Source organism: Vibrio sp. Y51_MX_L26, assembly GCF_024181935.1.
Classification (GTDB): Bacteria; Pseudomonadota; Gammaproteobacteria; order Enterobacterales; family Vibrionaceae; genus Vibrio; species Vibrio diabolicus.
The window spans coordinates 1-57,671 of sequence record NZ_JAMZAS010000012.1 but is presented as its reverse complement, the minus strand read 5'-3'; the positions used below and the strand labels follow the sequence as shown (position 1 = coordinate 57,671).

At 45.5% G+C, this 57,671-nt stretch carries 41 protein-coding genes, 1 tRNA gene, 1 rRNA gene and 1 riboswitch (1 of these 44 running past the window's edge); of the genes, 9 read left to right on the top strand and 34 right to left on the bottom strand.

Features of this window, described 5'->3' with window-relative positions:
* On the bottom strand, positions 1 to 1,141 hold the 5' portion of the coding sequence (pmbA, locus tag NL645_RS19420; RefSeq protein WP_253652250.1) for a metalloprotease PmbA. It extends 203 nt beyond the left edge of the window; 1,141 of the gene's 1,344 nt are visible here — the first part of the coding sequence; its start codon is at positions 1,139 to 1,141; its stop codon lies off the left edge, out of view.
* Positions 1,142 to 1,251: 110 nt separating this feature from the next.
* Here pmbA and yjgA point away from each other — a divergent pair, with 110 nt between their 5' ends.
* Positions 1,252 to 1,779 (top strand): ribosome biogenesis factor YjgA, encoded by a 528-nt coding sequence (yjgA, locus tag NL645_RS19415; RefSeq protein ID WP_005396253.1) that lies wholly within the window; start codon positions 1,252 to 1,254, stop codon positions 1,777 to 1,779.
* 88 nt (positions 1,780 to 1,867) lie between these two features.
* On the opposite strand, the gene NL645_RS19410 is transcribed toward yjgA, so the two are convergent.
* Positions 1,868 to 2,830: a D-2-hydroxyacid dehydrogenase gene (locus NL645_RS19410; RefSeq protein WP_253652249.1), complete on the bottom strand. Its 963-nt coding sequence runs from the start codon at positions 2,828 to 2,830 to the stop codon at positions 1,868 to 1,870.
* Positions 2,831 to 2,923: 93 nt separating this feature from the next.
* Positions 2,924 to 3,676, bottom strand: coding sequence for a pseudouridine synthase (locus NL645_RS19405; protein ID WP_253652248.1), 753 nt, complete (start codon positions 3,674 to 3,676; stop codon positions 2,924 to 2,926).
* A 342-nt stretch (positions 3,677 to 4,018) separates the two neighbouring features.
* Between NL645_RS19405 and NL645_RS19400 the strand changes: the two genes are divergently transcribed.
* Entirely contained in the window at positions 4,019 to 5,284 is a 1,266-nt protein-coding gene (locus tag NL645_RS19400) for an NRAMP family divalent metal transporter (protein WP_176311171.1), read from the top strand.
* Between the two features lie 108 nt (positions 5,285 to 5,392).
* Here NL645_RS19400 and rapA read toward each other — a convergent pair whose 3' ends face one another.
* Positions 5,393 to 8,302, bottom strand: a complete 2,910-nt coding sequence (rapA, locus tag NL645_RS19395; protein WP_253652247.1) for an RNA polymerase-associated protein RapA — start codon at positions 8,300 to 8,302, stop codon at positions 5,393 to 5,395.
* A 560-nt stretch (positions 8,303 to 8,862) separates the two neighbouring features.
* On the opposite strand from rapA, the gene NL645_RS19390 reads away from it, so the two are divergent.
* Positions 8,863 to 10,239 carry a PhoH family protein gene (locus NL645_RS19390; RefSeq protein WP_006742346.1) on the top strand — a complete coding sequence of 459 codons (1,377 nt, stop codon included), beginning with the start codon at positions 8,863 to 8,865 and terminating at the stop codon, positions 10,237 to 10,239.
* Between the two features lie 66 nt (positions 10,240 to 10,305).
* Here NL645_RS19390 and tldD read toward each other — a convergent pair whose 3' ends face one another.
* The 26 genes from tldD to NL645_RS19260 all read right to left on the bottom strand — a co-directional run bounded on the left by tldD (position 10,306) and on the right by NL645_RS19260 (position 41,585).
* Positions 10,306 to 11,751, bottom strand: a complete 1,446-nt coding sequence (gene tldD, locus NL645_RS19385) for a metalloprotease TldD (protein WP_047009150.1) — start codon at positions 11,749 to 11,751, stop codon at positions 10,306 to 10,308.
* 11 nt (positions 11,752 to 11,762) lie between these two features.
* Entirely contained in the window at positions 11,763 to 12,584 is an 822-nt protein-coding gene (locus NL645_RS19380; protein ID WP_167426223.1) for a carbon-nitrogen hydrolase family protein, read from the bottom strand.
* Between the two features lie 33 nt (positions 12,585 to 12,617).
* Complete coding sequence (locus tag NL645_RS19375) at positions 12,618 to 16,499, bottom strand: YhdP family protein (protein ID WP_253652246.1); 3,882 nt, start codon at positions 16,497 to 16,499, stop codon at positions 12,618 to 12,620.
* 12 nt (positions 16,500 to 16,511) lie between these two features.
* Positions 16,512 to 17,981, bottom strand: coding sequence for a ribonuclease G (gene rng / locus NL645_RS19370; protein ID WP_005381138.1), 1,470 nt, complete (start codon positions 17,979 to 17,981; stop codon positions 16,512 to 16,514).
* An 18-nt stretch (positions 17,982 to 17,999) separates the two neighbouring features.
* A complete protein-coding gene (locus NL645_RS19365) occupies positions 18,000 to 18,569 on the bottom strand; it encodes a nucleoside triphosphate pyrophosphatase (protein ID WP_104970986.1) in 570 nt (189 codons plus the stop codon).
* A gap of 4 nt (positions 18,570 to 18,573) precedes the next feature.
* Positions 18,574 to 19,062 (bottom strand): rod shape-determining protein MreD, encoded by a 489-nt coding sequence (mreD, locus tag NL645_RS19360; protein ID WP_012841380.1) that lies wholly within the window; start codon positions 19,060 to 19,062, stop codon positions 18,574 to 18,576.
* A complete protein-coding gene (gene mreC, locus NL645_RS19355) occupies positions 19,052 to 19,951 on the bottom strand; it encodes a rod shape-determining protein MreC (protein ID WP_053809360.1) in 900 nt (299 codons plus the stop codon). Before mreC ends, mreD begins: the two co-directional genes overlap by 11 nt.
* 150 nt (positions 19,952 to 20,101) lie before the next feature.
* Positions 20,102 to 21,145, bottom strand: a complete 1,044-nt coding sequence (locus tag NL645_RS19350; RefSeq protein WP_005381144.1) for a rod shape-determining protein — start codon at positions 21,143 to 21,145, stop codon at positions 20,102 to 20,104.
* Positions 21,146 to 21,296: 151 nt separating this feature from the next.
* Positions 21,297 to 25,841: a DUF6701 domain-containing protein gene (locus NL645_RS19345; protein WP_253652245.1), complete on the bottom strand. Its 4,545-nt coding sequence runs from the start codon at positions 25,839 to 25,841 to the stop codon at positions 21,297 to 21,299.
* A gap of 4 nt (positions 25,842 to 25,845) precedes the next feature.
* Complete coding sequence (locus NL645_RS19340; RefSeq protein ID WP_253652244.1) at positions 25,846 to 26,280, bottom strand: MSHA biogenesis protein MshP; 435 nt, start codon at positions 26,278 to 26,280, stop codon at positions 25,846 to 25,848.
* Positions 26,270 to 26,980 carry a PilW family protein gene (locus tag NL645_RS19335; protein ID WP_253652243.1) on the bottom strand — a complete coding sequence of 237 codons (711 nt, stop codon included), beginning with the start codon at positions 26,978 to 26,980 and terminating at the stop codon, positions 26,270 to 26,272. Before NL645_RS19335 ends, NL645_RS19340 begins: the two co-directional genes overlap by 11 nt.
* Positions 26,980 to 27,561 (bottom strand): prepilin-type N-terminal cleavage/methylation domain-containing protein, encoded by a 582-nt coding sequence (locus tag NL645_RS19330; RefSeq protein ID WP_253652242.1) that lies wholly within the window; start codon positions 27,559 to 27,561, stop codon positions 26,980 to 26,982. The genes NL645_RS19335 and NL645_RS19330 overlap by 1 nt, the downstream gene beginning before the upstream one ends.
* The gene (locus NL645_RS19325; protein WP_253652241.1) at positions 27,558 to 28,106 is read right to left on the bottom strand and encodes a type II secretion system protein; all 549 of its coding nucleotides are present in this window, start codon (positions 28,104 to 28,106) and stop codon (positions 27,558 to 27,560) included. The genes NL645_RS19330 and NL645_RS19325 overlap by 4 nt, the downstream gene beginning before the upstream one ends.
* A gap of 115 nt (positions 28,107 to 28,221) precedes the next feature.
* Complete coding sequence (locus NL645_RS19320; protein WP_005388453.1) at positions 28,222 to 28,455, bottom strand: type II secretion system protein; 234 nt, start codon at positions 28,453 to 28,455, stop codon at positions 28,222 to 28,224.
* A 63-nt stretch (positions 28,456 to 28,518) separates the two neighbouring features.
* Positions 28,519 to 29,022 (bottom strand): type II secretion system protein, encoded by a 504-nt coding sequence (locus tag NL645_RS19315; RefSeq protein WP_253652240.1) that lies wholly within the window; start codon positions 29,020 to 29,022, stop codon positions 28,519 to 28,521.
* Positions 29,023 to 29,313: 291 nt separating this feature from the next.
* Positions 29,314 to 29,775 (bottom strand): MSHA biogenesis protein MshF, encoded by a 462-nt coding sequence (locus tag NL645_RS19310; RefSeq protein ID WP_253652239.1) that lies wholly within the window; start codon positions 29,773 to 29,775, stop codon positions 29,314 to 29,316.
* A 3-nt stretch (positions 29,776 to 29,778) separates the two neighbouring features.
* The gene (locus NL645_RS19305; protein WP_253652238.1) at positions 29,779 to 31,002 is read right to left on the bottom strand and encodes a type II secretion system F family protein; all 1,224 of its coding nucleotides are present in this window, start codon (positions 31,000 to 31,002) and stop codon (positions 29,779 to 29,781) included.
* 8 nt (positions 31,003 to 31,010) lie between these two features.
* A complete protein-coding gene (locus tag NL645_RS19300; RefSeq protein WP_253652237.1) occupies positions 31,011 to 32,735 on the bottom strand; it encodes a GspE/PulE family protein in 1,725 nt (574 codons plus the stop codon).
* Positions 32,732 to 33,826: a lipopolysaccharide assembly protein LapB gene (locus tag NL645_RS19295; protein ID WP_012841371.1), complete on the bottom strand. Its 1,095-nt coding sequence runs from the start codon at positions 33,824 to 33,826 to the stop codon at positions 32,732 to 32,734. The genes NL645_RS19300 and NL645_RS19295 overlap by 4 nt, the downstream gene beginning before the upstream one ends.
* Entirely contained in the window at positions 33,823 to 34,668 is an 846-nt protein-coding gene (locus tag NL645_RS19290) for an ExeA family protein (protein WP_253652236.1), read from the bottom strand. The genes NL645_RS19295 and NL645_RS19290 overlap by 4 nt, the downstream gene beginning before the upstream one ends.
* Before the next feature lie 44 nt (positions 34,669 to 34,712).
* The gene (gene mshL / locus NL645_RS19285; protein ID WP_046873589.1) at positions 34,713 to 36,356 is read right to left on the bottom strand and encodes a pilus (MSHA type) biogenesis protein MshL; all 1,644 of its coding nucleotides are present in this window, start codon (positions 36,354 to 36,356) and stop codon (positions 34,713 to 34,715) included.
* 20 nt (positions 36,357 to 36,376) lie between these two features.
* The gene (locus NL645_RS19280) at positions 36,377 to 36,703 is read right to left on the bottom strand and encodes an MSHA biogenesis protein MshK (RefSeq protein ID WP_253652235.1); all 327 of its coding nucleotides are present in this window, start codon (positions 36,701 to 36,703) and stop codon (positions 36,377 to 36,379) included.
* On the bottom strand, positions 36,696 to 37,346 hold the full coding sequence (gene gspM, locus NL645_RS19275; protein ID WP_134648137.1) for a type II secretion system protein GspM: 651 nt from the start codon (positions 37,344 to 37,346) through the stop codon (positions 36,696 to 36,698). The genes NL645_RS19280 and gspM overlap by 8 nt, the downstream gene beginning before the upstream one ends.
* A complete protein-coding gene (locus NL645_RS19270; RefSeq protein ID WP_150919511.1) occupies positions 37,343 to 38,788 on the bottom strand; it encodes an MSHA biogenesis protein MshI in 1,446 nt (481 codons plus the stop codon). The genes gspM and NL645_RS19270 overlap by 4 nt, the downstream gene beginning before the upstream one ends.
* Before the next feature lie 11 nt (positions 38,789 to 38,799).
* A complete protein-coding gene (gene csrD / locus NL645_RS19265) occupies positions 38,800 to 40,809 on the bottom strand; it encodes an RNase E specificity factor CsrD (RefSeq protein ID WP_253652234.1) in 2,010 nt (669 codons plus the stop codon).
* A gap of 242 nt (positions 40,810 to 41,051) precedes the next feature.
* On the bottom strand, positions 41,052 to 41,585 hold the full coding sequence (locus NL645_RS19260) for a single-stranded DNA-binding protein (protein WP_005397416.1): 534 nt from the start codon (positions 41,583 to 41,585) through the stop codon (positions 41,052 to 41,054).
* Positions 41,586 to 41,862: 277 nt separating this feature from the next.
* On the opposite strand from NL645_RS19260, the gene NL645_RS19255 reads away from it, so the two are divergent.
* The 4 genes from NL645_RS19255 (at position 41,863) to NL645_RS19240 (ending at position 48,359) form a co-directional block, all read left to right on the top strand.
* The gene (locus NL645_RS19255; RefSeq protein WP_005397417.1) at positions 41,863 to 42,507 is read left to right on the top strand and encodes a LuxR C-terminal-related transcriptional regulator; all 645 of its coding nucleotides are present in this window, start codon (positions 41,863 to 41,865) and stop codon (positions 42,505 to 42,507) included.
* 158 nt (positions 42,508 to 42,665) lie between these two features.
* The gene (gene galU, locus NL645_RS19250; RefSeq protein ID WP_005397418.1) at positions 42,666 to 43,538 is read left to right on the top strand and encodes a UTP--glucose-1-phosphate uridylyltransferase GalU; all 873 of its coding nucleotides are present in this window, start codon (positions 42,666 to 42,668) and stop codon (positions 43,536 to 43,538) included.
* Positions 43,539 to 43,687: 149 nt separating this feature from the next.
* Entirely contained in the window at positions 43,688 to 46,510 is a 2,823-nt protein-coding gene (uvrA, locus tag NL645_RS19245) for an excinuclease ABC subunit UvrA (RefSeq protein WP_053809097.1), read from the top strand.
* Positions 46,511 to 46,577: 67 nt separating this feature from the next.
* Entirely contained in the window at positions 46,578 to 48,359 is a 1,782-nt protein-coding gene (locus NL645_RS19240; RefSeq protein ID WP_253652233.1) for a PglL family O-oligosaccharyltransferase, read from the top strand.
* Between the two features lie 59 nt (positions 48,360 to 48,418).
* Here the strand turns inward: NL645_RS19240 and NL645_RS19235 are convergent, their stop codons facing one another.
* The gene (locus tag NL645_RS19235) at positions 48,419 to 49,540 is read right to left on the bottom strand and encodes an alanine--glyoxylate aminotransferase family protein (protein ID WP_253652232.1); all 1,122 of its coding nucleotides are present in this window, start codon (positions 49,538 to 49,540) and stop codon (positions 48,419 to 48,421) included.
* A 220-nt stretch (positions 49,541 to 49,760) separates the two neighbouring features.
* A riboswitch (Lysine riboswitch) is annotated at positions 49,761 to 49,939 on the top strand.
* Positions 49,940 to 50,040: 101 nt separating this feature from the next.
* Between NL645_RS19235 and lysC the strand changes: the two genes are divergently transcribed.
* Complete coding sequence (lysC, locus tag NL645_RS19230; RefSeq protein ID WP_042523508.1) at positions 50,041 to 51,393, top strand: lysine-sensitive aspartokinase 3; 1,353 nt, start codon at positions 50,041 to 50,043, stop codon at positions 51,391 to 51,393.
* An 86-nt stretch (positions 51,394 to 51,479) separates the two neighbouring features.
* Here lysC and metH read toward each other — a convergent pair whose 3' ends face one another.
* Entirely contained in the window at positions 51,480 to 55,160 is a 3,681-nt protein-coding gene (gene metH, locus NL645_RS19225) for a methionine synthase (protein WP_253652231.1), read from the bottom strand.
* Between the two features lie 191 nt (positions 55,161 to 55,351).
* Between metH and NL645_RS19220 the strand changes: the two genes are divergently transcribed.
* Positions 55,352 to 56,683: a sodium:proton antiporter gene (locus NL645_RS19220; protein ID WP_041852885.1), complete on the top strand. Its 1,332-nt coding sequence runs from the start codon at positions 55,352 to 55,354 to the stop codon at positions 56,681 to 56,683.
* Between the two features lie 753 nt (positions 56,684 to 57,436).
* Here the strand turns inward: NL645_RS19220 and NL645_RS19215 are convergent.
* Together NL645_RS19215 and rrf are read right to left on the bottom strand one after the other, a co-directional pair.
* Positions 57,437 to 57,513, bottom strand: a tRNA-Asp gene (locus tag NL645_RS19215).
* A gap of 46 nt (positions 57,514 to 57,559) precedes the next feature.
* Positions 57,560 to 57,671, bottom strand: a 5S ribosomal RNA gene (gene rrf / locus NL645_RS19210); the annotation flags it as partial.

Below are 57,671 nucleotides of genomic sequence, written 5' to 3'. Positions count from 1 at the left end.
CCACGTTCACGCCTTGCCCCATCACTTCTGTCACTAGAAGACCAGTGCCGAGCTCTTTAAGCATTTGTTCGAAGTTTTGACCAGTCGATTTCACGTACCAGTTATGGATGCCACCAGCGTGACCTGTCGGCGCCATCTTCATTTTACGTGCGGCATAACTGGTTAACAGGTAAGTCGCTAGCACACCGTCAGTGATGATCTCACGATCTTGAGTGTACACGCCTTCGCTATCGAAGGGGCTTGACGCCAAACCACGTAATACATGTGGACGCTCCGAGATATTGAACCACTCAGGAAGCACTTGCTTACCAAGATGATCAAGTAGAAAAGAAGATTTACGGTACAGGTTACCACCGCTGATCGCCATAACAAGGTGACCAATCAAGCCAGTTGCAACATCAGCAGCAAACATGATTGGGTATTTACCTGTCTTTAGGCGCTGCGCATCTAAACGGTTAATCGTATTCTCTGCCGCCTTACGACCCACTGTTTCTGGTGTCCATAAGTCATCGCGATGACGTGCCACTGTGTAGCTGTAATCACGCTCCATTTCGCCATTTTGACCAACGCCAATCACACAACAGCTGGTACTGTGGCGGCTAGACGCATAGCTTGCTAATAAGCCATGGCTGTTACCATACACTTTTACACCGTAGTGGCTATCATAACTCGCGCCATCACTTTGTTTGATTGCACTGTCATAACTTAACGCTTCTTTCTCAGCGGCGATCGCCACATCGGCAGCATAATCGGGATCAGGGGCGTCTGGGTGGAAAAGATCAAGATCAGGGATCTCTTGCACCATGTATTCTTTGGCTGCGGGCCCTGCAAATGGATCTTCAGATGTGTAATGCGCAATATCCAGCGCCGCAATAACGGTTTGCTCGATAGCAGCTTCACTTAAATCAGACGTGGAAGCACTGCCTTTACGTTGACCTCGGTAAACGGTAATGCCCAGCGCACCATCGCTGTTGAACTCGACATTTTCTACCTCGCCCATGCGAGTAGATACACTTAAACCAGTGCTTTTGGTAATTGCGACTTCGGCGGCGTCAGATTTTGCCGATGCAAGCTTTAAGGCTCTTGCGACGGCTTGCTCTAGCTCGGTACGTTGCTCAGCAACCTGCTGTTTAATATCCATTGTCTTTCACATCTTGTCTTTGATGAACAATAGGATAACAAGAATTTCGCTTTCTCCCCACGATTCTTGTTAAAATAGTCATAATATTAATCAAAACACAGGCAACTGAAATGGCACGTAAGAATCAAAAAGCGCCATGGGAACCAGAAGAAGAGATCATCTGGGTAAGCAAATCCGAGATGAAGCGAGACATGGAAGAACTGCAAAAGCTAGGTGAGGAGCTTGTTGGCCTCAAACCTGCAGTTCTAGAAAAGTTTCCATTGAGCGAAGACCTGCGAGAAGCAATTGCAGACGCACAACGCTTTAAAAACGAAGCACGTCGTCGCCAATTACAACGTATTGGTAAGTTGATGCGTTATGAAGATCCAGAGCCAATCCAAGCGGCGTTGGATAAGATTCGTAACAAGCACTCTCAATTAACAGCGGTATTCCACAAGCTTGAAGCATTGCGTGATCGCGTGGTGGAAGAAGGCGACAAAGCCATTGATGACGTAATGGAAATGTACCCAGAAGCGGATCGTCAGCGTCTACGCCAATTGGCTCGCCAAGCAGCCAAAGAGAAAAAAGCAGGGAAACCAGCAAAAGCGTACCGCGAAATCTTCCAGATCCTAAAAGGTCTCAACGAAGAAGAGTTTTAATTCGACGGCTCGATTCCAACGAGCATTCAATTAACGAAAAAAGCAGACATGATGTCTGCTTTTTTTATCTTTTACTTAAATGTCAGCGTTACACCAAGCGATTAATACGCTCTCCGCGCTCGAAAGCGTCAATGTTCTCAATCAAGATTTCCACTAAACGTTGAATCGAAGAGTCACTGCCCCATGCAACATGCGGTGTCAGTAACAAATTAGGTAAACCCATATTGGCAATCAGCGGATTGCTCTCATCAGCTGGTTCTTGGGTAAAAACATCAAAACCAGCCGCAGCAATTTCTCCCTGTTTTAGGGCGTCCACCAGCGCTTGCTCATTCACCAAGCCTCCACGCCCCGTATTAATTAGAATGGCGTTGGGCTTCATTTGTTGCAACTCTGCTTGACCAATCAAATTCTGAGTATGCTTGTTGAGCGGACAGTGCAAAGTCAACGCATCAGAGCGTTTTAACACTTCCTCAAACGGCACATAACCAGGTCGGCATTCTGATGCACCTTTACGCTCAGCAAAGATCACCTGCATGCCTAGCGCATCAGCTAACTGTGCTGTCGCTTGCCCTAAAGCGCCGCTGCCAATAACACCTAGCGTGCTACCACCTATATCCCCGATTGGGTGCGTAAAAAAGCAAAACTGCTTATTACGCTGCCATTCGCCAGCGGCAATATCTTGATGGTAACCAAATAAATTTCGGCGTAAAGCAAACAGCATCGCAATCACGTGCTCGGGCACCGAACGCGTCGCGTAACCACGTACATTGGCAACCGCAATATTATGCTTAGCACAGTAGTCCACATCGACGTTGTTAAAACCAGTTGCGGCAACCGCGATCATCCGCAATTGTGGTAGTTGCTCTAATATATTTTGGTCAAGCAGGACTTTATTGCTAATCACGATATCTGCATCTGCTAACCTTTCTATTACCTGCTCTGGCGCGGTTAAGTCGTACTCACGCCAGTAGTGCTGAAAGCTAGGTCGTGGGATCTCAATATGTTCTGGGATGGTCGCACGGTCCAAAAATACGATGGTCGGCAAAGACATAACAACTCCTTGTTCACGGCTGAAAGACAGGATACATCAACCACAGTAACGAAATAGCGAACTAGAAAGAACCGTTGTTGACTGCGGCTGGCATTAAGGGTGTGGCAACGTTTTATAATCAGGCAATGTACGTTCTGGCGAAAAATAGTTAAAGATCACCGCCTCGGCTTCAGGATAAAAGTCACAGGGTACAAAAATACTGCTCAGCTGATCCGTGGCTGGGTGATAAAAACTTAGCTCCGCAGCGTGCAACTCTAAACGTTCTGAAAACTGATACGCCTCTTCGCTTGCATAAAACTCATCACCCACAATCGCATGACCAATAGCCATCAAATGCACGCGTAACTGATGCGATCGACCAGTAATGGGCAGTAGTCGCACAACGGTCGTATGGGTGCCATCAGGGTGCACTTCACGCTTCACCACTTGGAATAAAGTTTGAGATGGTTTGCCGTCGTCGAAACATACTTTTTGTCGCGGACGATTTGGCCAATCACAAATTAATGGAAGATCAATATTCCCTTCTTGCGGCTCAACATGCCCCCAAACACGTGCGTAATACACCTTGTGAGTGAGGCGATATTGGAACTGCTTTTTTAATGCTCGCTCCGAAGGTTTGTTTTTCGCCAGCAGCATCAACCCTGATGTCGACATATCCAAGCGATGCACTACTTGGATTTCTGGATGCACTTCCTTGAGGCGGCTCCACATGCTGTCGTAATGCTCTGCGAGGCGACCAGGAACAGACAGCAATCCTGATGGCTTATTCACTGCCAGAATGTCGTCATCCTCAAAAACGATATCGACCCAAGGATCGGTGGGAGGGGTATATTCAAGCATTGCCATGGGAGATCTCTACAAAATAAAAACGCCGCGATTATATACCCAAATAGCACCCAGATGCAGGGTGCTGAAGAAAAGTTCAAACCAATAAAACAAAGTCAATCCTTTAGCATAAAAACTAAAAATAGCACGTTGTAAATTTAGTTTGACAACAAGACGCATAACTGAATAGAGTGCTAGATGCACACAGCATGATATTCGCAAAGAATACTTAAAATAAATACATCAAAACACAGCATTTAAAAGACATTACCGTTGCGCAGTATAGGGCGAGCGCTCAGCTTGTCATGCACTGCGGTATGTATCTCTTTAGAAAGGTACATAAGATAAAAAGGACAATAAGCAATGGACTCCGCCGTTATAGATAAACCCCAATCCAAACTTTCCTTATTTTTTCGTTCGTTAGGCCCCGGCATATTAATGGCATCTGCTGCGGTGGGTGGCTCTCACCTCGTCGCATCAACCAAAGCTGGTGCGATTTATGGCTGGCAACTGGCGGCGCTGATTCTGCTCGTAAACCTGTTTAAATACCCTTTTTTCCGAGCGGGCGTACAGTACACCATGGGAACAGGGCTCACTTTGGTTGAGGGCTACGCGAAATTAGGTCGGCCTTATCTATGGCTATTTCTATTTCTGAGCGTGGTCTCAGCCGTAATCAATACCGCCGCTTTGTTGATGTTTAGCGCTAGCTTGCTGGGCTACTTCATTCCGTTTTCACTATCAATGACATCACTCAGTATCATTGTGATTGTCACCTGCCTGATCATATTATTTGCTGGCCATTACAAAGCGCTCGATACGCTATCTAAGGTGATCATGTCGGTGTTAACCATCGCGACTTTACTTGCCGTTTCTATCGCCTTTGGTAACCCTGTTGAGCAAGTGGCCAACTTCGAGCCACCGTCACCTTGGTCGATTGCGGCAATTGGCTTTATCGTCGTAACAATGGGCTGGATGCCAGCACCGATAGAGATCTCCTGCTTGACCTCTGCGTGGTTAAAACGCCAATCAAGCCAGCAAGAAGTAACATACCGCTCTGCTCTATTTGACTTTAATGTCGGTTATATTGGCACGGCTTTTCTTGCCATTATCTTTGTATCATTAGGTTCTTTGATGCTTTATGGCTCTGGCGTTGCGCTTGAAAGCTCTGGCGTTGGCTTCTCCCACCAATTGGTTGGCTTATATGCGGCAACAATTGGCGAATGGTCTCGTTACTTAATCGCGGTAATTGCGTTTTTCTGTATCTTTGGCAGCACGATTACCGTTATTGATGGCTACTCACGCGTTATTTCTGACTCTCAACGTCTACTGCGCTCACAACCAGACACTAACCCTAAAGCCACGTCAGCGATCATGCTGGTGGTCGCCTTACTTGCATTAGGTATTGTGGTTTTCTGGGCTTCTGCGTTATTGCCTATGCTGAACTTTGCGATGATCCTCGCCTTTATGACCACGCCATTCTTTGCTCTGCTAAATTACACATTAGTGAGCAAAACCGAGCTACCAGAACCTTTGGCTGTTGGACCTAAATTGAAGTGGTTGTCGATTGCAGGCCTGATTTACTTGTTTGGCTTCTTGGCTGTATTTATCTGGTGGAAATGGTTGATGTAAATGAGTTAGCGATGAGTGAGTAATGCATTCTGCATAAAGAAACTAAACCGCAAATAAAGAAAAAGGTCTTCAACTGAAGACCTTTTTTAATGAGCAATAAATGCTTACTTAGTTGTGGCTCACCACAATCAAACGTAGCGAGTCGAGCTGCACTTGAGCTTGGTTGATGTAACCCGTGAGCTCTTTAATTTGTGCATCAATGGCTTCAATTTCTTCATCACGAATATTTGGGTTTACCGCTTTCAGTGCTTGCAAACGCTCAAGTTCTGCATTCAAGCTATGCTGCATATCTTGATGAGCTTGCTTGCGTACTTCCTCAACCTTCGCTTCGATAAGACTATCCCCCGCTTCAATTAAGCGGTGTACGTCTTTCTGTACCGACGTGACCAACTTGCTACCTAAGTGACGGTTTACAGGGCTAAGCTGGCGGTTAAAGCTTTCAAATTCCACTTGAGCAGACAAATCATTACCACGCGAGTCCATCATCAAACGGATTGGCGTTTTCGGTAAGAAGCGCGCGATACCACTGCGTTTTGGCGCTTGCGCATCTACCGCGTAAATCAACTCAAGAAGAATGGTCCCAACTGGTAACGCTTTGTTTTTCAGTAGAGATACCGCAGACGTCCCCACCCCTTCACTCATCAGAAGATCGATACCACCCTGGATCATTGGGTGCTCCCAACTGATAAAGTGCATATCTTCACGAGACAAAGCCGTATCACGATCAAACGTGATCGTCGCTCCTTCGTATGGCAGACCTGGGTAGCTTGGTACCATCATGTGCTCAGATGGGGTCACAATCAGTGCGTTTTCACCTTTATCGTCTTGGTTCAAACCAATCGTATCGAAAAGAGAAAGTGCGAAGGTGACCAAATTGGTATCACCGTCGGTTGATTCAATTTTCTCAACGATTTGTTGTGCTTTTTCCCCGCCATTTGAATGCATTTCTAATAGGCGATCACGGCCTTGCTCCAATTGGGATTTCAGCTCTTTATTCATTTTTGCTGACGCTTCAATGATCTCATCTAGCGTGCTGGTGTCACCAGAAGCAAGGATTTCAATCAGATCATCAGAGTACTTATCGTAAACGGCACGGCCTGTTGGGCAAGTTTCTGCAAAAGCGTTTAAACCTTCATCAAACCAGCGAGCAAGAATGGCTTGCGAGGTACCTTTCAGGTAAGGAACATGAATGTCGATGTCGCGATTTTGACCGATACGGTCCAAACGACCAATACGTTGCTCAAGCAAGTCAGGGTTGAACGGCAAGTCAAACATGACTAATTGGTTGGCAAACTGGAAGTTACGGCCTTCAGAACCGATTTCGCTACAGATCAGAACCTGTGCACCGCCTTCTTCTTGCGCAAAGTAAGCCGCAGCTTTGTCGCGCTCAAGAATCGACATGCCTTCGTGGAAGACCGTCGCACGGATGCCTTCACGCTCACGCAGTGCTTGCTCCAATTGCAGAGCCGTACTTGCACGAGAGGCAATCACCAGAATTTTCTCGCTGCGCTTCTCTTTTACCTTTTCAAGTAACCAATTCACGCGCGAGTCAAATTGCCACCAGCTTGCATCATCGCCTTCAAATTCTTGGAAGATCTCTTCTGGGTAAAGGTTCTTCATTGCACGTGCTTCAGAGCTCATCTTACCGCCGATCATCCCAGCAACACGCATTGACGTGGTGTATTGCGGTGGAATATCCATTGGCATCAGGTGTACGTTACGCGCAGGGAAGCCTTTGATAGCCGCACGTGTGTTACGGAACAGAACACGTCCCGTACCGTGACGATCCATCAAGTTGTCGATCAACTCTTGGCGCGCTGACGCTTTCGCTTCTTCGTCAGTCTCACTCTCGATTATGCGGAAAAGTGGTTCTACGTCTTGTTCAGACAACAATTCAGTAATCTGGTTTTTCGCTTCATCAGGCAGTTTTTCACCAGAGAAGAGTGACGTAATCGCATCAGCTACAGGTGCGTATTGCTCTTCTTCCTCGACGAACGCTTCGTAATCGTAGAAACGGTCAGGATCCAGCAAACGCAGACGAGCAAAGTGGCTTTCACGACCAAGCTGTTCTGGCGTTGCCGTCAGTAGCAGTACGCCCGGAGTGCGTTCAGCCAAGCCTTCCACTACTTGGTATTCACGGCTTGGTTTATCTTGGCTCCACTCAAGGTGATGCGCTTCATCGACAACCAGTAGGTCCCATTCACCTTCCAGTGCTTGTTCAAAACGCTTGCGGCTCTTGCGTAGGAAATCCAAAGAACACAGCACGTATTGCTGAGTATCAAATGGGTTTTCTGCATCCGAAAAAGCTTCGATACAGCGCTCTTCGTCAAAGATAGAGAAATGCAGATTGAAACGACGCATCATCTCAACCAGCCATTGATGTTGCAGTGTTTCAGGTACCACAATCAAAATACGTTCTGCACGGCCAGACAGCACTTGCTGGTGGATGATCATGCCCGCTTCGATGGTTTTACCCAAACCAACTTCATCCGCCAGTAATACGCGTGGCGCGTGGCGACGGCCAACTTCGTGCGCGATGTAAAGCTGATGAGGGATCAAACCTGCACGCATACCACATAGGCCACGCATTGGGCTCTTATGCTGCTCAAACTGGTTGGTTAGCGCACGGTAACGCAGAACAAAGTTGTCCATGCGATCGATTTGACCGGCGTACAACTTATCTTGAGGTTTATTAAAACGAATTTGGTTGCTCAGAAAAATCTCACGCAGAACAACGGCGGTTTCTTGCGTGTCTTCACGAGTACCGAAATAGGTGTATAGACCTTCATCTTCCAGTACTTCTTCAACTTTTAGAGACCAACCTTCTTGGCAGTCGATGACATCACCAACGTTAAAGGTGACTCGGGTAACAGGTGCATCGTTACGTGCGTAAACTCGGTTTTCCTCTGACGCTGCAAACATCAATGTCACAGTACGAGCATCCATTGCTACAACGGTACCTAAACCTAAATCGCTTTCCGTATCGCTAATCCAGCGCTGCCCCAAAGCAAATGTCATGAATTGACTACCTCGTTATTAGTTCTTGATTCGTGTTTCTTGTTGGTCTACTCATGCCCGTAGGCATGGATAATAGTTTAGATCTGATTCTGGCTTCTGCTATGCCGATAGCATTCGTCATTCCAGTATGAACTGAGTATTTTTAAGCCAGCTCAACATGATAAATCGGACGTAGCCTATACGCAGAAAAAGGTCGCTAATCTTACTTGAAGCTGTGATTTAGGTCACGCCGAAACCGCATCAAGCGGAAACTTTTTTTCCCAAACTATAAATGCAATCAAATTGTAAAATACTCATGCCAATTATTAAGTTGTAGAACGTAAATATTACGTATACTTCTAGTGAGGGGCGTTTAAAACCATTGCATATGATTTAAGCGCGTTAGTACACGATTAGGATCAACACGGGTTTGCAGTAAGTTGTCTTGCTACTCGGTTGCACACTAACCGACATCAGCCCGACAACCTCTATTGCAAGCAATCAGAGTTAGGCCGCTTCACACCTATTTGAGAACGACCTAACCACTCGCATGCAGAGCCGTATTACGGCAAGGAGACGCTATGGGCGATACCGATCGGAAACTGTTTGTACTTGATACCAACATTCTTCTTCATGAACCCTTTGCCATCTTCTCTTTCCAAGAACACGATGTCGTTATCCCCATGACCGTGTTGGAAGAACTCGACCGAATCAAAGACAGCAAACGCGATGTCGCAAGAGACGCTCGCGTGGCTATTCGCGCTTTGGAAGATTTATTTAAAGAAGCAACGCCCGATGAAATTTCTGAAGGTATTCCTGTTTCTAAAGACAGCCCCGACCAAGGCACCATTTCCATTTTGGCGGATTTTGAACTGCAGGAAACCGTCAAAGCCTTCGCCGACAAAGCCGGTGACAACCGCATACTCAATGCGGTGCTTTATCTGCAAAACAAACGAGCACCACGTGAAGTGGTACTGATCACGAAAGACATTAACATGCGTCTGCGCGCCAAAGGCGCTGGCGTACGTTTTGTTGAAGACTACCGAACCGATCAACTGATTGACGACATTCAATACCTCACCAAAGGTTTTCAACTGCGTGAGGGGGACTTCTGGAGTGATATTGAGGAAGTAGAAAGTTATGCGCTGGGCGGAAAAACCTATCACAAGCTCAGTCGTGAACCTTTTGAACCAACCTTTATTAACCAATATGTGATTGATGAAGACAGCGACTTTGCTGGCCGCGTAGAAACCATCAATGAAGACAAATTAACGCTACTCGACCTGAGCCGCGAACGCATGATGCACCGTAAGGCTTGGGACATCACACCAAAAAATATCTACCAAGGAATGGCGTTGGATGCCTTACTTGACCCGGATATTGACCTGGTGATTTTAACCGGTGCCGCTGGTAGTGGTAAAACGCTATTAGCCATGGCAGCAGCACTGGAGCAAACGATTGAAAAAGGCATGTTCGATAAAATTATCGTGACGCGTAACACGCCAGACATCGGTGAATCCATCGGCTTCCTACCCGGCTCAGAAGAGGAGAAAATGATGCCGTGGTTAGCGGCGGTGACCGATACCTTGGAAGCGCTACATAAACACGATCACTGCACTGAAGGCTCATTGAAGTACATCTGCGATAAAGCCAATATTCAGTTTAAATCGATCAACTTTATGCGTGGCCGTTCGATTCAAAATGCGTTTGTGCTGCTTGATGAGTGTCAAAACCTCACCGCTTCACAAATCAAAACCATCATCACCCGCTGCGGCGAAGGAACCAAGATCGTCTGCTCCGGTAACTTGGCGCAGATTGACTCTCATTACCTCACCCCAGTGACATCAGGGTTGACGTACATGGTTGAGCGCTTCAAGAACTTTGAAGGCAGCGCAAATATTCACCTCAACGGCGTGGTTCGTAGCCGCTTGGCGGAATTTGCTGAAGAAAACCTGTAATTGACACCGACTCACAAAGCAAAAGAGCGCTCTAATGAGCGCTCTTTTTATAACGATTCGACTGAGTTACTCAGTGCCACCCACTGTCAGTGAGTCCAGCTTCAAGGTCGGCTGACCAACACCAACAGGTACACTTTGACCTGCTTTACCACATACGCCAACGCCCTTGTCGATACTTAAGTCGTTACCAACCATCGACACTTGTTGCATGGCTTCAATACCAGAGCCAATCAACGTCGCACCTTTAACAGGGCGCGTAATTTTGCCGTTTTCAATTAAGTACGCTTCCGATGCGGAGAACACAAACTTACCCGAAGTAATGTCCACCTGACCGCCACCAAAGTTTGGCGCATACAACCCTTTTTCTACCGTCGAGATGATTTCTTCTGGCGTATGCTCACCTGGAAGCATGTAGGTGTTGGTCATACGCGGCATCGGCAAATGTGCATACGACTCACGACGACCGTTACCTGTTGGGTTCACACCCATTAACCGCGCGTTTAGCTTGTCTTGCATGTAACCTTTCAGCACACCATTTTCGATAAGCGTGTTGTACTGGCCATTCACCCCTTCATCATCCACATTCAGTGAACCACGAAGGTCTTTTAATGTACCGTCATCAACAATGGTACACAGTGAAGACGTCACTTGTTGACCCATTTTGCCAGAGAAAACCGAAGATTCCTTACGGTTAAAGTCACCTTCTAAGCCATGACCTACCGCCTCATGTAGCAATACGCCTGGCCAACCTGAGCCCAATACCACTGGCATCATGCCTGCTGGCGCGGCTTCTGCTTCAAGGTTAACCAACGCCATGCGAATCGCTTCGTCTGCATAATGGAAAGCTTGTTTCACACCATTGCTTTCCGTTAAAAAGAAATCGTAACCAAAACGGCCACCGCCACCAGCGCTACCGCGTTCACGTCGTTCACCTTTTTGTGCAAGCACACTAATAGACAAACGCACCAAAGGACGAATATCGCCTGCATAAGTACCGTCTGTTGCCGCAACAAGCATCTGCTCATGCACACCGCTGATGCTGATCGAGACTTCTTTAATCAATGGTTCTTTAGTGCGGATGTAAGCATCTAGAGACTTAAGTAATTCTGTTTTTTGCTGCTTTTCCCATTCAGCTAGTGGATTCACAGCCGCGTAGTACGCTTGGTTCTCCGTACGTTTAAACGCATGAACTTTGCCATTTTGCCCTTGCTGAGCAATACCGCGCGCCGCCATTGCACTCTGCTTCAGGCCTTCAGGCTGGATTTGATCAGAGTAGGCAAAGCCTGTTTTTTCGCCAGTTACGGCGCGGACACCAACACCACAATCAATGTTAAAAGAGCCATCTTTGATGATGCTGTCTTCTAGAACCAGAGACTCATGCCAGCTGGACTGAAAGTAAATGTCCGCATAATCGATCTGGCGCGTCGCAATGCTGGCAAGCGTGTCAGCAATGTCTTGTTCTGTCAGACCATTTGGGGCAAGGAGTGCCTGTTCTATTTGGTTTGTGCTCATAGTTAGCTCTTTTATTTCCGTCTCAATTCATTTTGAAAGCGACTGTGTTGAGTCAGCGGCATATTCTGCCTTACTTGTTGGCTTTGTGACAAATCTATCTCTGTCACTAACAAGCCTACTTCATCCTGAAGCTGCTTATGGATACGTCCCCAAGGGTCAACGACCATCGAGTGTCCCCATGTTTTTCGTCCACATGGATGCGTTCCAGTTTGTCCGCTTGCCAAAATCCAACATTGTGTCTCAATCGCTCTAGCTCGCAATAATACTTCCCAGTGAGCTTGCCCCGTCACAGCGGTAAACGCAGCAGGCACCACAATGATATCCGCGCCTTCTTGGCGTAATACTTTATAAAGCTCAGGGAAACGAAGATCGTAACAGATGCTCAATCCAACGCTGCCGATATCGGTTTCCGCCACGACTATTTGATTACCCGCCATAAACGTGTCCGACTCACGATAACTACCATAACCATCGGCTACGTCGACATCAAACATATGCAGTTTGTCATAGTGAGCAATGCATTTACCGTGCGGCGGCAATACAAGCGTTGTGGTCGTGACACCTTTTGCGGTTTGAATGGGCATGCTTCCGGCAATCAGTGTTAACTGGTTCTTTCTTGCGATTTCAGAGAGCCGCTGTTGAATCACGCCACTCCCAAGTGGCTCTGCATGTTGATGGTACGCTTCGCGGTTGGCAAACAGCACCGTATTTTCAGGGGTAAGGACAAGCTTGGCACCTTGCTTACTCGCCAAAGCACACTGTTTTTCAATAAAGTCCAGATTCGCAGTGATATCAGGACCCGATGTCATTTGAATAATGCCAACACGTTCCATGTGTTTCCTCCCTATTCCATTTTAGTCGGTGAGTTATTTGGCCTGTTCACGCAGCTTTTCTGGCAGTTTGTATTCACCTTTACTTCGAGAAATTTCTTTTACCGTTGGTGAATCTAGTGGGCCTTTCACTTCATAATTGACTTGAGTGAAGACCTCAACCACCGGAGAAATCACTGTTGAGATGGCTAAAACATACAACGCGGTTTGTGGCGCTACTGCAAACGCGGTCAGCATTGGTAGGCCTGATGTGATGTCTGGGGTGAACTTCACTTCCGCATCGACCATTCTGCTGTTCATATTGGCGATGCCGCGGATCTGCATTTCCCCTGCTAACGCATCCATCACGATATCGTTGGTGATAAATACGCCATCTTGGATTTTGCCCGTGCCTGTGATCGAGTTAAACGCCATGCCTTTGTCGAATACGTCGGTAAAGTCGAGCTGCATCTTACGGATGATAGAATCCAAACTGAACAAGCCTAACAAGCGTGCGGCACCACTGACTTCACTGATCAAGCCTTTACCAAATTCCGTTGAGACATTCCCTTGCAAGGTTTGTGTCTTCATAGACCAAGGCGCGCCGTCCCATTCCATATTGGCATTGATCTCAAATGGTGCCTGCTGAATACCCGATGTGATACCAAAGCGCTCCATAAGGTCAGTGTTGTTATCACCTTTCATTTTCATGGTTAAGTTGGAATGGCTACTCTCTTTTGTCAGATCCCACCAACCGCTCATATCAATGCGGTTTTTGCCGCTGCTAAAGGTGATATTTTTCCACTCCAAACGGTTCTCGCGACGCTGCAAATCAACATTCACCTTCCCCACTTTGTAACCTTGCAACCAAAAATCATCAATGTTCAAAGTTAAGTTTGGCATCTCAGCGTGAAACTTGCGGTCAAAATTGGTAATCAAAGGCGCGTTTTGGTCTTCACTGGCAAAGAGCGAGCTGCGCTCTTTGGTCATCTCTTCAAACCCTGGAATATACAGGTGCAAGTGCTCCAAAGAGACCGATAAGTCATAAGGTTTCAGATAGTTAGCCTTACCTTTAACCTCTTGACTGTCCACATCGAGTTGCCAGCTCAAATTCTTTTTGCTTGCGGAGAAGTCCACATCATGAAACTCAATCCCACCAAGCTGCAAGTTTGGCGTTTCAACATCAATCCGTGTAGGCAATGGAATACTCGGCGTCTTCATGCTTGCCAGAACAGATGAGGATTGCTTACCTTCCGAGCCCTGAACCAGCTCTGCCCATTGGTCTAAATTAAGCTCACCGACACGCACTGATGCATCGTGTCCGACAATAGGGCTGATCCTGAAACCACCTTTGCCGACCATTAAATGAGTCGCCGTCAGAACAGGTACATCGCCAGTTATATCTATCTCGGTTTGATACTTAGCATTTGGTATCTGTAGTCTTGCTGAAATACTTTCTTGGTTGCCGGATGCCTGTAGTTTTGCTTGCCCGGACTCGCCAACTTGTTTCGCTAGCGGATAGGGATATTGACTCGCTAAACGATTTAGCTGCGCCAACACATCAAGTTGATAGGTGAAGCCTACATCATTAAGTTGTAAATCAATGTCCATTTGCCACGGCGCATGCCCAGAAACAAGCTTTAACCAACGCTCACCAACATAAGGTTTGAGAGGCTCAACGTCCCAATCTCCTAATGTGTTAATCGTCACATTGTAGCCCTGTTCCGCACTCTCACCACGAAAATCGAGGGAGATAGGCTGGGTAAGCAACTCTGCAGACAAACCCGATGTGGTGACCACATCATTATCGAAGTGGATACGCCCTGTGGCTTTCTCCAGTGTCATTGGCGGCGCTTCAATATCGACACGGTTTTCTGTTAAATCGGCATAACCCCAAGCACGGGACTCTTTTTCAAAATCAAACGGAATGTTGAGCTGGAACTCAGAGTAAACCGGACCACTCACTTGCAGCGCCGTCAACGCTGCCCCGACCGAATCCACCAATGGCGTCGCCATCATGTAGTCACGAACTTCATTGCCCGGCGCGCTCGCTTTGGCTTCAATCTCAATGTGTCCACCTTCCGCCAACTCAGGGATTCGCCCAGTAATACGCTTGGCATGAACACCATTTAGCGTGGCGGACTTTGAATCCAAATACATGGCATCATTTTCAAACAGCAAGTCCAGCTGCAGATCAGTGATGGTTGGCCACGCCGTATCAAAGCTAAATTTCGCGTCTTTTAAACCGACCCACGCCTGAAACATGCCATTATGATCTTTGTAAGGAAAATCCCCTAACTCGCCATACCACAGCAGCTTAGCCGTATTCACTTTACCGCCTTGAATCGCAGTCGATAGGTAATCCGTTAAGTCTTGTCCGAGTGCCAGCGTCGGCAGGTAACGCCATGTTTCACCTGCGTTATAGAGATCTGCTTCAGCATAAAACGATAAAAATGGGCTTTGTTCTTTTGGAAAATCAAGACGGAATGCTCCTAATACTTGAAGATCCGGTGTCGCTGCCGTCACTTTATCAGACCACAAGCGCCAGCCGCTCTTATCTTGTTGCCAGATAATATCGACTTCACCTTGTTTGATATTCAGCGGAGCTTGAAATACATCACCGTACGGAAATACATCATCAATGACGGTTACTTTCGCTTTTGCCTGATCTAAATCACCAGATATACTGCCCTGTACATGATGGAATCCTGGTAGCAGTTCCCATTGCGTCATCGCAAGTTCATCCAGTTCCGCGGAGTAGCGTAACGTGTCTAAACCACCGTTCATGGACAAGCGAACATCTTCAACTCGGCCTTTCGGTGCTAGTTTGTTAATAAGGTCACTGGTCGACTCTGACTCTGGAGCCAGCTTGATGAGCGGAATGAGTGCTTCAATGTCGAGTTGAGAAAGGTTGAGCGTCCAACCATTCGGTTGCCAATCAAACGCTGCGTCTAATTCCGGCCAAGGGGTGTTGTCGGTTCTGATACGAAGTGAGTGACCATTTACTTTCCAACCTTGTTTATCAGGTCGAAGGTTGAAAATACCTGACTCGATAAACAGCTCATGACGACCGTTTTCATTCCACACCAGCTCAGAAGGCAACAGTTCAACATACGCATCATTCGGTTGGCTGTGTTTCAACGTCAGCCAAGTGTTTAAGCTGACCTTACCCGACTCAGCACCCGACTCTTCTTGCATGTAAGTGGTTAACCAAGGCGTCACTGAGACATCTTGGGCACTTACGTAAAACTCACCAGACACATCACGCAGCGAACCATGGTCTTTAAAGTTAGCGCTCACTAACAATGAATTCAGACGAACATCGGCAATGTTCACGGTGCCTTCGGCTAAGTGGTGCTTGCCTTGGTTGCTCCAACGGAGCTGCTCGATATCCAAACGGCGAGTCTCACCAGATACCGATTTATACCAAATCCGTGAGTCGGTAATGGTGAAGTCTTCAAACTGACGTAAAAGAAGTGAGTCGAGTTGGTCGATGAGCTTCACTTCGCTCTTATCCGCACTCGACTCCTGCTCTTGACGACTAGAGGTCGGCAGAATGTCTACGGTGTGAATATCCAGAGCGAGGTTATGGATGGTGAGGTCAGCGACCACCGGTTTGAGTTGCAAAAGAGATTGAATGAGATCGAATTCAATTTGGATTTCTTCAACGGCAAAGCGTGCATCCTGAATATTCGGCAGATTCGCTTCTAAACCGAGTAGCGCGATCGAGGGGTGATTATTGCGCCACGTCCCTGCGACATTGGCGATAGAAAAGTCAAAACCTGTGTCCTGCTTGACCCAGGTTTTGATCTCATCTTGGAAGTGGTTAAGTTGTGGCAATGTGACGCGCAGTGTGGTTACTAATATGGCTAATAACACCAGTACAGTAACTAAACTCCACGCACAAAAACGCCCAAAACGGTTAACACCAGAATTCACAAATGTTCCAAATTACATCATTACGACGTCAAACTGTTCCTGAATGTACAGGGGCTCAGCCTGAACTCGCACTTGCTTGCCAATAAATACTTCGAGCTCAGCCAATGCATGAGACTCATCACCCAACAGCGCTTCAGCAACAAACGGCGATGCGTACACAACAAAATTATCGGCGTCGTAAGCACGGTTTACACGAGTAATCTCGCGTAATATCTCAAAGCACACGGTTTCAACCGTTTTCACGCTACCACGGCCCTCACAAGTAGGACAGCCAGAACACAAGATATGTTCAATACTTTCTCGTGTGCGCTTACGCGTCATCTCGACTAAGCCGAGCTGAGTAAAGCCGTTGATGTTGGTTTTTACTCGGTCTTTAGCCAGTGCGGTTTCCAATGAGGTAAGCACTCGCTGACGGTGCTCTTCGGATGCCATATCGATAAAGTCAATGATGATAATACCGCCGAGGTTACGTAAACGCAGCTGACGCGCAATAGCTTGCGTTGCCTCAATGTTGGTATTAAAGATGGTCTCTTCAAGATTACGACGACCAACAAATGCACCAGTGTTGATGTCGATAGTTGTCATGGCTTCAGTTTGATCGATGATCAAGTAGCCACCCGACTTTAGTTCAACCTTGCGCTCTAAAGAACGCTGAATTTCATTCTCGGTGTCGTACATGTCAAAGATTGGCTTGTCACCTTCGTAAAGCTCAAGCTTGTCTGTTAACTCAGGTACATACTCAGAAGTGAATTCTTTCAGGTTTTCATATTCGAGGCGGGAGTCGACCATGATTTTATCGAGCTCTGTGCCGACAAAATCACGCAGAATGCGCTGGGCCAAACCAAGCTCACCGTAAAGCGTTGAACGCGTTTTGTATTTTGAACGACGCTCCATGACTTTTAGCCACAAGCGCTTAAGAAATGCCGCATCTTGAGAAAGCTCTTTTTCATCTGCGCCTTCCGCGGCGGTACGAATGATAAAACCACCGTGCTCATCACAGTAATGATTCACCACTTTTTTCAGACGCTCGCGCTCTTTCTCACTCTCAATACGCTGCGAGACACCAACATGGCTGGCACCCGGCATAAAGACAAGATAACGTGAAGGTAAGGTGATATCCGTCGTTAAACGCGCGCCTTTCGTGCCGAGCGGATCTTTGACCACTTGTACAACTATATCTTGTCCCTGACGTACCAGCTCAGAAATATCACGGACTTGAAACTGCTGTTTTTCGTTCTCTGCCACACATTCGGTATGCGGGACAATATCTGACGCATGTAAAAACGCCGCTTTATCTAAACCGATATCGACGAAAGCCGCTTGCATACCTGGCAGTACTCGGCTGACTTTGCCTTTGTATATATTGCCCACAATGCCGCGACGCGATTCGCGCTCGATATGTATTTCTTGTAGTACTCCACCTTCAATCATGGCCACACGAGTTTCACTCGGGGTCACGTTAAGCAGCAATTCTGCACTCATGTGCACACCTCAAAACAATTATAAAAATTCTTGAATTAGCTGATCGGTTTCGAACAAAGGTAAGCCTACTACAGCGTGATAACTGCCTTCGATTCGGGTGACAAATCGCCCTCCGAGTCCCTGAATACCATAACTTCCAGCTTTATCGCATGGCTCTCCTGACTGCCAATATTGTTCGATTTCTTCGTGAGTCAGTTGTTTGAACCACACGTCAGTGGTGACGACCACTGAATGTTGTTGTTCCGATGATACGACGCTCACCGCAGTCATCACTTGATGACGACGACCGGATAAGTCAGTAAGCATACGCTTTGAATCTTCAAAACTTTTTGGTTTTTCTAGCACACGGTCATCGCATACTACGACCGTGTCAGAGCCCAATACAACGGAATCAGGCTTAGCTAATGCTAAGCCTGCCTGAGCTTTTTCCAAAGAAAGACGCAGCACGTAATCTCGTGCTTGCTCATGAGCCTGTTTGGCTTCCTCAATATCAGGCAATACGATCTCAAAGTCATAACCTAGTTGAGCAAGCAGCTCTTTTCTTCTCGGAGAACCCGAAGCGAGAACGAGAGATAAGCTTTTCTTCACCGCTTTACCTTACGTGCCATGCACGACGAACTCGTCGCATTAATAAAAACATCCATGGCCAAAGTATACAGTTTATTGCCGCCGTCCACAGAGATAATGGATTAAATACTACGTCCTGGTTCAAATATTCCCCACAGAATATCAAAACTTCCAATAGCGCAGTAAAAAAGGCAATTAAAATCGACTGTTGCCACAATGCCATGTTACGAATCAACAGGAAATTCAACGCCACCAGATAGATGACAATCGACATCATCATGCCGCGAATTCCAAGCGTTGAACCGATCAAGATATCCCATAATAAGCCCAGTACTAGCGCGGTTCCAACGTTCACTCGGTGCGGCAGTGCCAACACCCAATAACACGTTACAAGGAACAACCATGATGGACGTAAAACATCTAACACACCTGGCCACGGAATGGTTTGCAACACCAGCGCAACGAAGAAACTGACACCAATCACCATTCGGCTGCTCACTACATTATTGGCCATCAGTTACCTCTTGTTCTTCTTGCTCTAACCCTTCTTCCACATTGGATCGCAGCACTTTGTGTTGACGATCTTCATTCGGCCAAATCAGCAGTAGGTAACGTAAACGATCAAACTCTACAACTGGCTCAGCCTTGATTGCCGCAAATTCTTGGCGCGTATCGTGATCCACATTGGTAACCGTCGCGACTGGGTACCCTTCTGGGTAAATCCCACCTAGGCCGGATGTCACCAATAGATCGCCAACCTGAATATCAGTACTGGTTGGAATGTGCTCCAGTTGGATTTCATCCATTTCACCATTGCCCGACGCGATCACTCGAATATCGTTACGGATCACCTGGACAGGAATCGCATTTTTCGCATCCGTTAGCAACAGAACACGTGCGTTGTGCGCTGCGACAAACGTGACCTGACCAACAATGCCTTTTTCGTTGATCACTGGCTGTCCGACGTACACACCGTCTATTTGTCCTTTATCAATCACCACTTGATGACGATAAGGTGAAGTATCAACCGCCATCACTTCAGTTACGACTTTCTTTTCATCCCGGACAAATGAAGAGCCTAACAATTTGCGTAGACGTTGGTTTTCTTCTTTATACTGATCGAGCAAGATCAGCTCGCTTTTCAGGCGTAGCACTTCTCGCTTTAAGTTGCGATTGCCTTCAACTAATGCCTGACGAGTATTAAAACGTTCAAATACGCCATCGAACATGCTGCGAGGCAAATTGGCTGCGTATTGAATGGGCGCAACCATACTGTTCAATAAGTATCGGACGTTGGAAAACGTATCTAGACGACTATCAGCCAGCATTAAGCTCGCCGACACGATGACAGCAAAAAACAGACGTAATTGCAGAGACGGACCTCTGCCAAAAATCGGTTTCATCTTGTTTTTGACCTGATTGCTTCCATGATTATTGAGCCTTACTTGGCAACCTAAAAATACTTAAATAAATACTTTTAGGTATGGAGCATGTTTGAATTACAGAGAGAGCAGAAATGAAGGTGAAGCCCGACATGAGCTTCACCTAAACCTTTATTCTTCAGAGAACAGATCGCCACCGTGCATGTCGATCATTTCTAGTGCTTTACCGCCACCACGCGCAACACACGTTAGTGGATCTTCCGCGATAACCACAGGGATACCGGTTTCTTCCATTAATAGACGATCGAGATCTTTCAGTAGCGCGCCACCACCAGTCAGAACCATGCCGTTTTCAGAAATGTCTGAAGCAAGCTCTGGTGGACACTGCTCTAGTGCAACCATGACTGCCGAGACGATGCCAGATAGCGGCTCTTGAAGCGCTTCTAGGATCTCGTTTGAGTTCAAGCTAAAGCTGCGTGGCACACCCTCTGCAAGGTTACGACCGCGAACTTCAATCTCTTGAACTTCATCGCCAGGGTAAGCAGAGCCGATTTCGTGTTTGATCTTTTCAGCCGTTGCTTCACCAATTAAGCTGCCGTAGTTACGACGTACGTAGTTGATCACGGCTTCATCAAAGCGGTCACCACCGATACGTACAGATGATGAGTAAACCACACCGTTTAGAGAGATAACGGCAACTTCAGTTGTACCACCACCGATATCGACCACCATTGAACCTGTCGGCTCAGACACGCGCAGACCAGCACCAATTGCTGCTGCCATTGGCTCGTCGATTAGGTAAACTTCACGCGCACCAGCACCGAGGGCTGATTCACGAATTGCACGACGCTCAACTTGGGTAGAACCACAAGGAACACAAACAAGAACACGTGGGCTTGGCTTTAGGATGCTGTTATCGTGCACTTGCTTGATAAAGTGCTGAAGCATTTTTTCGGTTACATAGAAATCAGCAATTACGCCGTCTTTCATTGGGCGGATAGCGGAAATGTTGCCAGGTGTACGACCAAGCATCTGTTTTGCTGCGTGACCGACTGCAGCAACGCTTTTTGCAGAACCTACACGATCTTGACGAATAGCAACTACAGAAGGTTCATCAAGGACAATTCCTTGCCCTTTTACGTAAATTAGAGTGTTGGCTGTACCTAAATCGATAGATAGATCGTTAGAAAACATGCCACGAAGTTTCTTAAACATACTCTTCGCTCATCCTGCAAAAATATAGAAGACAAAAATTGCTCTAAATGTACCAATGCCTCGCTGTCACAGCAAGGTATTGGTACACAAACATGAGCAGAAAGCCTCAATTTCTTGCAGTTTCCTAACTTAAGGGCAAAAACCTAAGTTGTTACTGTCCGGTTAACCCAGGCTCACCACGGTAAATCACACGGTCATTACCACGGTGAATACCGAAGGTGACGACGGAAGATGGGTTTTCTTCGGAGCCATCATTGTCCCAGTCGTATTTGAGCCAAGGGAGGTTGTTACCACTAGGGTCGAGATTAAGCCAAACTTCAGCTTGTTGACGTCCACAGTCTGCGCGCTCTTGCTTAGCAATAAGTTCACGCATGGCACCATCGTTAACCGTCGTTCTGACGCCTTCAAGTAAAATGTCGCAGTCGGAGCCATCATCAGGCCAAACTGGCTCCTGGCTTTTTAGAGTTGGGGACACTGTTGTCCCGTTATCCTTACTGTTTAAAACGAATCGGTTATCTCTCCAATACTCCACTCTAAGGGGGATATTAACAGATTTCCCCTGATTCACTCCCACATCATCCAGAGCTATGCGACCAAACCTGACATCAGGTTGCGATAGTAGCTGTTGCGAAACCATTCTATCTTCAGTGCTATTTTGCCCTTCTTTTAAGAACATCGTAGGATCAACATAGCCAGATACTTTAGTTCCATTATTATTAAGTGAAAGCGAAATAGACGTTTCGATGGAACTATCCTTGTCTGCCGGTAGTTTTGAATTAAATGGACCATCGGGACTCGGCAAAGATAAATCTTTACGCCAATAAACTGAGTTATCCCAAGTTTTGCTCCACACAGCTCCCGACCAGTTATCACTCTCCAAATCGGAATCCAAAATGCTAAGTCTATCTGAGTAACCACCAGCCAAATACAAATCTGCTTTCAAAGAATTAGCAAAACCACCATAATTTTGAGTTGTGTAACCGTTAGCGTTATATGCTGTGACTTCAAACTTAACCGATTCAAAATTCTGTCCCATATATACAGATTGATTCTGATTATCAGGGTAGGTCCACTCTGTCCCGGTGACTTTAAAGTAATCTGGATAGAAACGACCGACCGTCAAATTGCCATCTTGGATTTTGAACGCGTTACTACCAAGATAGAGTGATTTATCCAATTCATCGCCATTTTCATCGGTTGCAATCGGTGCTTGTGCCTTAAGCTCAAAAGCCCCCACGTCAGACACAGATTGATCAAACGTCACACTGCCACGAGACCATTGACTTGATTCAGGTAGCTTCTCATTCAGAAGTTTGGCTGATGAGCCAGTTGACGGATACTTAACGCTGTTGCTGATTACAATAGTCTCTTCTTGGTAGTTTTTCGCTACAGAGTCATCATCCTGCAATGCCGAGATGGTTAACTCAAAAACTTCACCTGCAGCAACAAACCTACCAGAGCAGCCAACTTCACTGTTAGTGCACTCTCCACTTTTATTACCACTCTTTGCAGTCACTTTCAGTTTTGAAGGGAAACTAACAAAACTATCATCACCAACAGATCCAGCCACACTAGCTTTTAACGTCACTTGCCCAACTTCTTCGTATTTCAATTTAAAATACGCTTTACCTTCGTTGTCAAAAAACACACTTGGTAAATCTTGGTCAGTCGTAGTCACATCAATGGCAGAACTCCACTCTGGATCATTGTCTCCAACCTTTTTCTTGTAAGTGATCGAAACTGGTTGAGAGTTGTCTACAGGTGCGAAGTCGTAATAAATAGACATTTTGACATCGCGAGACTCACCTTGCTCTTCCGTACGAGTTGAACAAAATGATAGGTAATTATCAGCAGCAGTTTCTCGACTAGCCACAACATCAGCAACATTTACAGCAAGAACACTTTGAGCAAAGGTGACAATACAGTTATCAACTGATAATGGACCACCATTTTTACGGCAACGTGCTCCATCAAAACCAAACTGTGGCACAGAGCTTTGAGCCACACCTAAAGTCACTTCTCCTGCTCTTGAGCCCTGTAAACTAAGTTGTGTCTCATTTTTAAACTGAATGTTTGTACCACCGACCCAGTTGGCAACATTGTTCCCTGCAGATGGAAGTAGAGTAACGGATAGTGGCTTTAAAGAACCCTCATCATATGCATCACTAGGATACTGTTCAGAACAACTTTCATTCATACACGCCCTAAGCGTTACATCAGAAGCCTGACAAGTACTACCGGAACCAGAGTAATCAAACTCAAAGTGGTGAATACCATTAGTGATTTTCTGATATTTATCGGCACAAACTTGGAAGTTATCAATCGCATGCGTGTTCGTGTCATAACCCGTTGAAGCCGTTACCGATAAGCGGAAATTTTCTGGGATATAGTTAAACCCACCTTCCGTTAATAAATCAAACTCCTCAATAACAGGCTCCCCCCAGTCTTCACTATCACCCACCTTTCTCCACACAGATAGGGTAATAGAACCAGAATCTCGAGAGTTTAAAACCACTTTATAACGATGTCGTTGATCTCTTCGGTTATCCAAAAAGCCAGTGTACTTTTTCTCTTTAATAAACGGATAACCTTTTAGCCATTTACCTTGGCTGTCTTGAGCACCGGCACCACGCACCACTACGTTGTCTGCAACAGCATTTCGTGTGACTTGTTCACCGCCTTCTCGTCTGAAATTACCATACTCATCAATACCAATCCCCAGCCAGCCACCAGCGAAACCTTCCGTATCCTCAGTCACATCCGAATGTGGATAATCCTTAAGCTTCATACCGTAACCAAGCGGACCGCCAAACGCCCCCGTTTTAGGAGGAACACTCGCGTCAGAAATCACTAATGCAACCCCATCAGCACCATTACCGCCGTAGGCATAGTGATCAAAATCGACTTCTAAATAATTTTGATCTGACGGGAACACATAATTGTACGCGGAGGCTGTGGCCTGATATTGCTTATTTGAGTTTAAAATGAAACGTTGGTCAGACACGACAGGGGAATCACTAACATTACCCTCGCTGTCTTTAAAGCCCATAACCGACCAGTTTGACAGTGAGCCTGAATTGAAATTTTCTTCTGGCAATAGTGTACATTGCTGAGGCTGAGGCGGAAGCCAACATGATCCTGGATATTTAGGCTTTTCAATTTTTGTTGACTCACTCATATCCAGTCTAAGGCTCGTAACCGCACCATGGATATACTCACTGGTATCAAGCATGATGCTTTTAGCTAAAATAAAGCCTTTGAATACCTGTCCTGAATCCGTTTTAAAATGGAAGCTCGCTTCAGGACCATAAATAACAGGCAAAATAAGTTCGTCTTTAACAGTGCGATAATCAAAATGCGCGTCTTCTAATTTAAAATCTGCTGAGTTAACTGGGCCAACAGGCTGATTTGTGCCTACAACATTAAATTTCACATTACTGCCGAAAATAAGTTTCGGGTTTGAACCTTTATTTCTAAACGTTTTTACCGTTAGTTCGGCATTGTCACTGAAGTAAAGGGATAGATCATAGCCAGAGTCATAAACAAACTCTTCAATGGTTCGTTGTCCATCCAACTGCAGCTCTACCGTCTTATTTGTGTTATAGCCATTAATATCCAGGCTCTTCAGGTCACGTTTCAGGCGAATAACAACCTTGCCATTAGTCTCACTGAACGAACACGCATCAGAGCCTGACGAGCACACTTTTTCATAGAAGTTCGCATCAGTGTCTTGCATGCGAATCACTAGATCGCGACCGGAATTAAAAGACTCTGTTATAGGCGTAGGTTTGTTCGCTTTGCGTGTTTCAACAAGACCGTCACCACCTCCTGGCTCGGCATCGTCCGGTAAACATCCCATATTATCGTCACAAACCTTTGAATTTGAGTTCTGATAAAGTTGCCAAGCTTGCCCCCCAGAATCAAAACCTATTCTTAGTGTTTGCCAACTTTGGCCATTGGTTTCTTGAGTGTACCTATTTTGGCTATCCGCAAGGTACTCAGGGGACCAGCCTAACACTCTCACTGCCGAGTTAGTCACGATGAGTTCGCTCTCAGCCTGCTTCCACCCTTGAATTGGCTCAGGAAACGATTTACAAACATTGTCAGGTACTGAAAACTCTGGTTCTGGATTGGGCTCTGGTCTCGAAGAAGGTTGACAGTTTAAATCGAATAAGTCTTCATCTTGTTCGAAAAACACATCAGAGCTGTTCGACAGATCATCAAACTCAACTCTACTTTCGATTCCTGGTTTAAGAAGTGTTGTTCCATCATATAAAAAGTAAGACAAGTTTACGGTATAACTATTCCCGCTCTTTTCGATATCATTAAATTCAATACGAATGGTATAAACTGTATCCCCATCTAAATGGTCTTCGTCTTCATTAAAAATACCATCGACATCGTCATTGGCAGACCATAAACGGTATAAAACACTTTTACTATTGCCATTGCCATTGCCATTAACATTACCTTCTTTTTTTAGATAAATAACATCCTCTTTAAGTTCTATTGTGTTGTCTTTTTTCCCTCGAACATAAAATTTGATGTCATCAGTATCGCAGTCATCGCAATACTTAGCTTCAATAGCAAATGAATCTTTGAGTTTTACACGACAAGACTCAGTCTCATCCCAATCGTTAGCATGAGAAAAAAACGGCATAGTTATCAAAGCAAACATTAAGACTATCTTGTTCATTGTTCTACTCCCTAACCCAAACTTCTTGCTGACGCTGTACTTGAGACAGTCCAGAACCACAAATGGCGGTTGCTTGCACTCTAAATAAAGACTGTGCCTCTGAGGTTCCCTCATCCAGAACCCCCAACTTTAAACAACTCATCTTATTAATCCTACATGCCGTATTCTGTGTAACATTAGGGGTTGCACCACTGACCTCATTCAAACAAATATCTGCGATATCAGGATCATCATCATTAAGCGGGTACAACTGTGTCAGCGCCCATTCGTTGGCTGATTGAGCAACAAACCAAGCTTTTGTGCCTAAAAACTCTCGGGTTAGCCCACTTTGATTTGACCAACTTATTCTCATAAGAGAGGCGGCTAAATACCCCATCACGATAATGACAAAAAGCACCACGATAAGAACATTACCTTGCTGATTTTGTTTACGGAACATTGAGCACCTGCACGTCTTGCTGATACACACTACGCTCCCCATCCTGTAAAAACTCTAAGTTAATATGTACTAGTCCACCACGTTGTAGAGTTGGCTCAACATAACGCATGTAACTCGCTGAGGCATCAATACTATCCGTGACAATGACATTATTACGAAGTACTCGGCCGTTATCGAAGCAATAACGGACTTCAGTGCTGGATTGGTAGATGTAATGGCGCCCCGAAACCGATGTCGCACCTATTGTACTGGCAGCACCACTGACGACAAATGCCTCTTTGGTTTTGGTTAAACCACTAATATCAATACTTTGGGAAGACGAGTGAAGATCCTCATAGCGGCTAGGGTTAATCACCATCCGATTCTTCTCTGGAATGGACTCAAGATCAGGATCATTACCGACTAAAAATTCAATATCGTTCGCCGTAAATACATAAAAGCCAGAATATTTAATGGGTACAAACTCCAAACAATTGCTTGTCCCAGCTGGCTCATGAAAACTATTTGGCACGGCATGACGAATTTCACGGGACATTTTCTCGATCACAAACTGTGCCTCTGTCTGCACTCGCTGACGGTCAATGCTGTCTGCGTACCCTTTTATCCCTAGTTTAATATAACCGGCAATACCCAACATGATGATACTACCTATAACTATCGTAACGACCATCTCAATTAAAGTGAAACCACGATCTTTCATCAGTAGTTCCCCTTAAGAGCTGTTAAAGTAAGGGGCTGCGTGTTCCCCGCAAAAATCCGTAATGTTACTTTTTTGAATTCGGTTATTTCATCGGGAGCTTTATCCGTCAGATCATCATAGGCAACGCTAATTTCTAATCTAAAGTTTTTGTACTGCTCAGTACTGTCCGCACCAAGTACATCACTAATATTCCCTCTAGGGATACCATCACACTGAGAAGCCGTTGTAGATGTGCTCCAACACCCAATATAGTCATCGACATCATTGAAATCACTAGGCGTTGTTTCCAAGGAACCGTCTAGTTTTTTATCCGCACCTAATTTATTTACGTCAGTGCAGCTCACTCCATTCTCACCACACCGAACGGTGCCACCATCAAAGTTGCTATTTTCATCGAAGCCTCGCGCCAATATCTGTGACATAAAACCTTGGCCTAATGCAGCGGCACGAGTTTGATAATGAGGGATGGCGGAATCTCGAATTTGAGGGACAAGAAAAGAAGTAAACGCCACCATCGCAATGCCCATTAAAACAATCGCGATGATCATTTCTATTAACGTCATGCCACTAGATTTCTTCATGAGCATGTACCTTTAGAAACATAACCTTGAGAATTAATTTCAACTTGGCAGCGGCTTCGACCATGTTTATCTTCAATCAGGATTGAAACCCCACCACTCGCTGAGTTTATTGGATTACCCAATAAATCAAACTCGATTGGATTAGTTACAGCATTGGTCAGTGAAAACTTTGCGGATTTATCAACAACTATGTCACTACGAGTGTCTCTTTCCTTGCTAGCCAGGCCGCATGCAGCACTAGACCCTATGCAAGTACTCGTAATCGACAAACAAAAGTTAGTGTAGCTAGAGTCCTCTCCAGCTTTATAGCTACTAGGTAGGCACCTTTCAGGATAAGACTTGTTTGGGATGCTGATATTCGACTGCATACGATTCACCTGTACTTGGCGAATCACAGAAATCACGCGTTCTTGTAATGCATATGCAGAGAAACTGCTAGAGCCCATAAAACGGCTGGCTGCAAAAAGTGAAAGGATAGAGAGGAGAACAATCACGAGGATTAACTCCATTAAAGTGAACCCTAATGCAGAGCTGCGAATTTTCATAACCCAACCTTAGGCTTAGAACAAGCGAAATAAGTATACGATGAAATTATGAGATTAATGATAGGTTTATAATTTTTCGATTCGAAATGTGAACAGACGAACAAATAACCAATATCTAGTTATTTTGCCCTTTTGAACGGCCAATCTCTTCTTCTATTCGATCGTAAGTTTCTTTGTTGCTTAGCGTCTCAGAAACATGCTCAGCGGTTTGCTTAGTTTGCTCCCACTTCGCTTCGTAAGTTTCTGGTTCAAAGCTGATAAATCTTGGCAATACCACATAACCGATCACACCCAAGATAATCAGCACAACCACAAACTCTATTGCACTAAGACCCGATGATTTACGCATATGAACTATTCCGAGATTAATCAAAATAAAGAGATAAAGGCCAGACTAGCTGGCCTTCTTCATCTATTGCGTACAGTGATCATCATTTTCTGTTAGCTCTGCTTTACCCGCAGTATTTTCATTTTCAGCTCCGTAGTACACAACACATGCTTTCGTGTAACCTGCAATGCCCACGGCAGCAGCAGACACTGCTTTACCACCATTTGATGGAGTGTAGCTATCGATAGCTTTAATAAACTCAAAATCTTCATTTGAGCCTTTATCACCTAGACCTTCAACCATTCTCGTTAAGTTATCTACAGTTGGTGTCGGGTAGCCGTTTGAAGTATCAACATTACCACCAGCGGCACTTACAGGGCCAGATGACGATTCAATACCTTCAATAGCAGCTTTACCATAAATAATACCAGACGCGCCATTAATCGCACCAGCAAGCCCTTCTAAAGTTGCGTTGCGAGCATCATCTTGCAGGTTAAGGAAACGTGGTGCTGCAGTGACCGCTAGAATACCTAGGATTACAATTACCACTACCAATTCGATAAGGGTGAAACCACCTTGTCTTTTCATTGTTTACTCTCTCTATGTAAGCATGCAGTACAACTGCAAAGTTTCGTTTAGGTCACGCGACCATTTTGGATATTGTCAAAACGGTTTGGGGCAGCAACGTTCACTAAAACTGACCGTGAAGTGGATACTGTATCTACCGCTTGAGCAGAATGACGATTCGCCATTATTCAGTTCATGCTGCAATGAGAAAAACACATTATTGTTTACCCTCTATTACAGCGTCTTACTTATGGTAATGATTGCATTATACCGACTTTCATTACCAATTATAGTGATTAGGTGTCAAAAAATTCACTCCGCCGACATTTCGACGTCTATTTTCAGTTGATTAGCTGTTGAAATAACTACAATCGACTGACCATTTTCATAAGTATAGTCACAGACATAACGATCAGTTTTGATGGCTCCACTGATATCTATTAACTTATTGGTCATTATTTTACGTTGTGGATAATGCACTGCTAGCCAATAACCACAATCTAAAACACCTTGTTGAGTAAAGGGAGATACTAGCCCGCCCTCAGTCATGGTGAGGTTAAAACCATCCATCAGCATATGTTCTGGCTCGCCTTTTACGAGCCAAGCTTGACGATAACGCTGAACACTATCTTGCATCCAAACTCTCGCCAACTTCGCTCCAGTAACTTGCGCCTGCTCGGCAACAGGACGTAATTTGACCGCCAAGCCAACAGCAATGATGGTAGCAATTACCCCAAAAACGATTAGCGTCGCTCGACTTTGATTTTCAACCACCTATTAGCCGCCTTTGATGATGTCTAGCATTCCCCACATTGGCAGGAAGATACCCAGTGCCAGCACCATGACCATGCCTGCGACAATCACCAAAAGTAGCGGTTCTATTCTTGCGGTCAGTGTTTTTAGATCGTAATCAACTTCTCTATCGTAAAAATCCGACACTTCCAGCAGCAGCTCATCAATACGACCAGTTTCTTCCCCTACTGCAATCATCTGAATCACCAAAGGGGTAAAGATTTTACTGTTGATAGCGGTAACCGAGATGGTGCTACCCGCTTCAATCGCGGATTTCATCTCAAGAATTCGATTTTCTAAAAAGCGGTTCCCCAGGGCTTCCCCGGCTAAAGCTAAAGACTGGTTAAGTGGAACGCCTGACTTAAGCATCAACGAGAAGGTTCTGGCAAAACGGGAAAGCTGCGCGCGATTAACGATATCGCCCACAATTGGAAGCCGAAGCCGAAACTTATCGAACTTTTCCCGACCATCAGCCGTCGCCACCCAGGCTCTGAAAACCGCAAACGCGCCAATCATTACCACAATCAACAACACCCAATAATTAACAAAGAAATTAGAAGTAGCGATCAAAATACGCGTCGGCAGTGGTAACTCAACACCAAAGCGCGTAAACATCGATGCAAACTCAGGGATCACCAAGATGTTCAATATAAACATGGCGATGGTAATAAAGATAATCACAAACGTCGGATAACGCATCGCCGCTTTGATACGTTTGCGAGTCTCGAGTTCCTGCTCGTAGTAATTCGCCAGTTGCAATAGTGCTTGATCGAGTCGACCCGTATTCTCACCTACGTTGATCATAGAAACGAACAGTGGGCTGAATACTTTGCTGTGTTGCTGCATCGCAGAAGACAAACCTCGGCCATTACTCAGTTCAGAAACGACATCTTCCAGTGCCTCTTTGAGCTGTTTGTTTTCACAATTTTGCAGCAGGCCACGCATAGAACGCAGCAACGGTACGCCCGCTTTAGTTAAGCTAAACAACTGGCGAGAGAAAAGAATGATCACTTCCAATGGAATGGCTGGCACAAATAGCTTAGACAAGCTCATTTGGCTTTTTGCCGACTCTTTCTCTAACCGCACATTGAGCGGGATGATCCCTTTGTTCATCAACGCTTCCGCTGCAGCTTCTGAGTTCACTGCCTCGATTTTGCCGTTAGTGGATGAGCCGTCTAGAGTACGACCTTGATAACGAAAAGTTGGCATTCACTTACCTATATGAAAATGGGTTCATTCTTACCAGAAGCGTCACCTTCACCTAGGGTCATCACTTCATCCAAGCTGACGGTGCCTTGCAGCGCCAGTTCCATCGCCGAGGCAAGCAGCGGCTTATAGTTTTCTGAGCGACGCGCGGCTTGGGCAAAGCCAACCGCATCATTGGCGCGCAATTTATCCATCATTTCTTGCTCAAGTTCGAGCATTTCAAACACACCAATTCGGCCTCGATAGCCAGTCAAGTTACAGTTTTGACAGCCTGCACCTTTATAAAAAGTGGTGCCCACTTGGTTTGGAAAACGCCCAGCTAGCCACTGTTGGCGTGACTCGTCTAGATGGTCTTCTGTTTTGCAATCTGGACAAACACGGCGAACAAGACGCTGCGCCACCACGGCTCTGACCGCACTGGCAACCAAGTAACCCGGTGCGCCCATATCAATCATGCGTAAGGCACTGTCAACCGCGTCGTTAGTGTGAAGAGTGCTCAATACTAAGTGACCCGTTAGTGCAGCTCGCAGACCAATTTCTACCGTCTCTTGGTCACGCATCTCACCGACGAGAATAATGTCCGGGTCTTGACGTAAAAAGGTTCGAAGCACACGCGAGAAAGTCAGATCGATCTTACTGTTTACCTGTACCTGAGTGATGCGAGGCAGACGGTATTCGACCGGATCCTCTGCTGTAATGATCTTTTTCCCTGGCTCGTTGAGCTCACTTAATGCGCCGTAAAGCGTGGTGGTTTTACCTGAACCTGTCGGCCCCGTCACCAAGATCATGCCGTGCGGACGAGCCAACTGTCGACGTAAACGAGCAAGCAAATCTGGCGGCAAACCTGACTCTTCTAATGGACGCAAACCAGCAGACTGGTTAAGCAGACGCATGACTACGGACTCCCCGTATTGCGTTGGTAGCGTCGACATACGAATATCGATTGATTGACCACGCACTTTGATATTGAATCGGCCATCTTGCGGCAAGCGCTTCTCAGAGATGTCTAGGTGCGCCATCAACTTCAATCGAAGAACCAAAGCCGATGCGATATTCACTTCATTCAGGATGGTTTCATGCAGTACACCATCAATACGCTGACGTAAGCGCAAAATCTGATCGTCTGGCTCAATATGAATATCCGATGCCCCGACTTGTACCGCATCTTCAAACATGGAATTAACCAGCTTTACAACGGTAACTTCCTCACTGTCGGTTCCATCAATACCGTAATCGAAGCTTTGCTCGTCTTTATGCTCTTCATGCAACTGTTCCGCGAAAGAAGCGATCTCTTTAGTGCGGCGATAATAGCGGTCAAAGCTTGAAATGAGTTGGCGCTCTGAAGCCACAATGAACTCAAGGTTGTATTCACCTAGCAAATTCATCAGTGACTCTTGGATGAACAAATCTGCAGGGTCACTCATAGCAACGCGCAACGTGTCCCCATTTCGAGCAACGACCATCGCACGTAAGCGACGTGCGTGTACCTCTGGTAGAATCTGTACCGCTTCCGCATCCACAGGGGCACGACCAAGATCGATCAATGGCAAACCAAGTTGTTGGGACAAGAAGTCCAACATTTGCTTCTCAGTAATAAAGCCGAGATCAATTAACGCATCGCCTAGCTTCTGCCCGGTACTACGTTGTGCGTTTAGTGCTTGCTGGATTTGCTCTTCAGAGACGATGCCTTCTTCAACCAGAAGATCGCCTAAGCGTTTTCTCAACTGAATTTTCATTGTGCATTCTCCAGCTGTTTCAAGATGCTCAAACGGTCGCGGATAAACGCTTGCGATTGATTCGAAATGCCAACTTTACCCAGAGCTTGGTTGTAAGAGTTGATCGCGGCGGTAAACGTCAGCGCGCGCTCTTGTTGAATCGCTAAACCTAGCCACCAGCGCGCATTTTCCGGCTCACGTTGAGTAAGGAGTTGATAACTCTCAAGCGCAATATCATTCTGCTTGTGTTTTTGTGCCAATGCCGCACGCATCGCCAAGTAATCTCGACTTGGTATTGGAGGCAAATGCACAAGCGGACTCAGCGCCGCTTCAGGTTGATTAGCTTTCACTAACAACTTAGACAAGGCCAAACGAAGTACTTGGTTGTTCGTGTCAAGGTTGATCCCTTCTTGGATAATCTCATACGCTTTACGCGTGTCGCCTTTGCCAAAGTACAACGCCGATAATTTTTGACGCGTGTCTGCATTCATTGGCTCATAACGTAACGCCTCAGCATAAGCCGACAACGCCGTTTGCATATCGTTAGCATCCAGTGCTTTTTCCGCTCGGCTAACCGCTTTAAGAGATAACTGGCGGTGCGTCAGCTCAACCTGCTCAATACGCATTGAACTGTTTTCTGCTGTCGTGCGGGTTACGTGATTAGATTGCTCATCGCTTGGCATCGTTGCCACTTGCGCGAGTAGCACTGCATCTTCAGAGACCGCATTTACCTCCGCTCTTGGCGTGAACCTATCAGTCTCAGGCATATGAAGCTGTTGCGCAGCCGGTTGTGTCACTGGCTTCGTGTAAACCACATGGGCTGTCTCGGGCGTCATTTTACTCGTTGGCGAATGAGTACGCTCTGATGATGTGATTGACGAAGCATTCACTGACGACAATGGCATGGTTTCTGTTTGAGCAGATGAAAGCTCGCCTGAAGGGATAGGACCGCGAGAGACCGCCCAGCCGCCCACCGCAAGGCTTAACGAGAAACCAGCAACGAGCCAAAGCCAAGGTTTACTGCGTGAAACGTTGGGAATGTCCGCACGAGTAAGCTCTGACGGTGATGTTTTTTCAGCGAGTTCTGATAATGCTTTATTGATGGCACTCAAGGTTGACTCCATCCCCAAAATACGGGTGTTTTAAACTTAGGTTTACGGGCATCAAACGTATCGTGCATAGCTGCGTAAACGTGATGATTTTTTAATAGTGTGCAACGATCATTAAATGCCGCAAGCAACGACTTGTGGCTAATTTGGTTGATCAAACGTGGAATCCCCATGGATGAACGCCAAATCGCTTTTTTCTGCTCAATAGAAAAAATGTGCGCTCCATTGCCTGCCTTGTCTAAACGATTATTGATGTAAGCCACGCCTTCATCGATAGAAAGAGGACGCAGCTGACAACTAAACGTAATACGTTGACGAAACTGCCTTAGCTCGTGGCTGGCTAACCGCTCATCCAACTCAGGTTGTCCGAATAACACCAGTTGAATGAGTTTATCTTGTTCCGTTTCTAGGTTACCGAACAGACGCAATGTTTCTAAAGCTTGTGGAGAAAGAGCTTGCGCTTCATCGACGATCAAGACGGTTTTCTTTCCCGCAGAATGCACTTGAATCAGGTGTTCTTGAATGAGAGAAACAATACGTAGCGGGTCATCGTTCTTGATGCCTAACTCTCTGGCGACAGCAAACTGCAACTGCTCGCCATTCAAAACTGGATTGGGTAAGTAAATCAGCTCGACTTCAGATTCAATCTGCTCAATTAACTTACGACACACCATGGTTTTTCCGGTGCCGACTTCTCCCGTCACCTTAATCACCCCTTCTCCCATTTGCACAGCGGCTAAAATGGTTTGGATCGCCTCATAGTGAGGGACTAACCCCAAGAACATTTCTGTGTTTGGGGTTAGCGAAAAAGGCTGAACTCGAAATCCAAAATGTGACAAGTACATACTCGAATCACAAACTCATTGAAAAACGGAAGCTTTCCCCGCGCTTATTGCGCATCTGGGAACCACTCTTGCAGCAGATCACGAGAGCGCTCTAGCTCTTTCTGCCAAGAGTTCACACCAACTACGGTCGGTTTTAGCAAGATGACCAATTCTGTTTTCTCAGTCACGTTATTTACGTTGCGGAACAAATGCCCCAATGCGGGCACATCGCCCAAGAATGGGACTTTAGAAACAAGCTCACGATTTTGCTGTTTCATCAAACCGCCGATAACCACAACATCGCCATCTTTAGCACGAATAACCGAGTCTGATTCACGAATAGAGCTTTTTGCCAATGGCAATTGGATGTTTTGGAACTCACCGCCCAAGTTCAATTTCTTCACTTCTTCCGAGACTTCAATAACCGCAGGGTGAACATGCAGGAACACATTGCCTTTGTTATCAATTTGCGGAGTCACATCGAGAGAGATACCTGAGAAGAATGGTGTCAATTCCACTTCTGGGACGGCATTTGAATTTTCACCGTTGCCTGCATTGCTCGATAGCTCGGTAACAAAGTACTCATCGGTACCCACTTTGATGACCGACTTTTGGTTGTTGGCAGCGGTAATACGAGGGCTCGAAAGAACGTTCAAGTCACCTTGTGTAGACATAAAACTCAACACAGCATTGAAGTTGCCATCAGAGATAGTCACGTTGGTTTGGCCGCCCAATAGCGTGCCAATCGCATCCAACGGTGGTAATGCCGACGCAGGGCGGTTCACTACGACACTACCCGAGTTACCAATTGACGCCGATAAGTTCGACCAGTTGATGCCTTGTTGGTAGCCATCATTCAACGTCACTTCTAGAATTTTAGCTTCAAGAATGACCTGACGCTGCATGCGCTCCTGCGATACACCTAAGAACTCACGGACTTCTCGAATATCATCTGGAAACGCTCGAACCGTAATCACTCCTGCTTGAGGTGTTACGACAACGCTTTGTCCTTTGCCTGAACCAATTAGATTCGCAACGGCTTGCTGCAGCATCGGCCAGAAGTCACTTTCAGTGATGGTTTCGATGCGCGTACCGCCCGTAGAGGTCGTTGAGCTATCGCCGCTGTTACTTCCATTGTCAGAGTCTGATGAGTCAGAACTGTCTGAGCTACCGCCAGAATTAGACGTACCAGCCGAGGTCACTGAGCCCGTGACAATGCTCGTCAATGATCGACCAGAGCGTTTGAACTGGAGGTAATCAACAGGAATGGTTACCGTACGCATACCAGCAGGGTAGATTTGAATAACTTTGCCAGACTTCACCACATCATAGCCATACATGTTCTGTACAACGCTCAGGACTTCATCCAACGTAACATCTGACAAGTTGACGGTGATATTACCTTGTACCGCAGGATGAATCGCCACGCTGTACTCAGTACCTTTGACTAGCGAGGCAAAAAAGCTTCGTGCATCGACCGCATTCGCTTGAATACGGAAACGCTTCGAGGTGCCTTGCTCTGAAGCAACATTCGAGTCTAAGTTAGGCATCAGGTCCGCTTCGACAGAAGAAGGAATTTCTTCTAACGTGCGGCTGTTCGCTTGATTGATAGATTCATTGAGCGCTTCTTTGACTTCCACTGGGTCACGGTGACCCATTGAACATCCCATTAAAGAAGCAATCGTTATTCCTACAACTAATTTGCGCATATCTGATCAGGCTCTGGTTATTATTTTTTTACGTTTAAACCAAAAAGCTCTAGGTCCCACTGACGGTTACCACGCTTTAAAGTTACAAATTCACTATTAATGCTCGCGACGCGATAACCCTTAAATAGCTCGCCTTTTTCAACAAGCTTGTTATCCATAATCGCGACACAAGCAGTACTTGGCTTACACACAATACTGTTGAGCGTAGGCAGTCGGTACTGTTTTGGTTTCGTTGACGTTTCAACCGCAGGCTTTTCCCAGCCAAGTGGTGCCGTTGGATCTTGGTTCGCCCAAGCGGTTCCTGCCGCAGCCATGACAAGCAATGAGATGATGAGTTTTTTAACCACCAATAAACTCCTCTCGAGATCCTAGTGTGTAGACTTCCAACACAAGCTTCGCTTTCGGGTACTCTTCGACTTTGTAACTAAAGCTGCGCCAATAATAACTGGCAGGAAGGCTCTCCAACTTATTTAGATAATTGGCAATAGAAAAGTAGTCGCCAGTCAGCTCCATGCGTACAGGGTGCACGTAGTAACCAGAGTATTGCGATGCTTCTTTATCTTCCGTAATTGGCTCAGATGGCAAAGTTTGCAAAGACAAAAGGTGAATGCCACTTTGCTGCTCTAATACATTTTCCAGCAGCTCAGCCATTTGCGAAGGTGTAATAAGGTGTTCGATGATCTCCGCTAGCTGCATCGAAAGGTGCTGACTTTCTGTTAGCAGGTTAGATATCGCGAGATCAATCTCAGCGTTTGGATCTTTCTTCAGCTGCGCTTGAATACGTAGCGTGTCGATTTCAATCTTTTGATTGGCTTGCTTTAAATTGCTTAGTTGCCTCTCATTACTGATGATCTCGTTAAGCTTTGGTTCCAGTACCAGCGTAAAAAGCAACATGATCACGACAACTAAACCACACAGCGCGATAAGCACTTTTTCACGCGCGCTCATTTCGCCAAAGCGCTCTTCTAATGAGATCCAGAATTCGTTCATTTCTCTTTATCCTCGCGCGTTTTTAGTTCAAACGTCACAATATCCTTATCATTTCGGCCAATTTTGACGTCGTCAAATGTCCGGCCAACCAAGCTAATTTCATTTTTAAATTGGTTAACCCAACTTGGTACTGAGCTCGGCTTTTTCGCCAGTCCCTTCAGATCTAAGGTATGGTTATTGATTCGAATTTCGGACAAAGAAATTTCTTGGTTTCCTAGCTTAGCTAATGATTGCATCACGCCAGAGTAACCCGTGCGCTGCGAGTCATCGTATTTCCCGACGGCTTTAAGTGAGTCTCGCTTCGCCTTGACTTCACGCTCTAAGCGGGCTTTAGCTGCCAGCTTATTATTGTCGGGTTGATGCTTACGTAGCTTGACTTGATAGCGTTCAAGCTCTGACTTCATGATATCGCCTTTGCTTTTTACAATAGCAATTTCATCTTCTAAACCACTGCTCTGCCAAGTCACATAGCCGTAAGAGAGTAGAATGGCCGCAGCCGCGACACCCCAAGATAACGTGATATTTCTTAGTGTCAGGAGCTCTTTTTTCGGCTTTAAGTAATCAGGGTATAAGTTAACGCGTCGAGTATTAGAAGCCGCAGCGGCATCTGCTAAAACGTGTCCTGATAACTCATGTTCTGGTGGTAATAACGGAGAAACTTTAGTGCTTAAACGGTAGTTCAGAGACTGAACAAGCTCACTCTCATCCTCCTCATCACAACACACTTTCAATTGATGCAGCTGCACATGGCGCAACTGAGAAGAAAGATAATCAATCGAACGTTGCAGTTCTAACGAGAGGCTATCCATCTGTAACTCGCTAGACGGAACCCCCGTTAACGGTGGCGTCACACTGCGAATCGAACGATGGAACGCGATAGTATTTTCGACAAAAGCGCTAATACGGAAGTGACCACGCACACTGCGTTGTAATAATAGGAAGTTACCTAGTTCACCTGCGGTCTCTCCCCAAATGTCGTCTTCAGGAAGAATAGCTTCTAATGGCAACTGGGCGCGACTGGCCAGTAACACGATCTTATCCAACATTTTTCGTGATAAGACGTAAGCTTGCACTTTGGTTGAATTGGGTAGCTCTACCGCATCTGCAATGATGTCAACGGCACGCTCAGAGATCAGTTCTTTCAACAAAAACGGTAATGCTGCAGGCCATTCTTGGCGCGGCATGACAGGTTTGTCGATTTGATACATCTGATAATAGTTATGAGAAAGGACAACCGTTAGAGAATCATACGCACTCGCAGCAACGCTCAATGCTTGCTCTACGGCTTTCTCCCAATTGGATTCAGAAATATCAAATTGGTATGGGCGGCCACTTTTTATTGAAGATGATAAATAAACGGCGTCTGGCTGAATAACCAAAAAGCAGGAACGACCACCACCAGATGATCGTTTGAGCTTGTCGAGTAGTGCTTTGAAATCCATGATTATTATCTTTATTTTTTACGCCAGCGATTTCGTCTTCCCAATTTCACTTGGGATTCTGATTGAGAACTTGGCAATGCTTGTGGACGAGGAAGAAACTGCTGCTCTGCAGAGAAGTAGCGCCCTTGCCCACCATAAACCCCGAGTTCAATTAACGTGTTGAGCTCGTTTTGATTCTCAATTCCCACTGCTATGATTTTAGTTTTACTGTTTGCCGCGGCACCTAGCATGCTGCGGACAAATAGCTGGTTCTCATGTCGCTGGTCGATTTTTGCTACTAAACTGCGATGAAGTTTAAGGTAACGAATATCCACTTCTTTTAAATAGTGAGTGCTGACGATGGTTCGTCCAGCCTGCCCAACCATTAAGTGGCACCCTAAACCGGCCAGCATTTTAGCGACTGGTCGCATAAAGTCTAAGTGTCTTACAAATTGTGCTTCAACAAACTCAAAACTGAGACACTTTCTCTGTTCACGTGACAACTGTAAGAGTTCATCACGAAACCATTTAAAGTACTCTCGGTTAGAAAAAGGCGTTACATTCAAATTGAGCGCATACGATCTTGAGTTATCAAAATTATCCTTAAATTCTCTTAAGAATTTATTAATAACTGACTTATCCATTTGCGCTTCATAACCAACCTGTCTGATCGCAGAAATAAACCGAGACGCTTTAACAATACCATTCTCAGGATCGCGAATCCTGCATGTTAACTCTTCATATAATGATTTTTTATGCGTCGCGTCACTTATTGGGTGCACAGATTGTGCGTAGAGTATCACATTTTCTGGTGTAAGTGCTGTGTCAAATAACGTTCTCCACATCACACTTCCGCGAGCTTCTTCATCGTGGTTCCATTTTTTGAAGCGACTCCAATTATTGTTATTTTGTAGTTGCGCACTACGCAAAGCTGTCTCTGCCTCATCGATGATTTGGCTGTGTCGCTCACCCTCTTTATAAGTAGTGATGCCTATATGGCACCAGTTGTCTGGGTCGAGTGGCTCTGGCGGAATTAATTTTTCTAACTGGCGAATGCATTGTGATGCCAAATTAGCCACATCTTTGGCACTTTGATGCGGCAGAAATAACGCAAAATCAGCATCGTAATAACGAGAAAACACAACATCAGGGTATCGCTGAACTAAGTTGGATAATAAACTCCCAACTTCAACAATAAACTCATCCGTAATTTGCTTATCTTGCTCTTCTTCAACCAGTTTCCAGTCTTGAATACGTACTAGCAACACGGCGCCGCGAGCCCCACTTTCTAGTAACGCCGATTCCAGTTTGCTATCAAACAGCACTCGATTGGCTGTACCTGTTAACTTATCAAGGAAGGTTTGAGTTCGAATAAAGGTATCAAATCGGCTTCGCTCTTGACGCGCATCTTGTAACTCTTCAATTAATACATCGAGCGCTTCACTGGCAGTATAAGGCCATTCTTTTTTGTCGCCTTTTGCATACTGCTCTACCCGACCAGCAAGGATCATCCTGCCTCGCTCTTCGAGCATTTCAGAGCCTTCTAATTGCTCCTTAAGCCACGCAACACCGCGCATTAAACAGAAGATGATCAGGATAACGGCAAGCGTGATCGACCAAAGCGCCTGCATTGAGTAGCTGTAACCTAAGTAAGGCGGGATCGCTTTAAAATGAATCGTGTAATCTTGATTGTGAGTCAGTTGGTATTCTGTCTCAAACAAGACTGACGCTTCCATTTGATGAGAAGTATCTTTGAAGCGATAAACAACCGCATTGTTGGTCGACAATGTCATTTCGACAATATTGGAAGCCTGCAGCATTTTCGGCATCCAGCGCTGCATAGAATAAGCAGCGTCAGGATCTTCCATCTCCTTGTCGACCACCTCTACGATCCCTTCTAAATAATGGGTGAGATATTCCTGCCCAAGACGTTTAAAAGAGAGGGTGCCACCGACAAACAAGATAAACATGGCGCAGATGACGATCATGGTGACAAAAGCCACCAGCCGTGTGCTTAACTTAAGAGTTGGGGTATACCTCATGAATACCAAATTCCTTTTTTATTCATCATATACCTTATTGAAATATTTATACTTGATAAGAGTTCATCAAACAATCGGATTCGTCTGATAGTGAGAGGCTGGAGCATAAAGAACATCACACTCATTGATAAGTTTTATTGTTGCGCCTAACCTTGCTGAGATAAGCCTTTGAGATCATTAGATAGTGACAATAAAAAAGACCGCGATATTCGCGGCCTTTTCGATTCAAGCATAAGCAGAATTTAGAACGGGATATCGTCGTCAAAATCCATTGGTGGCTCATTGTACTGCTGCTGTGGTTGCTGCGGAGCCTGCTGTTGTTGCTGTTGCTGAGGCGCATTGTACTGCTGCTGAGCTGGTTGTTGAGGCTGACCCCATCCACCTTGCTGCTGTTGACCGCCCATTGGTGCGCCGCCACCTTGACCACGACCGCCAAGCATTTGCATCACGCCGTTGAAGCCTTGAACAACGACTTCAGTTGAGTAGCGATCTTGACCGCTTTGGTCTTGCCATTTACGAGTTTGCAGTTGGCCTTCAATGTATACTTGAGAACCTTTACGCAAGTACTCACCTGCTACTTCCGCAAGCTTGCCGAACAACACAACACGGTGCCATTCCGTTTTTTCGCGCTGTTCGCCAGTCGCTTTATCACGCCATGAATCAGAAGTCGCAATAGTAATGTTTGCTACTGCACCGCCGTTCGGCATGTAACGAATTTCAGGGTCGTTACCTAGATTCCCCACCAAAATAACTTTGTTAATTCCACGGCTGGCCATGATGTGCTCCGTTTCACTCTGGATATATAAAATTTTAGCGCATTAGAATAGCACGCTTTAATGTTTTGATTAAAGTCTAATACCATTGTGATCTAATGAGTCACCTACTAGAACCCAAATCGCATTTCAACTTACGCCTGTAGCATTTTTGATTCGCGTTGCAGACATCGTTTCGTGAAGCTTTGAATTCGAACGCATTTATTCAGTAAAGCTATGGTTATAACCTCTCTTTAATGCCAACTTATGGCCTTTATTGAACGCTGGGAGATTTGAACACGTGAGAAAGTCGGCTTACGCAAGAAAGCTATTTCTGATCAGTATGGAAGATAATGCGCAAAAAAAGGTGGCGGCACTCGAAAAATACATTGATATGAGCATCCCGGTGATTTCGACCGAAGCACTCATGGAAGCTAAGCCACAGCACCGTAATAAAATCCTACTGATCGACTTCAGTGAACATAAATCACTCGTTCAATCGATCAAAAACTTACCGCTGGTATGGAAGAACTTTGAAACCGTTGTGTTCAATGTCCCTAAAAGGCTGACCACGGATGAGCTTCTTTCATTTGGTCAACTAAAGGGGCTGTTCTATTCCGAAGATACGCTAGAGCAAATTGGAGAAGGATTAAAAGGCATTGTTAACGGTCAAAACTGGCTGCCGCGTAATGTAACCAGTCAACTTTTACACTATTACCGTAACGTCATTAATACTCATACTGCCCCAGCTACGGTAGACCTAACCATTCGCGAGCTGCAAGTACTGCGTTGCTTGCAAGCTGGCGCCTCAAACAGCCAAATGGCCGAGGAATTATTTGTCAGTGAATTCACCATCAAATCGCACTTGTATCAGATATTCAAAAAGCTATCAGTGAAGAATCGCGTTCAGGCTATCGCGTGGGCAGATCAAAACTTAATGTCATGATGCGATGCCGCGACTCTAATGACTGAAATGACGAGTCGCTCATCTTTTTTCCGCACTGAGTCTCACACTTTTTCCTACTTTATTCATGATTCATTGACGACTCTCGTGTTAAAGTTATGCGCAGATTCTTGATAATAACGAGATAGGATATTCCCCCAATGATTAAAAAATGTCTGTTCCCTGCTGCAGGCTATGGCACTCGCTTCTTACCAGCAACGAAATCTATGCCAAAAGAGATGATGCCAGTCGTGAATAAACCGCTTATTGAATACGGCGTTGAAGAAGCAATTCAAGCTGGTATGAACGGCATGTGTATTGTGACGGGTCGTGGCAAACACTCTATCATGGACCACTTTGATAAGAACTACGAACTGGAACACCAGATTAGCGGTACCAATAAAGAAGAGCTATTGGTAGATATCCGTGAAATCATTGAATCTGCAAACTTCACTTACATCCGTCAACGCGAGATGAAAGGCTTAGGCCACGCGATTCTGACCGGGCGTGAACTGGTGGGTGACGAACCATTTGCCGTCGTTCTTGCTGATGACCTTTGTGTCAACGAAGAAGAAGGCGTGCTAGCTCAAATGGTGGCGCTATTTAAACAGTTCCGTTGTTCTATCGTTGCCGTACAAGAAGTCCCAGAAGATGAGACTCACAAATACGGCGTTATCTCTGGTGAAATGATCAAAGATGACATCTACCGCGTAGACGACATGGTAGAAAAACCTGAGAAAGGCACGGCACCAAGCAACCTTGCGATCATTGGTCGCTACATTCTGACCCCTGATATTTTCGAACTGATTGAAAACACAGAGCCAGGTAAAGGTGGTGAAATTCAAATCACTGACGCGCTACTTAAACAAGCAAAAGCGGGCTGTGTCTTGGCTTACAAATTCAAAGGCAAACGCTTTGACTGTGGTAGTGTTGAAGGTTACATCGAAGCAACCAACTACTGTTTTGAAAACCTTTATCTAAAAGATGAAAAAGCCTCTGAGTTAGGTAAACACGCAACACAAAAAGCGGTATAAAGCATCGTCGTAGTACGAAATTATTGTTTCTAAAGCCCAGCATTATGTTGGGCTTTTATTTTTACTGTTTTTTTATCCAGTAATTTTCTTTGCACATTTCTCACACTATGTAATACTTGCCCCACTTGGTTATACATAGAGCAAAAACGATGGATAAAATAGAAGTTCGCGGTGCCCGAACCCATAACCTCAAAGACATTAATCTTACAATCCCTCGCGATAAACTGATTGTCATTACTGGACTAAGTGGCTCCGGTAAATCCTCTCTCGCTTTCGATACATTGTATGCAGAAGGCCAACGACGCTACGTAGAGTCTCTCTCTGCCTACGCTCGTCAGTTTTTGTCTCTGATGGAAAAACCCGATGTCGACCATATTGAAGGGTTATCACCTGCGATTTCTATTGAACAGAAGTCTACTTCTCATAACCCGCGTTCAACCGTCGGTACAATTACCGAAGTCTACGACTACTTGCGTCTGTTGTATGCTCGTGTAGGCGAACCACGCTGTCCAACGCACCATGCCCCTCTTGCCGCACAAACCATCAGTCAAATGGTGGACAAAGTTCTAGAGATGCCAGAAGGCAGCAAAATGATGCTGTTGGCACCCATTGTCAAAGAGCGTAAAGGTGAGCATGTTAAAACGCTTGAGAACCTGGCAGCTCAGGGCTTTATTCGTGCGCGTATTGATGGAGAAACTTGCGATCTATCTGATCCTCCAACGCTAGAGCTACATAAAAAGCACACCATTGAAGTCGTGGTCGACCGCTTTAAAGTTCGTCCCGATCTGCAACAGCGCTTAGCCGAATCTTTTGAGACAACGCTCGAGTTATCAGGCGGAATTGCGGTTGTCGCGCCAATGGATGGAGACGGTGAAGAGATTATTTTCTCCGCCAACTTCGCTTGTCCACAATGTGGTTACAGCATGCAAGAGTTAGAGCCGCGACTTTTCTCATTCAACAACCCTGCTGGTGCATGTGGCACTTGTGATGGTTTGGGTGTGCAGCAATACTTCGATCCAAGCCGAGTAATTCAAGATGATTCATTAAGCTTGGCACAAGGTGCGATTCGCGGTTGGGATCAAAAGAACTACTACTACTTCCAAATGCTCACCTCATTGGCCGATCATTATGGTTTTGATCTACATGCACCTTTTAATTCTCTGCCAAAGAAAACGCAAGATGTCATTCTAAAGGGCTCTGGCCGCACTGAGATTGAGTTTAAATACATCAACGATCGTGGCGATATTCGCGTTAAGCGCCATCCATTCGAAGGTATTCTGAATACACTAGAACGTCGCTATCGTGATACAGAATCCAACTCTGTCCGTGAAGAGCTTGCGAAATACATCTCCACTAAATCTTGTTCAAGCTGTGGTGGTACTCGTCTTCGCCTTGAAGCACGTAACGTGTTTATTGCTGATACGACACTGCCTGAGATTGTTGAACTTAGCATTGCTGATGCATTGGAATTCTTCCATTCCTTGAAACTTGAAGGTCAACGAGCCCAAATCGCTGAAAAAGTGATGAAGGAAATCAACGACCGCCTGCAATTCTTAGTTAACGTCGGTTTGAACTACCTAAACTTATCACGCAGTGCTGAAACTTTATCAGGCGGTGAAGCTCAACGTATTCGTTTAGCGAGCCAAATTGGTGCTGGTTTAGTAGGGGTGATGTACGTTCTGGATGAGCCATCGATTGGTCTCCACCAGCGTGATAATGAACGCTTATTAAAAACGCTCACTCATTTGCGTGATTTAGGTAACACCGTACTTGTGGTAGAGCACGATGAAGATGCGATTCGCTGTGCGGATCATGTCATAGATATCGGTCCTGGTGCTGGCGTACATGGTGGTAATGTTGTTGCGGAAGGCACCATGGAAGAGATAATCGCGAACCCGAATTCTCTGACAGGTCAGTACTTAAGTGGCGTTAAAGAAATCGCAGTACCGAAAGATCGCACGCCGCGAGATCCGAAAAAAACGGTTGAGCTCTTAGGCGCAACAGGTAATAACCTTAAAAACGTTAATCTTTCAATTCCTGTTGGGTTATTCAGCTGTATTACAGGGGTATCTGGCTCAGGTAAATCAACGCTGATTAATGATACTTTCTTTAAAATTGCGCATACCCAACTTAACGGAGCGACAACAGCTCAGCCTTCACCTTATAAATCGATTAAAGGTCTAGAGCACTTCGATAAAGTCATCGATATCGATCAAAGCCCAATTGGCCGTACACCTCGCTCTAACCCTGCAACCTATACGGGGATCTTTACCCCAATCCGTGAACTGTTTGCAGGCACACAGGAGTCGCGTTCTCGCGGTTACAAGCCTGGACGTTTTAGCTTTAACGTACGCGGTGGTCGTTGTGAGGCCTGTCAGGGTGATGGTGTCATTAAAGTTGAAATGCATTTCCTACCAGACGTTTATGTGCCATGTGATGTATGTAAAGGTAAGCGCTACAACCGTGAAACACTTGAAGTACGTTACAAAGGCAAAACCATTGATGAAGTGCTAGAAATGACGGTCGAAGACGCCCGAACGTTCTTTGAACCCGTACCTGCTATAGCACGTAAGCTACAGACTCTAATGGATGTTGGCTTGTCTTACATTCGCCTAGGTCAAGCGGCAACGACACTCTCCGGTGGTGAAGCACAGCGTGTGAAATTGGCGCGAGAGCTATCCAAGCGTGATACAGGAAAAACCTTGTACATTTTGGATGAACCAACAACCGGCCTTCACTTCCATGATATCCAACAGTTGCTCACTGTACTGCACAGACTTCGCGACCACGGAAACACTGTCGTGGTGATCGAGCATAACCTGGACGTCATTAAGACTGCGGACTGGATTATCGATCTTGGTCCTGAAGGGGGTCAGGGTGGCGGCGAGATAATCGCTCAAGGCACACCGGAAGATGTGTCGCAAATCGAGGGATCGCACACAGCTCACTTCCTCAAGCCTATGTTGAAGTAGAAAAAACAGGTAAAGTATCGAGACCAGCAAGTGCTGGTCTTTTTTCATTCAAAACAACGCAATAACTATGGCTACTATACATGTAAGTGGAACAAAGCTTTCTCCCGAAAAAGTACAGGTTCCCCTCAATCGCAAGTTTCTCATTGCCTTGGCAACACTATTTGTGTTGGCAATGCACTTTTTCATGCCCAACCCCGGCGGTTCGGGGCTTTCGCTTTCGTTCAATGCGACAACTTGGATTGCTTTTAGCTTTGCATTAGGCATTGGGTGTTACCAACTCGCGAATAATCGAGTACTACGTTACTCAAAACTAACCATCGGCTTGTTCATTAGTGCTCTTATCATGACGGTGCCCATTCTGTACCCAAATGCGAATAGCAGTTTGGCAGCCAATAAGCTCATTGGCCTGTGGTGCGGTGTCCTATTCTTTATTGTCTTACAACAATTTCATTTCAGTAATAAACATCGCCAACGCCTATTATGGTTCATTGTCCTTGCGGTTGTTATCGAAGCCATTTTTGGTCTGACACAATATCTGTATCTCAAACCAGGCAATCCGTTTGGTTACGACACGGTGGCCAATCGTCCTTATGGTATTTTCCAACAGCCTAATGTAATGGCCAGTTTTCTTGCGACAGGATTGGTGATTGCCAGCTATTTACTTGCACGTCAGCCTTACAAATACGACCGTAAGTTAAGCGATGTTTATCTTCTCTATGCCGTGCCAGTTTTAACCTTACCATTGATTGTGGCGTTGGCTTCACGCACTGGTTGGTTAGCATCGATCATCGCCGTTTTGTTGGTCATCCCATACATGTATCGCTTTGCAACCAAAGGGCGCTTCATCCGCTGGGTTACGTCGCTTGTCACTGGGCTCGCACTCTCAATTGTTGTCATGTATCTTGCCTTTCCTGATGGAAGTGGGTTAGCCGCAGAAAAAGTAAACATGGAGTCTCCTCGAGCGTATACTTTTCCGCAAACATTAGACATGGTGATTGAAAAGCCTTTTACTGGCTATGGATATGGCAAGTTTGAGTCTGAGTACATGCTGTATACGGCTCGTCAACACGCCCTAAATGAGAATTACCCAGCTGGTTTGCCAGCCATGGATCATCCGCATAATGAGCTACTTTACTGGGGAGTAGAAGGTGGCTTGCTGCCAATACTCGGTATCTTCTTAGCGATGGCACTGGTACTGTATCGAATCTATCAAGCCAAACGCGGAACTCGTCTTGCGTTGCTGGCCTTGTTTATACCTATCGTATTGCACTCACAACTGGAATACCCTTTCTACCACTCTCTCGTGCATTGGTTGATCTTCGTTATCCTGCTGTACTGGGTAGATCAGCGCGTCTCTCGTTATCGACAAGTCGGCTTTAGTAATGTGACCAAAAGCTTGCTGCGAATCTTTAGTTTGGTACTTCCCGTTACGTTTACGTTTTACATGGTAAGCGCATTGCATACGAACTATGTATTGACGAAGTTTGAGACCACTAGGCCAACTAACCCTGATATTCTGAATCAAGTCAGTAACCCTGTAGTTTGGAAAGACAGGTTTGATTGGGATGTCTATAGCACGTTTTTAAACATTGGGCTGTACCAACAAGACGCAACCTTGATTCAGCCTTATATCGATTGGTCGCTAAAAATCATCAAAGATAAGCCTCGCCCTGCATTTTATAATAATTTGATTTTGGCCTACCAAGGCTTAGATGACTCAAGTAAAGCGGAGCAAATCAGAGCTGAAGCGCAGTTTTTGTTCCCGAAGATTGATTTCAGTGACGTCAATTACCGACCACCTTCTCAAGCAATCTCTGCCTCACCAGCACCCACTTCAGGTGCAGAGTAATAAGTACAAAAAAGCGAAGGGATGACCTTCGCTTTTCTTTATCTCATTGCGGTATAGCTTTATTCAGTGAGTGACTCTTCTAACGCTTTTAAGCACAGTGCAACGTTTTCAGGTCGAGCGCCGTAACCCATTAAGCCAATACGCCACGCTTTACCAGCTAATGCCCCGAGGCCTGCACCAATTTCTAGGTTATAGGTTTCTAGCAAGTGAGCACGAACTTTTGCTTCATCAATTCCTTCAGGCACGTAAATCGCGTTTAATTGCGGCAAACGATGGGCTTCGTCCACAACAAATTCAAAACCTAGCTTTTGTAGGCCATTTTTGAGTTTTTCATACATCAGTTGATGACGAGCCCAAGCGTTTTCTAATCCTTCATTTTTCAGTATCAATAAAGCTTCATGAAGCGCATACAAGCTATTAACTGGCGCCGTATGATGGTAACTACGCTTACCTTCTCCACTCCAATACCCCAATACTAAACTCTGATCGAGGAACCAACTCTGTACTGGTGTTGTTCTTGCTTGAATCTTTTCAATCGCGGCAGGAGAAAACGTCACTGGTGAGAGCCCTGGTACACATGACAAACATTTTTGACTGCCAGAGTAAACCGCATCCAGTTGCCATTCATCCACTTTTAACGGCACACCACCAAGTGACGTCACCGCATCAACAATAGATAATGCATTATGCTGTTTCGCCAGCTTACCCAATGCTTGAGCATCACTGACTGCACCAGTTGAGGTTTCCGCATGCACAAAAGCAAGAATTTTTGTATCTGGGTGCTGTTCGAGTGCTTGCTCGACTTTATTAATGGAAACAGGCCTCCCCCATTCATCATCGACGATAACAACTTCACCACCAGCACGGACGACATTTTCGCGCATGCGTTCACCAAATACACCGTTACGGCAGACGATCACTTTATCGCCTTTCTCGATCAAGTTTACAAAGCATGTTTCCATCCCTGCACTACCAGGCGCTGAAACCGCAATAGTGAACTCATTGTCAGTTTGAAAGGCATACTTCAATAGCTGCTTGAGCTCATCCATCATACCGATAAACAGAGGATCAAGGTGACCTACAGTAGGACGGCTTAGTGCTTGTAACACTTGAGGATAAATATCAGAAGGACCAGGTCCCATCAAAATACGGTGAGGTGGAATAAAGCTTTGGATCGACATGTCAGCTCCTTGATTATCTTTTATCCTGAGCATTCTAAAAGTTCTATTCAATAACATGGCTCAGGTGTAGGGTTCTTCACCCTAATAGATTTTTCCTCTATCAGCAATTAGCCGTAAGTATGGAGGTCAAACCAGTGTCACAAAATCGTTAATAAAAAACACCATAAAGGTTGAAATATTGATTGACATTAAGGCCTCAAAACCGTTCAATGTTTGAGCTTTATGTAGAAGAGGAGCGCTACCCAGGTAGATGATTTGTGGAACCGCAATTCCAACACCAATCATTGAGGGGGAGTAGTGCCGAGGTAAGTCAAAGTTGCAGGGTTTGACTTGTCGGTTGAATTGGGCTGAATCCCATCAACTGTCATCAGCGCAGTCTGATGAAGGGCTTCTGAGGGTAAATTTTTCAAATAGCATTCTAAATACCTCTCTTTTTGCTCTGTTCCTTTTCTCACTAAACATTGGATGTACAATTTTTTAGGAAGTCGTGGGAGAACGCAGTGAGCGCATTTAACGTAGCTAAATTCGGTGGGACCAGTGTTGCCAACTTTGAGGCAATGAGTCGTTGTGCCACCATTATCGAAAACAATCCAAATACTCGCCTGGTCGTGAGCAGCGCTTGCTCTGGCGTCACCAACCTGTTGGTAGAACTCGCCAATGGTGTACAGGATCAAACGCACCGTACTGAACTGCTGCAAAATCTGGCCAATATTCATGACGCCATTTTAACTCAGCTCGAAGACAGCACGAAAACTGCTGCCGAGGTGTATGGCATATTAGATACCGTAACCAGCCTGGCCGAGGCTGCATCTATCCAAGCTAGTGCGAAGTTAACCGATCATTTAGTCGCATGTGGTGAACTCATGTCGACGCACATTCTAACTCAGTTAATGTGTGAGCGAGGCATTCAAGCAGTGCGCTTTGATATCCGCGATGTGCTGCGTACTGATGACAACTTTGGTCGCGCGGAGCCAAACATTGAAGCAATTTCGACGCTTGCGCAAGATAAACTCGTACCACTTTGCCAACAATCCGTTGTTGTTACTCAAGGCTTCATAGGATCTGACGAAGCAGGTAATACAACAACACTAGGTCGAGGAGGCAGCGATTACAGCGCCGCCTTAATTGCTGAGAGCGTCAAAGCGGCAGGGTTAGAAATCTGGACTGATGTACCGGGCATCTACACAACAGACCCGCGAATTGCGCCAAAAGCCTCACCAATTCCCGAGATCAGCTTTAGTGAAGCTTCAGAAATGGCTAACTTTGGCGCTAAAATCCTTCACCCTTCTACGCTAGTACCCGCATTGCGCCACGACATTCCGGTATTTGTAGGGTCATCGAAAGAGCCAGAAAAAGGAGGAACTTGGATTCGCCACCAAGTCGAAAGCTCACCGTTGTTCCGTGCGCTAGCTTTGCGTTGTAACCAAACCATGGTAACGCTACGCAGCGCCAATATGTTCCACGCATACGGCTTCTTAGCAAAGGTCTTTGAGATCCTTGCAAAACATAAGATCTCTGTCGATTTGATCACGACATCTGAAATCAGTGTATCGTTAACACTTGATCAAACTGATACCTCTGGCGGAGCACCACAGCTGCCGCAAGCTGTACGAGAAGAGTTAGAAGAGTTATGTAAGGTAGAAGTTGAACATGACCTATGCCTCGTTGCTCTCATTGGTAACAACATGAGTGAGAGTAAAGGCTACGCGAAACAGGTTTTTGGCACGCTAGAAGACTTTAACCTACGCATGATTTGTTATGGTGCTAGCCCTCACAACTTATGCTTCTTGCTCCATGAATCGGTATCGAAACAAGCCATACAAAAACTTCACACCGAGTTGTTTGAGAAGTAAGTTCAACTCAATAAAACAAAGGGCTGCGTATCTGCAGCCCTTTGTTGTTTCAATAGTTGTTACATTTGGACGAGGTAAACATCAATTTAACCGTTAATGTTTGGCCCTAACCATTTTTCAGCCTCGATCCTATCCCACCCCTTACGATCGGCGTAGCTCTCTAGCTGATCCTCTTGGATCTGTGCGATCGCAAAGTAACGTGAGTCAGGATGAGAGAAATACCAACCAGAGACTGACGCGCCCGGATACATTGCATAGCTGGAGGTTAGAGTCATGCCAATATTCTCTTCCACATTAAGTAGCTCCCAAAGCGGTCCTTTTTCAGTATGCTCAGGGCACGCTGGATAACCCGGCGCAGGGCGAATACCTTGGTATTTTTCACGAATGAGATCATTGTTAGATAAATCTTCATCCGCAGCATAACCCCAAATTTCTTTACGGACACGCTCATGCAAATACTCAGCAAACGCTTCGGCTAGGCGATCCGCCACCGCTTGAATCATAATTGCGTTGTAATCATCTCCCTGTGCTTTGTATTCATCAGCAAGCTCTCGTTCACCAATACCACCAGTGACAGCAAATGCCCCTATCCAATCATGTTTACCCGACTCTTTAGGTGCGATGTAGTCAGATAAACAATAGTTGAATCCTTTTGGTTTCTCGGTCTGTTGACGCAAGTTACGCAGTACTTTCACAACGTCGGTACGAGTTTCATCAGCATAAACTTCAATGTCGTCCCCCACGCTCGCAGCAGGGAATAAGCCACACATTCCACGCGCTTTTAACAGGCCTTCTCGCTCAACTCGATCAAGTAACTCGTTGGCATCTTCGAATAAACGTTTTGCTTCTTCACCAACTTCTTCATGTTGGAAAATTGTTGGATACTTACCCACAAGTGACCAAGTCATAAAGAATGGTGTCCAATCGATGTATTGACGTAATATAGCCACATCAAAATCATTGAAGATATGAATGCCAGGCTTAACAGGCACTGGAGGAGTATAAGCTTCCCAATCGATCGCAACTTTATTCGCTCGAGCAGCTTCTAATGTCACTGGTTTGGTTCTCGGTTTCTTTCGATTATGTTGATCACGTACTCGTTCGTAATCAGCTTCAAGTTTTTCAACAAATTCAGGGCGACGTTCATCTGACAGAAGAGAAGTACATACGCCCACTGCACGTGAGGCGTTGTTCACGTAAACAACTGGATGCTTGTAATTTTGCTCAATCTTAACTGCTGTATGGGCTTTTGACGTTGTTGCGCCACCGATGAGAAGAGGTAAGTTAAAGTCGAGACGCTCCATCTCTTTTGCAACATGCACCATTTCGTCTAATGAAGGTGTGATCAACCCTGACAAACCAATAATATCGACGTTCTCTTCTTGCGCTACTTTTAAGATCTTTTCGCAAGGAACCATGACACCAAGATCGATAATTTCGTAGTTATTGCACTGCAATACAACGCCAACGATATTTTTCCCGATATCATGTACATCACCTTTGACCGTCGCTAGCAAAATCTTACCGTTTGTTTGTCCCACCTGCTTTTCTGCATTGATGTAGGGCTCCAGATGCGCGACTGCTTGCTTCATCACTCGTGCAGATTTTACGACTTGAGGAAGGAACATTTTACCTTCACCAAACAGGTCTCCGACGACGTTCATCCCATCCATTAGTGGACCTTCAATCACCTCTAATGGCTTTGAAGCGTTGACACGAGCCTCTTCGGTATCATCAACGATGAACTCAGTTATTCCTTTCACTAACGCGTGCTCTAAACGCTTTTCAACAGGCCAAGTTCTCCACTCAAGTGCAGAGGCATCCTCCTCTTTACCTACCCCTTTGCCTGCGTATTCCGCTGCGATATCTAACAATCTCTCAGTGGCGTCATCACGACGGTTAAGAACGACATCTTCCACAGCCTCACGCAATTTTTCAGGCACGTTATCGTAGATTTCTAACTGACCCGCATTCACAATCCCCATATCCATACCATTTTTAAAACAGTGATAGAGGAACACCGCGTGAATCGCTTCACGCACATAGTTATTCCCTCGAAAAGAGAACGAGACGTTAGAAACCCCACCCGAGATCATCGCGTGCGGTAAATCACGTTTGATATCGCCAACGGCTTCAATGAAATCCACCGCGTAGTTATTATGCTCATCGATACCCGTAGCAATGGCAAAAATGTTTGGGTCAAAGATGATGTCTTCTGGTGGAAAGCCCACTTCATCAACAAGAATTCGGTAAGCGTTGGTACAAATTTCTACTTTGCGCTCACGTGTATCTGCTTGCCCAATCTCATCAAACGCCATCACAATCACAGCCGCACCGTAACGGCGGATCAACTTAGCTTGTTCAACGAATTTCTCTTTGCCTTCTTTGAGAGAGATCGAGTTAACAATGCCTTTGCCTTGGATGCACTTAAGACCGGCTTCAATAACCTCCCACTTGGAAGAGTCAACCATGATTGGTACTTTTGAGATTTCAGGTTCTGACGCACAAAGGTTTAAAAAGCGAACCATACAAGCTTGTGCATCCAACATGCCTTCATCCATGTTGATATCGATAATTTGAGCGCCATTTTCAACTTGTTGACGAGCCACATCGAGCGCTTCATCGTACAGCTCTTCTTTAATCAAGCGTTTAAAACGCGCAGAACCGGTTACATTAGTACGCTCACCGACATTGATAAATAAAGAGTCTTTATCAATGGCGAGCGGCTCTAAGCCAGACAAGCGACAAGCAACGGGAAGATCAGGTAATTTACGAGGGGCGATATTTTCAACCGCGAGTGCCATTTGGCGAATGTGCTCAGGAGTTGTACCACAACACCCACCAATTAAGTTTAAAAAGCCACTTTGAGCCCACTCTTTAACATGCTTAGCCATATCTTCTGGCGACAAATCGTATTCGCCGAATGCATTCGGAAGCCCAGCATTTGGGTGAGCGGAAACAAAAGATTCTGATATACGCGAGAGCTCTTCAACATAAGGACGAAGCTCATCTGGGCCCAGCGCACAGTTCAAACCAAACGAAATCGGTTTAACATGACGTAATGAGTTGTAAAACGCTTCTGTGGTTTGACCGGATAATGTCCGACCGGAAGCATCGGTAATAGTCCCCGAGATCATCACAGGTAACTCAATACCCATCTCTTCAAACACACTTTCAACAGCAAATGAACAAGCCTTAGCGTTAAGAGTATCGAAGATGGTCTCGATAAGAATAAGGTCAGAACCACCTTTAATCAGCGCTCGAGTCGATTCAGAGTAAGCCTCAACTAACTCGTCGAAAGAAACATTTCGATATCCAGGGTCGTTTACATCAGGAGAGATAGAACACGTTCGGTTCGTCGGCCCTAAAACCCCTGCGACATAACGCGGTTTATCGGGTGTTTTTGCGGTCCATTCGTCTGCAACTTCACGTGCAAGCTTGGCAGCAGCAAAGTTAATTTCTTCACTTAGGCTTTCCATCTCGTAGTCAGCCATCGCAATGGTTGTTGCGTTAAACGTGTTGGTTTCGAGAATATCTGCACCCGCTTCTAAATATGCAGCGTGAATTTCCTTGATAAGTTGAGGCTGACTTAGAACCAACAGGTCGTTGTTACCTTTTAGATCACAATGCCAATCCGCAAAGCGCGTTCCTCGATAGTCTTGCTCTTCAAGTTTGTATCCCTGAATCATGGTTCCCATACCACCATCAATCAAAAGAATACGTTGCTTCAATTGAGCTTCAATCTGTTGTCTTACGTTACTTCCCACAGTACAGCCTCATTCCTTTAGTTATCTTTCCATCCTATCACACAAACTTCAGGAGTCTAGACGTCTAAATGTGGAATTAATGATTATTTTATCTCCTTCTTAACTTACAAAATAATCGCGAAAAAATGTTTGCTATTTAAGCAGCATCAGTCGAGAATCCCATTCATAAAATGTTACAAATAGAGAGCTCTATGTCGGTCTATCATACTTTATGTTTTCTATCCGCAGCTGCAATGCTAATCGCTTTTGTAAACAGCAAGATAGGAAAGATGCAAACCACCATTGCGATTACCGCAGGTTCAATGGTGCTTTCACTTCTAATCTTAATTGCGGGTCAAAACAACTGGTTCCATCTCACCGAAATTGCGACGGAGACGGTCACAAGGATCAACTTCGAAGATTTCTTGCTCAAAGGCATTCTTGGCTTCTTACTATTTGCGGGTGGATTAGGCATCAAACTCCCGAACCTTAAAGATCAAAAGTGGGAGATCACTGTTTTAGCCCTTGGAGCCACCCTGTTTTCCACTTTCTTTATCGGGTTTGCGCTCTACGGATTCTGTCAGTTAATTGGCATCCAATTTGATTTAGTCTACTGCTTACTTTTCGGTGCACTTATATCGCCAACTGACCCAATCGCTGTACTGGCTATAGTTAAAAAGCTCGATGCTCCCAAACGTATCTCCACCCAGATTGAAGGAGAGTCGCTCTTCAATGACGGCTTCGGTTTGGTTATCTTTGTCACTCTATTTACGATTGCATTTGGTACTGAGGCACCAACTGTAGGTAGTGTCACCTTACTCTTCATCCAAGAAGCTATCGGTGGTATCACTTATGGTTTCGTACTCGGTTTGCTATTCCACTACTTAATCAGTGCCACCGATGATCACTCAATGGAGTTATTACTTACTATTGGTGTCCCAACGGCAGGTTACGCATTTGCTGAATACATCCATGTATCAGGCCCACTCGCGATGGTTGTATCCGGTATTATGATTGGCAACTGGACACGCTTTATTGGCTTTTCAAAAGAGAGTGAAGACCACCTTGACCACTTTTGGGAGCTCGTCGATGAGTTCTTGAATGGCGTGTTATTCCTACTGATCGGTATGTCGATGCTGCTATTTGAATTCCACAAAGAAGACTGGATCATGATGGCTATCTCAGTCCCTCTTGTGCTGGCAGCGCGCTATTTAAGCGTATTTCTCTCGTACATTGGCTTTAAGCGTTACAGAAAATATAACCCGTGGTCAGTACGTATTTTGACATGGGGCGGCTTACGCGGGGGCCTTGCATTAGCAATGGCACTTTCCATTCCATCTGGTATTTGGGTGATTCAAGATAAGTTAATCGATGTAAAAGAGATTATTCTTGTAATGACCTACTCCGTCGTTGTTTTCTCTATCCTCATTCAAGGCTCAACAATCACCCCAATGATTGAAAAAGCAAAAGATGAAGAGAAGAAAATGGAAGAGAACAACCAAGCAATAACCACTCCGGAGCATACGGAGCCAGTGGACTCTTAAAGGCACGTAACTTAATAGATAAAAAAGCAGCTATCTAGCTGCTTTTTTCATATCTAATCTTCGGACTCCCCTTCAAGAATAGAACGCTTGTTACTCTTTGATATACAGTTAAATATTCGAATAATCGCTACGCTACATTTTCATAGATACTAACTATTGCCGATAGATAGTATTCATATACGAGTCTTTTAATTTACCCATTTTCATCTGTATCACTTCTCTTCCCTTGGCAATATAGGCTCCTCGCAAACATCAAAGCTAAACTTCCACAATACTTAGCAATGAGCGAGTTTGTATTTTTATAGAGAAAGAAGCATTGAGGATGATTGCGAGATCACTCCCCCAAACGGGCTTGAAATCCCACCAAACTAAGGTCTGAGCTGGCACTCAGATTGCTCAAAAAAGCCTTAACAGAAGTTTAGAGTCCTCATACTTGATCTCAGCGACACTGAACTTATATTCAAAGTTGTTCTGTTTTCGAGATAGAAACAAAGCGACACCTCGAACGACTAAGTTCTGTCACATAGCTAGATATTTCTAATATGTTATAGAGGAATCTTTGGTAAGCACGTGCTGGTACTCAAAACGAGAGCTCGAGACTGTCATCAACTAGTTCATGACAAGGCTTAGAAAGCATAGCGAAGAGGGAAGCCTGCCTCTCGATGCAAGATTTCAATATGGAAATGCGGTTAAGGGAAGTCGGACAACCAAAACGAAAAAAGCCCCAGTCTTTCGACTGAGGCTTAATATAAGTGGCGGAGTGGACGGGACTCGAACCCGCGACCCCCGGCGTGACAGGCCGGTATTCTAACCAACTGAACTACCACTCCGCAGTGGTATCACTCGCTTGTAATCAGCAAGTGTCCAAAATTTAAAGCCTGGCGATGTCCTACTCTCACATGGGGAAGCCCCACACTACCATCGGCGCTATTTCGTTTCACTTCTGAGTTCGGCATGGAAATCAGGTGGGTCCAAAACGCTATGGTCG

Excerpts from the sequence above, each read along its gene's own strand:
- yjgA (WP_005396253.1), top strand. The coding sequence starts at position 1,252 with ATGGCACGTAAGAATCAAAAAGCGCCATGGGAACCAGAAGAAGAGATC.
- NL645_RS19410 (WP_253652249.1), bottom strand. The coding sequence starts at position 2,830 with ATGTCTTTGCCGACCATCGTATTTTTGGACCGTGCGACCATCCCAGAA.
- NL645_RS19405 (WP_253652248.1), bottom strand. The coding sequence starts at position 3,676 with ATGGCAATGCTTGAATATACCCCTCCCACCGATCCTTGGGTCGATATC.
- NL645_RS19400 (WP_176311171.1), top strand. The coding sequence starts at position 4,019 with ATGGACTCCGCCGTTATAGATAAACCCCAATCCAAACTTTCCTTATTT.
- rapA (WP_253652247.1), bottom strand. The coding sequence starts at position 8,302 with ATGACATTTGCTTTGGGGCAGCGCTGGATTAGCGATACGGAAAGCGAT.
- NL645_RS19390 (WP_006742346.1), top strand. The coding sequence starts at position 8,863 with ATGGGCGATACCGATCGGAAACTGTTTGTACTTGATACCAACATTCTT.
- tldD (WP_047009150.1), bottom strand. The coding sequence starts at position 11,751 with ATGAGCACAAACCAAATAGAACAGGCACTCCTTGCCCCAAATGGTCTG.
- NL645_RS19380 (WP_167426223.1), bottom strand. The coding sequence starts at position 12,584 with ATGGAACGTGTTGGCATTATTCAAATGACATCGGGTCCTGATATCACT.
- rng (WP_005381138.1), bottom strand. The coding sequence starts at position 17,981 with ATGAGTGCAGAATTGCTGCTTAACGTGACCCCGAGTGAAACTCGTGTG.
- mreD (WP_012841380.1), bottom strand. The coding sequence starts at position 19,062 with ATGGCCAATAATGTAGTGAGCAGCCGAATGGTGATTGGTGTCAGTTTC.
- mreC (WP_053809360.1), bottom strand. The coding sequence starts at position 19,951 with ATGAAACCGATTTTTGGCAGAGGTCCGTCTCTGCAATTACGTCTGTTT.
- NL645_RS19350 (WP_005381144.1), bottom strand. The coding sequence starts at position 21,145 with ATGTTTAAGAAACTTCGTGGCATGTTTTCTAACGATCTATCTATCGAT.
- NL645_RS19345 (WP_253652245.1), bottom strand. The coding sequence starts at position 25,841 with ATGAACAAGATAGTCTTAATGTTTGCTTTGATAACTATGCCGTTTTTT.
- NL645_RS19340 (WP_253652244.1), bottom strand. The coding sequence starts at position 26,280 with ATGTTCCGTAAACAAAATCAGCAAGGTAATGTTCTTATCGTGGTGCTT.
- NL645_RS19335 (WP_253652243.1), bottom strand. The coding sequence starts at position 26,980 with ATGAAAGATCGTGGTTTCACTTTAATTGAGATGGTCGTTACGATAGTT.
- NL645_RS19330 (WP_253652242.1), bottom strand. The coding sequence starts at position 27,561 with ATGAAGAAATCTAGTGGCATGACGTTAATAGAAATGATCATCGCGATT.
- NL645_RS19325 (WP_253652241.1), bottom strand. The coding sequence starts at position 28,106 with ATGAAAATTCGCAGCTCTGCATTAGGGTTCACTTTAATGGAGTTAATC.
- NL645_RS19320 (WP_005388453.1), bottom strand. The coding sequence starts at position 28,455 with ATGCGTAAATCATCGGGTCTTAGTGCAATAGAGTTTGTGGTTGTGCTG.
- NL645_RS19315 (WP_253652240.1), bottom strand. The coding sequence starts at position 29,022 with ATGAAAAGACAAGGTGGTTTCACCCTTATCGAATTGGTAGTGGTAATT.
- NL645_RS19305 (WP_253652238.1), bottom strand. The coding sequence starts at position 31,002 with ATGCCAACTTTTCGTTATCAAGGTCGTACTCTAGACGGCTCATCCACT.
- NL645_RS19300 (WP_253652237.1), bottom strand. The coding sequence starts at position 32,735 with ATGAAAATTCAGTTGAGAAAACGCTTAGGCGATCTTCTGGTTGAAGAA.
- NL645_RS19290 (WP_253652236.1), bottom strand. The coding sequence starts at position 34,668 with ATGTACTTGTCACATTTTGGATTTCGAGTTCAGCCTTTTTCGCTAACC.
- mshL (WP_046873589.1), bottom strand. The coding sequence starts at position 36,356 with ATGCGCAAATTAGTTGTAGGAATAACGATTGCTTCTTTAATGGGATGT.
- gspM (WP_134648137.1), bottom strand. The coding sequence starts at position 37,346 with ATGAACGAATTCTGGATCTCATTAGAAGAGCGCTTTGGCGAAATGAGC.
- NL645_RS19270 (WP_150919511.1), bottom strand. The coding sequence starts at position 38,788 with ATGGATTTCAAAGCACTACTCGACAAGCTCAAACGATCATCTGGTGGT.
- csrD (WP_253652234.1), bottom strand. The coding sequence starts at position 40,809 with ATGAGGTATACCCCAACTCTTAAGTTAAGCACACGGCTGGTGGCTTTT.
- NL645_RS19260 (WP_005397416.1), bottom strand. The coding sequence starts at position 41,585 with ATGGCCAGCCGTGGAATTAACAAAGTTATTTTGGTGGGGAATCTAGGT.
- galU (WP_005397418.1), top strand. The coding sequence starts at position 42,666 with ATGATTAAAAAATGTCTGTTCCCTGCTGCAGGCTATGGCACTCGCTTC.
- uvrA (WP_053809097.1), top strand. The coding sequence starts at position 43,688 with ATGGATAAAATAGAAGTTCGCGGTGCCCGAACCCATAACCTCAAAGAC.
- NL645_RS19240 (WP_253652233.1), top strand. The coding sequence starts at position 46,578 with ATGGCTACTATACATGTAAGTGGAACAAAGCTTTCTCCCGAAAAAGTA.
- NL645_RS19235 (WP_253652232.1), bottom strand. The coding sequence starts at position 49,540 with ATGTCGATCCAAAGCTTTATTCCACCTCACCGTATTTTGATGGGACCT.
- NL645_RS19220 (WP_041852885.1), top strand. The coding sequence starts at position 55,352 with ATGTCGGTCTATCATACTTTATGTTTTCTATCCGCAGCTGCAATGCTA.